The organism is Trichocoleus sp. AS-A1, assembly GCF_039962015.1.
Lineage (GTDB): Bacteria > Cyanobacteriota > Cyanobacteriia > Cyanobacteriales > FACHB-T130 > FACHB-T130.
The window spans coordinates 57,672-115,342 of record NZ_JAMPKG010000009.1 but is presented as its reverse complement, the minus strand read 5'-3'; the positions used below and the strand labels follow the sequence as shown (position 1 = coordinate 115,342).

Annotated in this window: 52 protein-coding genes and 1 tRNA gene (2 of these 53 cut by a window edge); 26 read left to right on the top strand and 27 right to left on the bottom strand. The window is 48.0% G+C overall.

Annotation, left to right across the window (positions count from 1 at the left end):
- From NC994_RS09350 to NC994_RS09340, 3 genes are all read left to right on the top strand, one after another.
- A protein-coding gene (locus NC994_RS09350; RefSeq protein WP_348225580.1) for a WD40 repeat domain-containing protein crosses the window boundary here: on the top strand, positions 1 to 40 show its final stretch. Its footprint begins 473 nt before the window's first position; only the last 40 of its 513 coding nucleotides appear in the window; the start codon falls outside the window, past its left edge; its stop codon occupies positions 38 to 40.
- A 281-nt stretch (positions 41 to 321) separates the two neighbouring features.
- Positions 322 to 981 carry a sigma-70 family RNA polymerase sigma factor gene (locus NC994_RS09345; protein ID WP_190432034.1) on the top strand — a complete coding sequence of 220 codons (660 nt, stop codon included), beginning with the start codon at positions 322 to 324 and terminating at the stop codon, positions 979 to 981.
- A 386-nt stretch (positions 982 to 1,367) separates the two neighbouring features.
- Positions 1,368 to 1,931: a Fis family transcriptional regulator gene (locus NC994_RS09340; RefSeq protein WP_242030352.1), complete on the top strand. Its 564-nt coding sequence runs from the start codon at positions 1,368 to 1,370 to the stop codon at positions 1,929 to 1,931.
- Positions 1,932 to 1,987: 56 nt separating this feature from the next.
- Here the strand turns inward: NC994_RS09340 and NC994_RS09335 are convergent, their stop codons facing one another.
- Entirely contained in the window at positions 1,988 to 2,401 is a 414-nt protein-coding gene (locus tag NC994_RS09335; protein ID WP_190432031.1) for a gamma-glutamylcyclotransferase, read from the bottom strand.
- Positions 2,402 to 2,829: 428 nt separating this feature from the next.
- Between NC994_RS09335 and leuS the strand changes: the two genes are divergently transcribed.
- Both leuS and NC994_RS09325 read left to right on the top strand, forming a co-directional pair.
- A complete protein-coding gene (gene leuS, locus NC994_RS09330; protein ID WP_190432027.1) occupies positions 2,830 to 5,400 on the top strand; it encodes a leucine--tRNA ligase in 2,571 nt (856 codons plus the stop codon).
- 362 nt (positions 5,401 to 5,762) lie between these two features.
- The gene (locus NC994_RS09325) at positions 5,763 to 6,344 is read left to right on the top strand and encodes a TIGR00730 family Rossman fold protein (RefSeq protein ID WP_190432025.1); all 582 of its coding nucleotides are present in this window, start codon (positions 5,763 to 5,765) and stop codon (positions 6,342 to 6,344) included.
- A gap of 231 nt (positions 6,345 to 6,575) precedes the next feature.
- Here NC994_RS09325 and NC994_RS09320 read toward each other — a convergent pair whose 3' ends face one another.
- The 5 genes from NC994_RS09320 to NC994_RS09300 all read right to left on the bottom strand — a co-directional run bounded on the left by NC994_RS09320 (position 6,576) and on the right by NC994_RS09300 (position 12,649).
- On the bottom strand, positions 6,576 to 7,154 hold the full coding sequence (locus NC994_RS09320) for a hypothetical protein (protein ID WP_190432014.1): 579 nt from the start codon (positions 7,152 to 7,154) through the stop codon (positions 6,576 to 6,578).
- 309 nt (positions 7,155 to 7,463) lie between these two features.
- Complete coding sequence (locus tag NC994_RS09315) at positions 7,464 to 7,685, bottom strand: patatin-like phospholipase family protein (RefSeq protein ID WP_190432011.1); 222 nt, start codon at positions 7,683 to 7,685, stop codon at positions 7,464 to 7,466.
- A 365-nt stretch (positions 7,686 to 8,050) separates the two neighbouring features.
- On the bottom strand, positions 8,051 to 8,209 hold the full coding sequence (locus NC994_RS09310; protein ID WP_190431998.1) for a hypothetical protein: 159 nt from the start codon (positions 8,207 to 8,209) through the stop codon (positions 8,051 to 8,053).
- Positions 8,154 to 8,996 carry an SDR family oxidoreductase gene (locus NC994_RS09305; RefSeq protein WP_190431996.1) on the bottom strand — a complete coding sequence of 281 codons (843 nt, stop codon included), beginning with the start codon at positions 8,994 to 8,996 and terminating at the stop codon, positions 8,154 to 8,156. Before NC994_RS09305 ends, NC994_RS09310 begins: the two co-directional genes overlap by 56 nt.
- Before the next feature lie 203 nt (positions 8,997 to 9,199).
- Positions 9,200 to 12,649 (bottom strand): lipoxygenase family protein, encoded by a 3,450-nt coding sequence (locus NC994_RS09300; protein WP_242030351.1) that lies wholly within the window; start codon positions 12,647 to 12,649, stop codon positions 9,200 to 9,202.
- A 793-nt stretch (positions 12,650 to 13,442) separates the two neighbouring features.
- Between NC994_RS09300 and NC994_RS09295 the strand changes: the two genes are divergently transcribed.
- Positions 13,443 to 14,858 (top strand): ATP-binding protein, encoded by a 1,416-nt coding sequence (locus NC994_RS09295; RefSeq protein WP_190431993.1) that lies wholly within the window; start codon positions 13,443 to 13,445, stop codon positions 14,856 to 14,858.
- A gap of 9 nt (positions 14,859 to 14,867) precedes the next feature.
- Here NC994_RS09295 and NC994_RS09290 read toward each other — a convergent pair whose 3' ends face one another.
- The gene (locus NC994_RS09290; RefSeq protein ID WP_190431990.1) at positions 14,868 to 16,400 is read right to left on the bottom strand and encodes a family 10 glycosylhydrolase; all 1,533 of its coding nucleotides are present in this window, start codon (positions 16,398 to 16,400) and stop codon (positions 14,868 to 14,870) included.
- Between the two features lie 36 nt (positions 16,401 to 16,436).
- Between NC994_RS09290 and NC994_RS09285 the strand changes: the two genes are divergently transcribed.
- Entirely contained in the window at positions 16,437 to 16,874 is a 438-nt protein-coding gene (locus NC994_RS09285; RefSeq protein ID WP_190431984.1) for a hypothetical protein, read from the top strand.
- Positions 16,875 to 16,926: 52 nt separating this feature from the next.
- Here NC994_RS09285 and psb27 read toward each other — a convergent pair whose 3' ends face one another.
- From psb27 to pstC, 4 genes are all read right to left on the bottom strand, one after another.
- Positions 16,927 to 17,328, bottom strand: a complete 402-nt coding sequence (gene psb27, locus NC994_RS09280) for a photosystem II protein Psb27 (RefSeq protein ID WP_190414987.1) — start codon at positions 17,326 to 17,328, stop codon at positions 16,927 to 16,929.
- A 384-nt stretch (positions 17,329 to 17,712) separates the two neighbouring features.
- On the bottom strand, positions 17,713 to 18,519 hold the full coding sequence (pstB, locus tag NC994_RS09275; protein WP_190414986.1) for a phosphate ABC transporter ATP-binding protein PstB: 807 nt from the start codon (positions 18,517 to 18,519) through the stop codon (positions 17,713 to 17,715).
- A 229-nt stretch (positions 18,520 to 18,748) separates the two neighbouring features.
- Positions 18,749 to 19,651 carry a phosphate ABC transporter permease PstA gene (gene pstA / locus NC994_RS09270; protein ID WP_190432156.1) on the bottom strand — a complete coding sequence of 301 codons (903 nt, stop codon included), beginning with the start codon at positions 19,649 to 19,651 and terminating at the stop codon, positions 18,749 to 18,751.
- Positions 19,652 to 19,779: 128 nt separating this feature from the next.
- Positions 19,780 to 20,697 carry a phosphate ABC transporter permease subunit PstC gene (gene pstC / locus NC994_RS09265; protein WP_190429946.1) on the bottom strand — a complete coding sequence of 306 codons (918 nt, stop codon included), beginning with the start codon at positions 20,695 to 20,697 and terminating at the stop codon, positions 19,780 to 19,782.
- Between the two features lie 299 nt (positions 20,698 to 20,996).
- Here pstC and bioB point away from each other — a divergent pair, with 299 nt between their 5' ends.
- The 4 genes from bioB to NC994_RS09245 all read left to right on the top strand — a co-directional run bounded on the left by bioB (position 20,997) and on the right by NC994_RS09245 (position 26,058).
- Positions 20,997 to 22,082 carry a biotin synthase BioB gene (bioB, locus tag NC994_RS09260; protein ID WP_190431981.1) on the top strand — a complete coding sequence of 362 codons (1,086 nt, stop codon included), beginning with the start codon at positions 20,997 to 20,999 and terminating at the stop codon, positions 22,080 to 22,082.
- 296 nt (positions 22,083 to 22,378) lie between these two features.
- Positions 22,379 to 22,963 carry a biotin transporter BioY gene (locus NC994_RS09255; RefSeq protein ID WP_190414984.1) on the top strand — a complete coding sequence of 195 codons (585 nt, stop codon included), beginning with the start codon at positions 22,379 to 22,381 and terminating at the stop codon, positions 22,961 to 22,963.
- 133 nt (positions 22,964 to 23,096) lie between these two features.
- Complete coding sequence (lspA, locus tag NC994_RS09250) at positions 23,097 to 23,600, top strand: signal peptidase II (RefSeq protein ID WP_190414983.1); 504 nt, start codon at positions 23,097 to 23,099, stop codon at positions 23,598 to 23,600.
- A 208-nt stretch (positions 23,601 to 23,808) separates the two neighbouring features.
- Complete coding sequence (locus tag NC994_RS09245) at positions 23,809 to 26,058, top strand: transglycosylase domain-containing protein (protein ID WP_190431977.1); 2,250 nt, start codon at positions 23,809 to 23,811, stop codon at positions 26,056 to 26,058.
- A gap of 84 nt (positions 26,059 to 26,142) precedes the next feature.
- On the opposite strand, the gene NC994_RS09240 is transcribed toward NC994_RS09245, so the two are convergent.
- The gene (locus NC994_RS09240) at positions 26,143 to 26,742 is read right to left on the bottom strand and encodes a Uma2 family endonuclease (RefSeq protein ID WP_190431973.1); all 600 of its coding nucleotides are present in this window, start codon (positions 26,740 to 26,742) and stop codon (positions 26,143 to 26,145) included.
- A gap of 517 nt (positions 26,743 to 27,259) precedes the next feature.
- On the opposite strand from NC994_RS09240, the gene NC994_RS09235 reads away from it, so the two are divergent.
- Entirely contained in the window at positions 27,260 to 27,733 is a 474-nt protein-coding gene (locus NC994_RS09235) for an ATP-binding protein (protein ID WP_190432154.1), read from the top strand.
- Between the two features lie 122 nt (positions 27,734 to 27,855).
- Here the strand turns inward: NC994_RS09235 and NC994_RS09230 are convergent, their stop codons facing one another.
- From NC994_RS09230 to dapF, 3 genes are all read right to left on the bottom strand, one after another.
- A complete protein-coding gene (locus NC994_RS09230; protein ID WP_190431971.1) occupies positions 27,856 to 28,974 on the bottom strand; it encodes a hypothetical protein in 1,119 nt (372 codons plus the stop codon).
- 194 nt (positions 28,975 to 29,168) lie between these two features.
- Complete coding sequence (locus NC994_RS09225; protein ID WP_190431969.1) at positions 29,169 to 29,939, bottom strand: glutathione S-transferase family protein; 771 nt, start codon at positions 29,937 to 29,939, stop codon at positions 29,169 to 29,171.
- Positions 29,940 to 30,083: 144 nt separating this feature from the next.
- The gene (gene dapF, locus NC994_RS09220) at positions 30,084 to 30,923 is read right to left on the bottom strand and encodes a diaminopimelate epimerase (RefSeq protein ID WP_190431966.1); all 840 of its coding nucleotides are present in this window, start codon (positions 30,921 to 30,923) and stop codon (positions 30,084 to 30,086) included.
- A 116-nt stretch (positions 30,924 to 31,039) separates the two neighbouring features.
- Here dapF and NC994_RS09215 point away from each other — a divergent pair, with 116 nt between their 5' ends.
- Positions 31,040 to 31,252 carry an RNA chaperone Hfq gene (locus NC994_RS09215; RefSeq protein ID WP_190414975.1) on the top strand — a complete coding sequence of 71 codons (213 nt, stop codon included), beginning with the start codon at positions 31,040 to 31,042 and terminating at the stop codon, positions 31,250 to 31,252.
- A 47-nt stretch (positions 31,253 to 31,299) separates the two neighbouring features.
- On the opposite strand, the gene NC994_RS09210 is transcribed toward NC994_RS09215, so the two are convergent.
- Positions 31,300 to 33,642, bottom strand: a complete 2,343-nt coding sequence (locus NC994_RS09210) for a cation:proton antiporter (RefSeq protein WP_190414974.1) — start codon at positions 33,640 to 33,642, stop codon at positions 31,300 to 31,302.
- Positions 33,643 to 33,869: 227 nt separating this feature from the next.
- On the opposite strand from NC994_RS09210, the gene NC994_RS09205 reads away from it, so the two are divergent.
- Together NC994_RS09205 and NC994_RS09200 are read left to right on the top strand one after the other, a co-directional pair.
- Positions 33,870 to 34,808 carry a M23 family metallopeptidase gene (locus NC994_RS09205; RefSeq protein WP_190431964.1) on the top strand — a complete coding sequence of 313 codons (939 nt, stop codon included), beginning with the start codon at positions 33,870 to 33,872 and terminating at the stop codon, positions 34,806 to 34,808.
- Between the two features lie 496 nt (positions 34,809 to 35,304).
- Complete coding sequence (locus NC994_RS09200) at positions 35,305 to 35,862, top strand: late competence development ComFB family protein (protein WP_190414972.1); 558 nt, start codon at positions 35,305 to 35,307, stop codon at positions 35,860 to 35,862.
- Between the two features lie 74 nt (positions 35,863 to 35,936).
- Here NC994_RS09200 and NC994_RS09195 read toward each other — a convergent pair whose 3' ends face one another.
- Entirely contained in the window at positions 35,937 to 36,590 is a 654-nt protein-coding gene (locus NC994_RS09195; protein ID WP_190414971.1) for a L,D-transpeptidase family protein, read from the bottom strand.
- Positions 36,591 to 36,710: 120 nt separating this feature from the next.
- Positions 36,711 to 38,696, bottom strand: a complete 1,986-nt coding sequence (locus tag NC994_RS09190; RefSeq protein ID WP_190431961.1) for a DUF1565 domain-containing protein — start codon at positions 38,694 to 38,696, stop codon at positions 36,711 to 36,713.
- Positions 38,697 to 39,261: 565 nt separating this feature from the next.
- Here NC994_RS09190 and NC994_RS09185 point away from each other — a divergent pair.
- The 3 genes from NC994_RS09185 to NC994_RS09175 all read left to right on the top strand — a co-directional run bounded on the left by NC994_RS09185 (position 39,262) and on the right by NC994_RS09175 (position 41,929).
- Positions 39,262 to 40,371 carry a thiamine phosphate synthase gene (locus NC994_RS09185; protein WP_190432152.1) on the top strand — a complete coding sequence of 370 codons (1,110 nt, stop codon included), beginning with the start codon at positions 39,262 to 39,264 and terminating at the stop codon, positions 40,369 to 40,371.
- A complete protein-coding gene (gene thiS / locus NC994_RS09180) occupies positions 40,364 to 40,585 on the top strand; it encodes a sulfur carrier protein ThiS (RefSeq protein ID WP_190414969.1) in 222 nt (73 codons plus the stop codon). Before NC994_RS09185 ends, thiS begins: the two co-directional genes overlap by 8 nt.
- A 339-nt stretch (positions 40,586 to 40,924) precedes the next feature.
- On the top strand, positions 40,925 to 41,929 hold the full coding sequence (locus tag NC994_RS09175; protein WP_190414968.1) for a DUF1517 domain-containing protein: 1,005 nt from the start codon (positions 40,925 to 40,927) through the stop codon (positions 41,927 to 41,929).
- A gap of 335 nt (positions 41,930 to 42,264) precedes the next feature.
- On the opposite strand, the gene NC994_RS09170 is transcribed toward NC994_RS09175, so the two are convergent.
- From NC994_RS09170 to NC994_RS09160, 3 genes are all read right to left on the bottom strand, one after another.
- Positions 42,265 to 43,116: an ABC transporter permease gene (locus NC994_RS09170; RefSeq protein WP_190431958.1), complete on the bottom strand. Its 852-nt coding sequence runs from the start codon at positions 43,114 to 43,116 to the stop codon at positions 42,265 to 42,267.
- Positions 43,117 to 43,567: 451 nt separating this feature from the next.
- Entirely contained in the window at positions 43,568 to 44,428 is an 861-nt protein-coding gene (locus NC994_RS09165; protein ID WP_190432150.1) for an ABC transporter permease, read from the bottom strand.
- A 189-nt stretch (positions 44,429 to 44,617) separates the two neighbouring features.
- Positions 44,618 to 45,655, bottom strand: a complete 1,038-nt coding sequence (locus tag NC994_RS09160; RefSeq protein ID WP_190415041.1) for a spermidine/putrescine ABC transporter substrate-binding protein — start codon at positions 45,653 to 45,655, stop codon at positions 44,618 to 44,620.
- Positions 45,656 to 45,990: 335 nt separating this feature from the next.
- Here NC994_RS09160 and NC994_RS09155 point away from each other — a divergent pair, with 335 nt between their 5' ends.
- Positions 45,991 to 46,191, top strand: coding sequence for a hypothetical protein (locus NC994_RS09155; protein ID WP_190431956.1), 201 nt, complete (start codon positions 45,991 to 45,993; stop codon positions 46,189 to 46,191).
- A gap of 92 nt (positions 46,192 to 46,283) precedes the next feature.
- On the opposite strand, the gene NC994_RS09150 is transcribed toward NC994_RS09155, so the two are convergent.
- Entirely contained in the window at positions 46,284 to 47,411 is a 1,128-nt protein-coding gene (locus NC994_RS09150; protein WP_190426068.1) for an ABC transporter ATP-binding protein, read from the bottom strand.
- 394 nt (positions 47,412 to 47,805) lie between these two features.
- Here NC994_RS09150 and mrdA point away from each other — a divergent pair, with 394 nt between their 5' ends.
- Positions 47,806 to 49,602, top strand: coding sequence for a penicillin-binding protein 2 (gene mrdA, locus NC994_RS09145; RefSeq protein ID WP_190414963.1), 1,797 nt, complete (start codon positions 47,806 to 47,808; stop codon positions 49,600 to 49,602).
- Between the two features lie 96 nt (positions 49,603 to 49,698).
- Here mrdA and NC994_RS09140 read toward each other — a convergent pair whose 3' ends face one another.
- Positions 49,699 to 51,096: a DUF4335 domain-containing protein gene (locus tag NC994_RS09140; protein ID WP_190431954.1), complete on the bottom strand. Its 1,398-nt coding sequence runs from the start codon at positions 51,094 to 51,096 to the stop codon at positions 49,699 to 49,701.
- Between the two features lie 204 nt (positions 51,097 to 51,300).
- Positions 51,301 to 51,927 (bottom strand): DUF3038 domain-containing protein, encoded by a 627-nt coding sequence (locus NC994_RS09135; protein ID WP_190414961.1) that lies wholly within the window; start codon positions 51,925 to 51,927, stop codon positions 51,301 to 51,303.
- A gap of 399 nt (positions 51,928 to 52,326) precedes the next feature.
- On the opposite strand from NC994_RS09135, the gene NC994_RS09130 reads away from it, so the two are divergent.
- The 4 genes from NC994_RS09130 to NC994_RS09115 all read left to right on the top strand — a co-directional run bounded on the left by NC994_RS09130 (position 52,327) and on the right by NC994_RS09115 (position 54,935).
- Positions 52,327 to 52,839, top strand: coding sequence for an adenine phosphoribosyltransferase (locus NC994_RS09130; RefSeq protein WP_190426067.1), 513 nt, complete (start codon positions 52,327 to 52,329; stop codon positions 52,837 to 52,839).
- 108 nt (positions 52,840 to 52,947) lie between these two features.
- On the top strand, positions 52,948 to 54,009 hold the full coding sequence (locus NC994_RS09125; RefSeq protein WP_190414959.1) for an ABC transporter permease: 1,062 nt from the start codon (positions 52,948 to 52,950) through the stop codon (positions 54,007 to 54,009).
- Between the two features lie 69 nt (positions 54,010 to 54,078).
- The gene (locus tag NC994_RS09120) at positions 54,079 to 54,372 is read left to right on the top strand and encodes a hypothetical protein (RefSeq protein WP_190431952.1); all 294 of its coding nucleotides are present in this window, start codon (positions 54,079 to 54,081) and stop codon (positions 54,370 to 54,372) included.
- A 179-nt stretch (positions 54,373 to 54,551) separates the two neighbouring features.
- Complete coding sequence (locus NC994_RS09115) at positions 54,552 to 54,935, top strand: low temperature-induced protein (RefSeq protein ID WP_190414957.1); 384 nt, start codon at positions 54,552 to 54,554, stop codon at positions 54,933 to 54,935.
- A gap of 189 nt (positions 54,936 to 55,124) precedes the next feature.
- Here the strand turns inward: NC994_RS09115 and NC994_RS09110 are convergent, their stop codons facing one another.
- Positions 55,125 to 55,472, bottom strand: a complete 348-nt coding sequence (locus NC994_RS09110; protein WP_347276928.1) for a hypothetical protein — start codon at positions 55,470 to 55,472, stop codon at positions 55,125 to 55,127.
- A 260-nt stretch (positions 55,473 to 55,732) separates the two neighbouring features.
- Here NC994_RS09110 and NC994_RS09105 point away from each other — a divergent pair, with 260 nt between their 5' ends.
- Entirely contained in the window at positions 55,733 to 56,293 is a 561-nt protein-coding gene (locus NC994_RS09105) for an alpha-ketoglutarate-dependent dioxygenase AlkB (RefSeq protein ID WP_242029133.1), read from the top strand.
- Between the two features lie 12 nt (positions 56,294 to 56,305).
- Positions 56,306 to 57,202, top strand: coding sequence for a hypothetical protein (locus NC994_RS09100; RefSeq protein ID WP_190430125.1), 897 nt, complete (start codon positions 56,306 to 56,308; stop codon positions 57,200 to 57,202).
- Between the two features lie 161 nt (positions 57,203 to 57,363).
- Here the strand turns inward: NC994_RS09100 and NC994_RS09095 are convergent, their stop codons facing one another.
- Together NC994_RS09095 and NC994_RS09090 are read right to left on the bottom strand one after the other, a co-directional pair.
- The gene (locus NC994_RS09095) at positions 57,364 to 57,492 is read right to left on the bottom strand and encodes a transposase (protein WP_190430126.1); all 129 of its coding nucleotides are present in this window, start codon (positions 57,490 to 57,492) and stop codon (positions 57,364 to 57,366) included.
- 123 nt (positions 57,493 to 57,615) lie between these two features.
- Positions 57,616 to 57,671 (bottom strand) — tRNA-Gly (locus NC994_RS09090) (it continues 15 nt past the right edge of the window).

The following is a 57,671-nucleotide window of genomic DNA, read 5'->3' as shown; positions in this document are numbered from 1 at the left end:
AGCGACCCTGAAAGCGCTGGGGGCAGTAGCGTTGGAATGATATTTTCCTCATCTTCTGCAATCCTGGGTGTAATTATATTCGCCTGTAACTCCGACTAGAAATGACTTTCTCCTAAATCGCCCTTGCCCCTCTGCCTGGAAAGCTCTGGTTTTCCGGATGGAGTGTCACAAGTTCGTATTTATATGAATAACTCCCGACGTTGATCCTTCGATTCGCTACATTGGTGTAGAACGCCATTGAGCATTCCGCCGCAAGCGGGAACCATTGTCAAAGTGGCAGCGTCTTGGAGGGTTAGGATGTTTTAACCCCTATATCCATCCATGACTCAATCGATTCCTGTATCCTGGTCAACAGCTGAAGCAACGGTTTCTCAAGCGCCGGTGCAACCTGAAAAACTGTCAAACTACGATCTAATTCTGCATTGTCAGGCGGGGCTGCGTCCTGACCGCGCTGCCTTTGCCGAACTTTTGCGCCGGTATCAGTCTCATGTCGATAAGATTTTGTACCATCTGGCTCCAGATTGGCAGGATCGGGCAGATTTAGCTCAAGAAGTCTGGATTCGGGTTTACCGCAATATTAAGCGGTTGCAGGAGCCAGTCAAGTTCCGGGGATGGTTGAGCCGGATTGCCACGAACCTGTTTTATGATGAGCTGCGTAAACGCAAACGGGTGTCTCATCCGCTGTCGTTAGATGCACCTCGCCTGATGGATGACGGCGAAATGGATTGGGAAATTGCATCTGACAATCCAAGTCCCGACGAAGACATGACGACGCGGGAATTTTATGAACAACTGCATGAAGCGATCGCCGATCTGCCAGAGGTGTTTCGCACTACCATCGTCCTGAGAGAAATCGAAGGCATGGCTTATGAAGAAATTGCCGAAATCACAGGTGTCTCCCTGGGAACGGTAAAATCTAGAATTGCTAGAGCGCGTCAGCGCCTGCAATCTCAGCTGCAAAACTACCTAGACGGAAATTAATCTAACTTAGGGATAGAATCTGGTTTCAGCTATTCGGTGGATTCGTACCTCCGGGGTTGCCGATTATCTTTAAAGCAGTAGGATAGCCTTCCTTGTTCGCTGAAGTGCTGCAAGGTGTGGCTTCCAAGAAACGATTTCAGATAGGTCGTGAAAAAAGGGTAGATTTTTACTGCGTGTGATCGCTTGCTAAAAACTAGACTAAGCGTAAATCGTTAAGTTCACCCTTGGTTGTCACGGATTAAGTCAGCTCCCCATTACTTGTGTTTTACTTCTTGGCAAAACAGTTAAGATTGTAATGAAATACAAGTTTCTACGTATATACTGAATGTGGCAAAGATTAGTGACTGCTCTGCTTTCCTATTGTGTGACTTGCTGGTGATGTGAAAATGACATCTGATTTGAACAATCGTAAGGATTCTGGACAGCGGTGCCCTGCAAACGCACAAGTCTCTAAGGAGATGGATATTTTGCAACGCGATCGCTTTGAATTGCTCAGTGCCTACTTAGATAGTGAAGTAACCGCTGACGAGCGCAAACAAGTTCAGGAATGGCTTAAAAGTGACCCCAAAATGCAGTGTTTGTATACCAGACTGGTGAAATTACGCCAGGGTTTACAAACAATTCCCGTTCCAGAGTCCGAGCAATCAGCAGAACAGGCTGTTAATCAAGTTTTCGGACGCATCAACCGCCGCCGCTCCCAACGGGTTGCTGCATGGGGCGGTGCTGCGATCGCAGCTTTGTTTGTCGGCGCTTTGTCAGGAATTCTTCCGGGTAATCACTCCCTGAGTCCCCAACTAGCAAAAGCTCCCATTTCAGAGACAGCAGCAGAGCCTTTGATGGTTGCCCTGAATCATCCCGCAGTGGAGATTCCCAAAGCAGCAGTCGCGGCTCCAGAAAAATTTGTGAAGCCATCAGTAGATGGATCTGACGCCAAGGGATATCAGAATTAATCCGCTTTGACTTAAAAAATATTGAGCAATGAGTGATGAGTTTTGGAATGAACTCATCACTCATTGTTTTTTAAGTGGCTCCACCATCCAGAGGTCAGCAGAATCCCTTTTTGGCGTCTAACCCGATCAACGCTCATCAAGTAAGCCCAAGCTATTGCTAGTGGCTGCCCAGATGCTTTATAGGTCTCAATTTGATACCGGTTATATTCATTTTGTGCCTCTGGACGGCTAGGATCATAGCCTTCCAGATTATCCAATTTCTGTAACACAGTTGAATCGGGAAAAGTGAGTACAAACCCGTGAATTTTTGCATTGCCAGGGATCATTGCGGGATACCCTGCTGGGAGGGAAAAAAGTTCGCCGAATGCGATCGCTCTTTTCTCTTCAATTACCTTTCCAGCACAGTATCGCTCGTAATTGCACTCTCCCGGTTTCAAAGTGCCGTAAACAAAAACTTGTAAATTATTCAAAATATACTTGCTATAGATATGTAAAAGATTGCTGCTAAAAAGATATTACTCTTACTTAACACCGGAATTTCAAATGATTTATTAACTCCTATTCTTACTCTTTCTCCACGTTCTATATCGCTAATACATATAGGCTATCGTCCTTGGAGCATGGCAACGCGATCGCTAGTGGGTTCTAAGGGCAAAGCGCAGGCTCCGCAAACACAGTTTTTTCAAAAAATATCCCCTCACTCAAATAGGATTGCAATAAACACTGATTATCCTTAGTGCAGTTCAGCTCCTATCTACGTAGGATGTGGATGTCTTCGGCGTCAGCAAAAAACAGAAAAATTTAAATCGATAGTGTAGCCTACCGTCCAGACTATGGTGAACAGTTGTGTCAGAATATTGAGGCAAACACGATTACTAATCCAGCAGGAGTTTTTTCCGTGGAGTCCCGTTACAACCCAGCAGCAATCGAGGAAAAGTGGCAACAGACTTGGGCAGAACAAAGCTTAGATCAAACCCCCACAGATAGCACTAAGCCCAAGTTCTATGCTCTGTCCATGTTCCCCTATCCATCGGGCAGCCTGCACATGGGACACGTCCGCAACTACACCATCACGGATGTGATTGCCCGACTCAAGCGGATGCAAGGGTATCGCGTACTCCATCCGATGGGTTGGGATGCCTTTGGTTTGCCAGCCGAAAATGCTGCTATTGACCGGGGCATTGCTCCCGGAAAATGGACTTATCAAAATATTGCTCAGATGCGGCGTCAATTGCAGCAGTTAGGGCTTTCAATTGACTGGAACCGCGAAGTTGCTACCTGTTCGCCGGATTATTACAAGTGGACGCAGTGGATCTTCTTGCAGTTTTTAAAAGCTGGACTGGCTTACCAGAAAGAAGCCGCCGTCAATTGGGACCCCATCGACCAGACGGTGCTGGCAAATGAACAAGTCGATAGCGAAGGCAAATCTTGGCGTTCCGGTGCCAAAGTCGAACGGAAAATGTTGCGGCAGTGGTTCCTGAAAATTACCGACTACGCCGAGCAATTGCTCAACGATTTGGACAAATTGAGCGGATGGCCCGATCGAGTCAAGTTGATGCAGGCGAACTGGATTGGTAAATCCACTGGCGCTTACTTAGAGTTTCCGATTGTCGGGTTGGATGAAAAAATTGGGGTTTTCACCACTCGTCCCGATACCGTCTATGGCGTGACTTACGTGGTGCTAGCGCCAGAACATCCTTTGACCGCCAAAGTAACGACTCCAGATCAAAAAGAGGCGGTAGAAGTATTTATCCAAGAAGTCGCCCAAGAAAGCGAATTGGAACGCACCGCAGAGGATAAGCCAAAACGCGGTATTCCCACTGGTGGGAAGGCGATGAATCCTTTTACGGGAGAAGAGATTCCCATCTGGATTGCCGATTACGTATTGTACGAGTACGGCACTGGCGCGGTGATGGGTGTTCCAGCCCACGACACGCGGGACTTCCGGTTTGCTAAGGAGCAGAATCTCCCCATTCAGGTTGTAATTGTGCCGCCAGGGGATGATGTAGAGACGGGAAATATCGCATCTCTAAAGGAAGCTTATACCGAACCAGGAATTGTGGTGAATTCAGACCAATTTAATGGGATGGATTCAATTAAAGCGAAGACAGGGATTGTTGAATACGCGGAAAAAGAGGGTTGGGGGAAAGCGCGGGTGCAGTATCGCCTGCGGGATTGGTTAATTTCGCGGCAACGTTATTGGGGGGCACCCATCCCGGCAATTCACTGTCCCAGCTGCGGTACGGTGCCGGTGCCGGATGAAGACTTGCCGGTTCGATTGCCGGAAGAGGTAGAATTCACGGGTCGCGGGGCGTCTCCGTTGGCTCAGATGGAAGCTTTTGTCAATGTTCCTTGTCCCGCTTGCGGCACCCCAGCTAAGCGGGAGACGGACACGATGGATACATTTATTGATTCGTCGTGGTATTTCTTGCGCTATCCCGATGCGAAGAACGAACAGCAAGTTTTCGACCCAGCAAAAACCAATGACTGGATGCCCGTAGACCAGTATGTGGGCGGGATTGAACACGCGATTTTGCACTTGTTGTACTCGCGGTTTTTTACCAAGGTTTTGAGAGACTGCGGTCTTTTAAACTTTGACGAACCCTTCCAACGCCTGCTAACTCAGGGCATGGTGCAGGGCACTACCTACAAAAATCCTGCCACTGACAAATACATTCCCGCAGCACAGGTAGATCCAGCCGATCCAAAAGACCCAGAAACGGGGGAACCGTTGCAAGTCTTCTATGAAAAGATGTCCAAGTCGAAGTACAACGGCATCGATCCAGAGGAAGTCCTCGCCAAGTACGGGGCAGATACAGCGCGGATGTTTATCTTGTTCAAGGCACCTCCAGAAAAAGATTTGGAATGGGATGATGCCGACGTTGAAGGACAATTTCGCTTCCTCAACCGCGTCTGGCGACTGGTGGCAGAATTTGTCGCTCATCCCTCTAGCCCCCCGGAGAAAGGTGGGGAGATGAATAAGGGCGAAAAAGACTTGCGACGGGCAATTCACGGGGCGATTCAAGCGGTTACGGAAGATTTAGAGGGCGAGTATCAATTCAATACAGCGATTTCCGAGTTAATGAAGTTGAGCAATGCTTTAGCTGATGCCAAATGCAAAGACTCGCCAGTGTATGCCGAAGGGATAGAAACTCTGATTCACCTGATGGCTCCTTTTGCTCCTCACCTTGCTGAAGAACTGTGGCACACAATCGGTCACAGCGATTCGGTACACACCCAAACTTGGCCTACCGTCGATCCGGCTGCCTTGGTGGTCGATGAAATCACGCTGGTGATTCAAGTCATGGGCAAAACCCGTGGGGCGATTCAAGTGCCCGCTGATGCGAATCGGGAAGCTTTAGAACAGTATGCCCGCGAGTCAGAAGTTGCTCAGCGGTTCATCGAAGGCAAGGAAATTAAAAAGGTGATTGTAGTGCCTGGAAAGTTGGTGAATTTCGTGGTGGGTTGAAAAGAGAGGCTACGCGATCGCCCTCTTGCCATCTCGGTTCAGAAAAAGAGTGCGATCGCAATTCCATCAAATTGCCAAAGCGTCACATCATTTTCAATAATCCTCGTGCTTGAACTTCTCAAAGTCTTTGGGCGAAACTTGTTCTTCAGCAGCTGCCTGACCAATCTTGCTCTGGACTAGATTGCTCTGGAATCAGAAGAAAGTTTTGATAACTGGTTGCAAGTCTAAAAATCACCCATTCAGGTGAGTCAGCTGGATGAAGTACTCAAGTGTCTGGGATAAGAGAATTTGGTGTTACGCAAGGCACGATGTCACATCAAATGTTTTGGTAAGGTTTATTAGGAGTTGGGGTAGCGATCGGGATGAAAAGCGTATGCATTTTTTGCGGTTCCAATAAAGGCTTACGACCCGCCTACGCGGAGGCAGCCCAGCAAATGGGTGAAGCGCTAGCACTCCGAGGAATTAGTCTAGTCTACGGTGGTGGAAATGTTGGATTAATGGGAATAGTTGCCGATGCGGCACTAGCAGCAGGAGGTGAGGTCATTGGTGTGATTCCTAAAGCCTTAGTGGACAAGGAAATTGCTCACAGGGGTCTAACCGATCTGCGAGTTGTTGGTTCAATGCACGAGCGCAAAGCCTTAATGGCAGAACTGTCGGATGCTTTTGTGGCACTACCAGGAGGCTATGGAACGTTTGAGGAATTTTGCGAGGTGCTGACTTGGGCACAACTAGGCATACACCAAAAGCCATGCGGTCTGCTGAATATCGAGGGTTATTATGACCACCTGATTGCGTTCTTCGATCGCGTGGTTGGCGAAGCGTTTTTGCGTCCTCAGCACCGTTCGCTTGTGCTGGAAGAGCAGGAACCGATGCTACTGCTTGATACGCTGGCTGGATATCAACCGCTCTTAATCGATAAGTGGATTGGTCTTAACGAGACTTGACCAAGAAGGCGCTAGTGCAGCGACAGCAAAGTAACTGACCACTTCCTGGAAACGAGGGGATGAGGGGGTGAGGGGGTGATATCAACTGATCGCTTACTTCTGCCGTGATGCACTAGGGAGTGGGGCTAGAGCGTTGGAAAGAGAAGAGGACTAGACCAAGGTGCTAGAAATAACCCAGAGGGTGAAATTCTCCTCCTCACCCTCTCACCCTCTCACCCCCTCACCCCCTCATCAGCGCTGGAACTGGGAAACTAAGGCTTCAACTTGATCTACGCAGTCGATAGATGTCACTGAGTTTGGGTCGATGTTTGGCGGTAGTTTCAGCTGCTTGAAGCGTTTCTTTGTAAATGAGGTTGTATAGCGGTGATAGGTGAGCAACTTGCGGTTGAAGTCCTCAACCGCCTGGGAGGGTGACGTTTCAGGACTTGAGCTACCTGTTTCTAACGGTTGCATTCCGTTAATGGAAGGTACGGAAACATCTGACAGCTCACGATTAATCTGCTCGGATCTAGGTGTATAGCTAATCAGCTTCATTAAAACGTTTTGCTGTACGTTTGTGTCTTCCATTAAGTCTCCGATTGCATAGCCCGCCCAGTTGAGCATCGTATATTTTTTTGCCTCACCTAACTTAATCGACTGGTTACTGAACCCTGTACCCATTGAAATCAGCAAGAGGTTATCGGTACCCGTTTCCCAACCAATTCCATATTCTTTTTGAGTTGCTTCCACAAACAACTGGAATGATGGGTTGTTAAACATACTCACAGCACCATCAACAAATTCATACTCTTGATTGCCGACAGCAAACATATGAGGCGGGAAAAAAGTTGGTGCAGCAGAACTTGCTCAAACGATATGCCAGAGTGGAATTTCGCTATTACTCTTGAAGAATTGGTTATTTGGATGGTTAACGAGGAACCAGGCTCCATCAGTTGTTACATTCTTGGAAACAATCATCAAGAGTGTTTTCAGTTGATCCGATCCAAGGGTGATGTCACCTAGAATAGACTTTATATTTTGCTCTAGCGACCCTGAATCGTACTTTGACCACAGTTGCCCGAGCAGCCAACGTTTACTAAACATTGTCTGAGCATCGTTATAAAAAATATCACGCAATGCTCACGCTGACATTCCTTTAGCGAGTCCTGCTGCTAAAATTGCACCTGCACTCGTGCCGCTAATGAAGTCGAAGTAATCAGCCAAACACTTCCAAGGCGAGTTAGGTTGGTTGCAGAGTATGTCTTCTAACTTAATTAGAATTTCAGCAACGATCAATCCGCGAATACCGCCACCATCCATTGACACTAAGCGCTTGGGTCGTTTTAAATTCAATTTGTTCAAGGTTATTGCTTATTCCTTATTTAAGGATTTTTTTTAAAAGTCAAGTGAAAAAAATAATATCCCACGGCTTTAGATTGCATATGTATTCGGTTATAATTGGTGTTTTTAGAGCCATTAAATTATCAATTTTCAACGTTTTAACTGAGGCCTAAAAAATATTTTAAATTAAGTTTATCTCGGCTTATACCTTGTCTCTTGTTGCTAAAAAGCATTTCCTCTTGAGCGGTAACTAAACATCACTTCTGGATGTTGGTAATCGAGAATAGGTAATGGGTCATTAAGGAAACCAATTACCTATTACTAGCCACTAAAAGAAGGATTGATTTTAACCACATTGCAGACCTGCTCTGGCTATGCCAGTCAGATTAAAGTTCGTTGAAGTTATCGTGTGACGGTGGCGCGATCGCAATTTCTACCAATAAAGGGACGAGGGGAGAATTGCGTCGCAGGTGGTGTTTGAAATCCTCGTCAAGGCAGGCGATCGCCTGAAAACTCGACCACCGAATCGCCCGTGGGATCGACATATTTGCTTGAGACAAGACCACGGATGAGGTCGGACGTCTGGTATCTGAAGTGTGGCACATCGGCGGTGGCAGCTTCGGCAATGACTTTTGCAATATCGTCACCTGTCTGCCCTATTGTGGAAAACACTTGCTCCGTTGCGGCGAGGTATGCATCGAGCATCTTACTATATGCTTCGGGAACGGGCCGCTGCAAATTTGCTCTAGTCTCTAGGACGGATGCGACGAACTCTGTGTTGATCGCGCCCGGTTCGATGAGGGACACAGAGATACCGAGGCGTTTAACAACGGGAGCAAGACTCTCCATAAAACCCTCGACCGCAAATTTAGCGGCGCAATACGCATCGTTGAATGGGTGCCCGATGAGACCGCCGACGCTGGTAACTGTAATGATTCGCCCCGAACCGGCAGAGCGCATCAGCGGTAGGACAGCTTGGGTGACACGCCAGACGCCGAAAAAATTGACATCCATTGTTTGATTTAGATCGTCAATCGATGTTTGCTCAAGGGTTCCTAGGTAGCCAGCGCCTGCGTTATTGACAAGCACATCGATCCGACCGTAATCGCGGACAACAGAGTTTACGCACTCGTCAATGGAGGCTGCGTCCTGAACATCTAGTCTACGCACTTCGAGCGTAACATTTTCCGTCTTTGCTCGCGTTTCAAGAGGATTACGCTTTTCTAGGTTACGCATGGTCGCAACGACGGTGAAGCCTGACTGCGCTAGTAACACCGCCGTACTCAATCCGACGCCCGATGATGTGCCTGTGACGAGTGCGATTCGATTCATTATTTTCCTCCGTAAATCCGTAAGACTGCTGCCCGTTTCGTTTGCCGCCTAACTATTTAATTAAACTGACTAAGTCAAAACTGACTAAGTCAGTCTAACTTCCCCAATGGGGTTCGCCGTAGCTTTATAGCAGAATTTAGTAGTAGGTACAGAAGTATCTACTACTAAGTTGTTGTGGCAGTGTTGTACCAGTTCCCTAAGTCCTAAATATCAGTGCTGTAGGCAATCTGCTTGGGTGACAGGTAGGGATAGGGAATTTTACCTTCCTGTTCCAGCTTTTTGTTCCGTTCCTCAATCTCCACTGCTATCAGATTTAGCTTCGCCATAAAAATAGCGTGGATTGAGGAGAACCGATCGTTTGCTAACGGTAATTGGAACAGTAGATGCAAAGACGGGGTGGTGAGCAGGTAGGAGAAAGAAACTTCAAAGTGAGAAATTGTAATGCTCTGCAAAGCTTCCATCATGTATTCCATTGTGATATCGCCTTCAGTTTCAGGTACTGGCTTATCCAGAACGTTGGGTCGGTTGGGGATATACGCTAGGTATTCCTTTTGGGGGAAGTTGACTGCGGAATGTTGGGCACTGGCTAGAAAAATAATGTTGGTTAGAGTTTTCACCAACAGCTCCCGCGTTTCAATAGCAGCCGGAAAACCAGAAACAGCTCCACGCTCCGGATCGGCAGTTTCCTGCGCCCAAGCTTGGATAACTTTATCTGCTGCCACTGCGGCATCATCCTTATACACAGCCGCTACAATATTGCCGACATAGTCAGTAATTGCATTCCAAATCTTGAACCCATCGTCGCGGAAGTAGTAGTCTTCAACGCCGTCCGAACCCTTCTCATCAAATCCGCGTGATAATAGCTCTTGCGGGAAGCTCATACCAGAAAAATCCCACTTCTTCAATGCCTTCAGCAATAGCTGCATCGCTCCCGCAGTGCCCGTGGCGAAGGTTTGATTAGTAAAGGGAGCAATGTAAGAAACCAAAGTCTGACGAGCAAAGTAGTTGATGCCGATGGTGTCTTCAAAGTGCGGCTTCAGCAGTTGACCAATTGGGTGATCTTTGGGAAAGGCGTTGTGATGGCTGATGGCAAAAGGTTCTATAACCAAGTGCGTGAAGCCCAAGTGGTAGATAAACTGGTGGTACTGGTTGTCAGCACAGACTGCATGAATCTTCGCCAGTAAATACTTGTTTGGATAGGGTGAGTTAGGAGTGTAAACCTCGTTTTTACGGTCTTTATGGCGCGTTAGTTGGATGCCGAGAATGTTAAGTTGGGACTTACCATCTTCCAATAGTTCCCGGTATACCAACACGAATGCGGGATAGAAAACTTTACCGCCAAGTTGAGGGATATCTTCTAGATATCCGTAATCCAGCAAGAACAAGCGTTTTTGGGCGATCAGCTCAGGGATAGTTTTCCCTTGCGCCGTCAGGTGTGCCATGTCTTTGGGGATAACACTTTCGTCTGTGCAGAGTGTAATGCACATCGGGTTAACCCCTTGGATTAGCTGGCGGCAGAATTCCACATCATCCTTCCAAATTTTCGGAAGGTTATATGGCTGGTCGATCCAGCCAGAGAAGAAGGCTGTCCACGGATCGCCGCCCTCCTTCTGGATCTTCTCTAGCCTTTGTAAAAATCCCACCTGTGAGTAGAGGTACTCAGAGGCACGCTGCGAAATTAATCCCAGTTTCTGTGGTGGTAGCACTTCTCCTGGCGGTAGACCTTTCACCATGCGTGGCAAGTCCTCCATTGCCACGTCAGGTGCATCTTTCCGACGAGGATACTTTTGATATTCATACTTTTGGTCTTCACCACCGGCATACTGCTGCACGATTTGCAAAACTTGCTGCTTAACCTCATCCAAAATCCCAGTCAGGAATGCGATCGCGTGTTGCTGCTGCATCTGTTTGGTGTTGGGCAGTTTTTCCCCTGAATCCAGCAACAGCCGCAAGGAAACGACAATCTCTCCACGCTCGGTACGCTTTAGCGGTAGCGTTTTACGTGTTACTTGACCAGATTTCAACTCGTGCAAATCAACTTCGGCAGTACCCATAAACTCATCTTTGCCGAGGTTGGCGTCCCAAACGCTGAAACGCAGCTTGCCCTCAATGCTCACCAACTCAAAGGTGAACTTTTCATTCCACAAGGGGTTGCAAGTTTGCAAACAAGCCTTCGATTCTTGTGGCTTCGCCTCGTCAAGATCGATTACGACAAAAGGATCGGAATTAAACAAGCCAGTTTTGAGCAAATCTTTGCCACTAATCACTTCAATTTCCAGCTTGCCAATACTGGGATTAAAGTGCTTATCCAGAGATTTGATCGCTTCAGTGTAAGTTTTTTCCTGACCGCTAGTAATTTGTCCGGCAAATACGGGGCTGACTTCAGTTTTAGAAAACCAATGAATCACCGTTTCCGTCGGACTCTTGGCTGACATCTCGACAGTTGTGATAGCACTCGTGATGGGAAGACTAGGTTTGACTTCGACAAAGGAATATTTCAAGGTGTGCTTCTGGTCGTCGCGCATCTCCAGACGCTCTTTATATTCGCGCCCTGAGAGAGTCTTGAAGGAGCGTATCGCCCCAACTTCGTCTTTGCCTGGGGCATCCAATTTAACCCACTCATAAATAGGCCACCATTTCATAATCTCCTGACCAAAGGGTCTGAAGACCGCCCACACTTTGTCAATGGGGGCGCGAACGATACCTGTGACTTTTGCGCGGCTAGTTTTTTGCTGGGTGTCTTTGCGAGTGTCAAATTGCGATTTGACCCACTCAAATCGCTGGTTGAACATCTTTTCAATGCTGGCTTTGAGTTGCTGGGCATCTTGCCCCTCTTCAGGGATGAAGATGTTCTCATAGTTCACTTTGGTGACTTCGGCATTCACCTCAGAAAGCGTGACTGTAGCCCTGTAGAGATTGATCGGCATCGAAGCACTTTTGGTCATTTCATAGGCTAAGGTTCGCTCTTCGTTCGAGCAAGACACGAGGCTCTCCTCGACAACTCCACCGTTCGGGAAGAGGATCTGCCGCTTATTGTCAGGCTCTATTTTCACCCCAGTGGCGTATTGCACCCACGAGACATCCTGCCAGTTGCCAACGACAGCCCACAACTTATCTACGGGACAGTGGACATCAAACTCGAACGAACACTTGATTCCGTCTCTTCGGAGGATGAAATTAGTGACTTCAGGGATGCGCGTTGGCAGGAAGTTTTCCATAATCTTGAGTGCTTTTGCCCGATCTTCTCGGTTCTCGCTCCGCATCACGACTTCCATCGTCAGCGACACTTCTGGACCAGTCTCCGTGTCGTATACCCGCGCGGTAGCTTCGTAGAACGTGAACAGCACATTCGGCTCTGGTATGTCGATCTTCCAGACGTGGGTTTGATCGTCCTTGACGACCAGCCGTTCGCGAGTGATCCCACCCCCGAACTCGAATCGGATGATGGCTCCCACGCCATTTTCCGGTTTTCCATCCCCAGTTTCCAGTTCAGTATTTTCGTGTGCGCCGAGAACTTTCTGCAACGAGAGATAGTCATCGAACCCAGACCAAAACTGGTTTACCGAAATGGGTATCTTTTGGACGTTCGTTCGCGAGACGTGTTTGCCAAACTCCAGATCGTCTGTCGAATTTAAAGTACTTAGTGAGGTCATTGCGAATGTCTCCATAAATGAACGCGATGGACTGTTGATGAAAATAGAATTGCTAAATTAAGCTTTGTTGAGGTAGGTACACGACTTTTACTTAGCTGTGATTTGGTAAATTTTGCAAGTCTTACATACTGATTCCAGCGCTCCTCCCAGGGAGATTTAAGTATTTTTTACGGCTGATTTTATTGTGGGGTTTAAAAGAGTAGATTTATCCGGTTCTTTTCTAACTCATGATTCTGGCGATCTGCCTAATGTCAACATAATCGTTTGCGAAAAAAGTATCCTACCCATGATTCGTCGCGGATACTGGTACGCAAAAGAACTTGAGAGCTTGCCTCGGAAGAAAACCACAATCCCCAGCCAATCAATTCCTGAATATCTTATCCAACAAAGTGTTCCTGCCTGAACGAGCAAAATTCATTGATGTTTTCATAAGTCAAGTTTGCCGCGTCCATCAAATATCAGCCACCGAAGTTTAGGATCTAAACAAAGAACTTAAATATTTCTGCCGATCAAGTTTTTGAAGCCAGACATCGTAAGCTTTTCATCCGGGAAAAAATTAAGAGGCTAACTTTGCGAAGTTACTTAAAATCGGAAAATTTATTAATCTTCGGATCGAACAGCCTATAGCTTTGCCATAATCGGGGTGATTAAATTCCCTGAGGTTCAGGAAATCTATATCCGAAGTTTGTAGCAGTCTATTTAGTGGGGTGGAACCTATTACCCACAGACCATATACACCGGGTTTTGCCTGCCCCACAGGTTACTGTGTTTGTTAAACTCAGATATTTCTCTGATGAATTTACAACAACAAAAACGTAGGCGTGGTGTGATTCTCACGCCCCAAGGATTAAAGAAACTCCAGGCGGCAAAATCTGAAGCGGAAAGTTGCGAAAAATCTAACAATCGGTACACTCTGGAAGCGTTAAGCGATCGCACTGGCTTAGATCCAGATACCCTGATGAAGGTATTTGCTTGTGAAGCTGGGGTTGATAAGCGCACCCTAAGTCGCTGCTTCAGAGCTTTTAACCTCTTGTTGGAACAAAGTGATTACGATTTACCCGCTTCTAAGATTGAGACGGTTGCCGAGAGAGGAAGTGCAACGACGAAAGAAGGACGACAAGATTGGGGGGAGGCACCTGAGTATGGTGTTTTCTCCGGGCGCACAGAAGAACTGGCAACATTAACGCACTGGATTTTATCGGAACGCTGCCGATTGGTGACGCTGTTAGGAATCGGCGGAATCGGAAAAACCTGTTTGTCGGTGAAGCTAGCGCTGCAAATTCAAGATCGATTCGAGTTTGTCATCTGGCGAAGTCTACGCAATGCTCCGCCTCTCAACGAGAGGCTAGCAGAACTAATCCGATTTCTGTCAAACGAGCGGGAAACTTATTTACCCGCAACGGTAGACGGGAGAATTTCGCTATTGATTTGTTATTTAAAGCTTTCTCGCTGTCTGTTGGTATTCGATAATGCGGAGGCGATTCTGCACGGGGGCGATTTGTCCAAGCCTTCCTTGCACTTTAGCACTGGACACTATCGCCAAGGCTATGAGGATTATGGTGAACTTTTGGAAAGGATAGGAGAAACACCCCATCAAAGTTGCATGGTGCTAACAAGCCGGGAGAAGCCAAAAGGAATTGGATTACTGGAAGGAGAAACTTTACCCGTTCGAGTCCTGAAACTAAAAGGTTTGCAGGTAGCGCCAGTACAGGAAATATTGAGGGCTAAAAGTTCTTTATGGGGTTCGCCGAGCGATTGGAGCCAGCTAATTGAATATTATGCAGGAAATCCATTCGCATTAAAAATCGTCTCGACGACGATTCAAAAGTTATTCCACGGGAATATTTCTGATTTTTTAAGCCAAAAAATTACAGTGTTTGGTGAAATTCGCAATCTTTTAGATCAACAATTTAAGCGGTTGTCCGAGACGGAAAAGATAATTATTAACTGCCTCGCCCTGAGTAACCAAATCCTTTCATTTTCACAATTGCGGGAGAAGATACCGCCCTCGCTCTCACCGCAAAAACTGCTAGAAGCCTTGGAATCATTGGAAGAGCGATCGCTAATCGAAAAAAAGGCTGCATTTTTCTTTTTGCAGCCGGTGGTTATGGAATTTGTCAGCGACCAATTAATCGAAGAAAAAATTACCCAAGTGCCGCTGCGAATCGTGTCTAGCGACGAGTATCCCAGATTTGCGGCTAGGAGCTAAAAGCGATCGCTAGTCGGCACCACAGAACTTGCGATCGCGGTCTACTTCCGGTTCTTGCCAGGAAAAGGCAAAATGGCTGATTGAATTGACTTGCGGTGCCCCAGCGCGGATCGCTTGCATCTGCTGTTCTAAGGACGGACGAGAATTGAACGATTTGCCCCAAGCCCCTGCTAGTACGGGTGAAACCTGAGTGCCGGGTGGCGCAAGACTCAAAACTCGCTCAACTTGCGGGACAATGCAGCTGGTGTTGCCGCAGGTTGCATAGGACATTGGATGCCACTCCATATAACTGGGAAACCGATCCCACGGTTGCACTCTCGAATCATACCCCCCTTGACCGACGGTTTGATTCCCCTCCGGGAAAAACACTGCCCCCGTGCGGATTCTTTGTCGCTGGGCGGGCAGGCTGGCTAACGCCACAAAGTCCACAACGCCTTGAGCCGCATGGGCAACACTCAGTTGCCACAACTCCCATTGCAGTCGGGCTTGACGCTGTGAGGCGGTTGCTTTCATTTCGTCGGCCGCGGGGTTGCGTCCCTGCCAGAGGGGCGATCCCTCATCTGGGTAAAGTTTATCCACCCCTGCAACATCGCCAGCGCTAATGAATCCCTTGGTAATATATCGCTCGATCAGTTCTCGTCCCTTATTGTTGAGGGCGCGGTTATACAAAGCCTGCCGAGAACCATCTCCGTAAATCCATAAGTCTTGGACTTTCGTGACCACGGAAGCGCTTCCTGACTGGCGGGGATACCGAATGTAGTCAAACAGCACTCCATCGGGGCGGCGGCGAACCACCTCTTGAACCAGCTGGTAATAGTCTCGTTTTGCTTGGGCATTGTAAGGATCGATGAAGGCTTGAGAACCGTCCTCCGTGACCGACAAACTGGTTTTTCCCATACCATCGCGGGCTAGCGCTTGCTGTCGATCGGGTCGCTGGGAGTAGGAGTAGCCAAAGTTCATGGCGAACATCCACGCATAGACTTGCATCCCCCGTTCGCGCCCTTTGTTAATCGCTTGTGCGAGCAAGTCTACTTTCTCAGCGCCTGGAGTTCTGATGACAGAAGGCCAGGGTGTGGAGTTTTCTGCCTTAGGCAGTAGCACCTGACCGTCAGAAAAAACTTCGACATAGACCTGGTTGTAGCCCCGGTTAACCAAGCGATCCATTAATTCATCTAGTGCCCCAGGACGGATGTCACAGGGATACAGGCGCAGCCAGATTGCCTGTACGCGGGGCCAAGTTTGCTGACGACACTGCTGCAAACTCTCTGCGTGTTTTTTCAAGAGCGTTCTGTAGCGACCTTGGGAATCCGAGTTTCCCTTTACGGCTGAAACACGCAAACTTTCTTTTTGGGCGATCGCATCTGCTGAAAGTTGGCAATATGCCCTTGTTTGAGCTAGAGCAGATTGCGAACCCAAGTAAGGGTTGATAAGACTACTACTGGTCAGAACTGCTGCAACTAAACCGCGATAGACACGCTGCCAAGTTTGCGGCAATCTTAACGATGCCTGACCCACGAACTTCCTCCTAAACACCAATCTCATAGAACTGTTAGATATGTCTACCCATCAGACGAAAGGATGGAACATAAGGTGTCATCCGAACCGATTTCGCTGGTTGAGCATCATATCAGCACTTGTCTGAGTACTTGTCAATTGACTCTATACACAGATTTACCCGCGTTTCCGGCAAATCTCTGCTTTTTAGTAGAAATAGGCACCCATAAGATCAACGCTACCAACTGCCACGTCTGTTGCCATTTGGGCTTTTCAAACCAAAGCCCAAACAGGATTTCAAGATTTTATCTTCTGAAATTAAAACAAAATGGCGTAATCTGTCATTGCTTTGTCTGCGGCGCTTGGTCTGTAGCGCTTTGTCTGCGGCGATCGCATCCGCCGTCTGTGCTGCGTGTTGCAGCGGATGCGATCGCTCCACTGGTTACAGTAAATTCACTCCATCTGCCATCATCCCCAACCGGGTCTCAGAGCAGTGGACGCGATCTCCATAAAAGCGATTAGCGATTAGCCAGTGAATGAACAGCTAACAGCTAACAACTCGCCAGCTAGTTCTTCAAGCTTCTCGTCTCAAAGCTGCTTCCACCTGCTGGAACTCTTGCTCTAAGCGAGTCTTCAGTTTTTCCGGCAGCGGACGATTCGGATAAGAGCTGTAATGCCCTGCTATTGAATTCAATGCAGTTCGCATCGTCGTGTAAGAACTCAGCTTAGCGACAGAGCTATCCCGCCGATAGCGAGAGGCAAAATCGTTAATAATCTGACGCGCTTGTGACTGAGCTGCTGCCTTGTCTGCCGAACCCTCTGGCAATTCAATTGCTGTTCTCAAACCTTGCAACAAAGCCAAGGTATCTTGGCGGTAATCTCCACTCAGTCCTAGCGAGCTGCTGGAGGAACAGCCCATCAATCCCATCGTAACTACCAAAACCAGGGCTAGGAGACGTGACCAATAACGCTTCATAAGTATTTTTTTTACCAAACGAGATGGAAATGCAAAATCAGAGTTTATCCTATCTCGAATTGGAACCCTTAGAATTTTAGATTTTAAATTTTAGAGATAAGACGTTTGGTGTAAATAAACGTAGACTCTCGATGGTTCATAGTTTAGGAATTATGGTTTGTAGGAACAATCCATAAACTTTTACCCCCCGTTACATTTATTTGTGCCCCTATATTCAACTATTTTCATCCTTTTAACAGATGCGGAAAAAAATGGAAGTTCCTATTTTTTTAGCTTTGCTAAATCAAATAATCTGATAGGAATACTTCTGACAGGTCTCCCACAACGAGTAAGGGCAGAAGCCCTGCCCCTACCTTCTTTTAATCAATCGTTTTTCTGGACAAATTAACCGAAGCGACCGCTTACATATTCCTGTGTTGCTTGCTGCTGAGGGCTTTGGAAGATAACCTCGGTGCGGTCGTACTCGACTAAATAACCAATACGACCTCCTTTTTCGGTTGGTTCGACATTGAAAAAGGCTGTCATATCAGATACTCGCGATGCCTGCTGCATATTGTGCGTCACGATCACGATGGTGTATTGCTCTTTGAGTTGGTGGAGCAAATCTTCAACTCGCAGCGTTGAAATGGGGTCGAGAGCGGAGCAGGGTTCATCCATCAGGATCACGTCTGGCTGAACAGCGATCGCTCTGGCAATACACAACCGCTGCTGCTGTCCCCCAGACAAAGATAAACCACTCGCTCGAAGTTTATCTTTCACTTCATCCCACAGAGCCGCTTGCCGCAAACTCCGCTCTACCAATTCATCCAAATCGCCCCGATATCCATTAATCCGGGCACCAAAGGTGATGTTGTCATAAATCGATTTAGGAAATGGGTTTGGTCTTTGGAACACCATCCCAATCCGTCGCCGCACCTCTACGGGATCGATTTCTGGAGCGTAAAGATCTTGACCGTGGTAAGTGACTTTGCCTTCTGCCCGAAAACTTTTAATTAAATCATTGAGGCGGTTATAGCAGCGCAACAAGGTACTTTTTCCACAACCCGAAGGTCCAATAAAAGCCGTAACCCGGTTTTTGGGAATATCTATCGAAATGTCTCGAAGTGCTAAAAAATTTCCGTAGTATACCTTTAGATTTTCTGTCTGTAAAACAGTCTCAGTTTGATTCTTGGTTTGAGAATTCGACAACATAAATAGTCAGATCGGTTTTTGGGTTTAACAGGCTAACAAAAACCCTGTAGGTTTTTGGGCAGATGATTGGGCGAAGGATTGTGTTGCTTGGGAAGTCAAGGAGATTACGGCTTCGTCCTTAAGGTTAAAACAGCGCCTAGCATACTATTAAACCTCGGTATGTATTCATTGTTGCATTACTTTGTTTAAGTTTCCGTATCATAGCAACACATATTTGAACAATTGTTCATCAATAAACTCGACGAGCCGTTGCTAAACGAGAAATCATGCTGGTTATCAGAACCAGTAAAACTAGGATGAAAGAAGCCGCCCAAGCGAATTCTTGCTGATTTTTAAATGGAGACGTAGCGAAGTTGTAAACTAAAACCGCTAGGGAAGCCGTTGGTTCTTTTAATTGATTGTTCCAATTAGGCCAATATTGGGTGAAAAGGGAAGTAAATAATAGGGGTGCTGTTTCACCAGCAGCACGAGCAACTGCCAGCGTCGTTCCCGTCACAATTGCTGGGAGTGCTGCTGGCAAAATCACGCGAGACACCGTTTGAAAGTTAGTTGCTCCCAGTCCGACCGATGCTTGTCGGATTTCTTGCGGAACCAATCTTAGAGCTTCTTCGGTTGCCCGAATTACAATTGGCAACATCAAGATTGATAAAGCAAATCCTCCCGCCCATGCGGAATAAGTTCCCATTGTGAGAACGACGGCGGCATAAGCGAAGACGCCCACAATGATAGAGGGAACTCCACTCAGGACGTTGGTGGCAAAGCGAATCCAGTAAGAAAACTTACCCGTATTACTAAACTCAGACAAATAAATGGCTGCCATGATGCCAAAGGGAATGCTAATCAGGGCAGCAATTCCAACCATGATGAGGGTTCCCAGAATGGCGTTGCCAAACCCGCCTCCGGGTACTAAGGGAGGGGGCGGCAGTTCCGTGAACGCACTCGCGTTCAGCTGGCTTATACCCTGGATAATTACGTAGGAAAGCACCGCCACCAAAGGCAGGATAGCCAGGACAGCACAAAGAAACGTTAGCGCCGTCATCACGATCCCAAACAGCGTCCGGGGGGAAGTAGGCGATCGCTTCAAACTACGACTGGGAAATCCGGAAACTGGTTGAGCCTGGGGTTTAGACATCATATTTGTGGTCGGTGGTCAGTGGTCGATTATGGAGGGGCGGCTTTCACCAGATATCTGCCAGTAGCTTTCCTATACTGATAAACCCGCCTGTGCAAGTCTGCTGTCATCTCAGAACAAGGAACGGATTAAATTCGCTGGACGCGCTCAATGAGTATCTGAGCCAAGATATTCACTAACAGCGTGAGGACAAATAGAATTAACGCAGCATACATTAGGGCTGCCACTTGCAGACCGCTTGCTTCTGCAAATTGGTTGGCGAGTAGGGAAGCAATCGTGTTGGACGGAGCCAAGATAGAAGGACTGATGTTGTTAGAATTCCCAATCAACATCGTTACAGCCATTGTTTCTCCCAAAGCTCGACCCAGTGCCAGCATCACTGCGCCCACAATTCCAGAGAAAGCGGACGGGAGTAGCACTTTGAGAATGGTCTCCCAACGAGTCGCTCCCAGCCCAACTGACGCCTGCCGCAAGTCTGGAGGTAACGAGATGAGGGCGTCACGAGAAAGGGCTGCGATAGTCGGCAATACCATAATGGCGAGGACGAGCGCTGCCGGGAGCAAGCCTGGGCCACGCAGCGGCGTGCTAAAAATGGGCAGCCAACCCAAAGATGCGTTAAGCCAGTTACCTACGACCTTCAAAAGGGGAATCAGAACAAAAATTCCCCACAAACCATAGACCACACTGGGAATCGCTGCTAGCAGTTCTACGAGGAAAACAATTACCACCTGAATTCGTGGCGGCAAATAATCTTCACTCAGAAAAAGAGCTACGCCAATCCCGACTGGCACGGCAATCAACAGGGCGATCGCTGAGCTAGCGATCGTGCCGTATAGTTGAGGCAGCGCTCCGTACTGATTGCGAACTGGGTCCCAATTGGTGGAGGTAATAAAGCCAAACCCAAATTCTGTAATCGCAGGCCAAGCTTTAATTGCAACTTGTACCGTTATCCAAATCAAGGTTGCAGCAACTGCAAACGCAAAAATTCGAGTTAGCCAAATAAAGCCCCGATCCATCGTCCGATCCCAATCGGAGCGGGGTTTCATAATTTTCTGCGAACCGGAGGTCACGGAACTCACGGGATTATTTTCCTCAGACACTGGTTAGTAAAAGCAATAAACGCTTGTATTCGTTGATGCAAGCTAGACCCGTACCATTTTTTTTAATCAGAATGCAATTTTTTCAATTGCCAGACATTCCAGCTTAGCAGGGGCAGTTTTGCTATTAGCCTACCGTCTAATCGTAAAGGATAGAGTAAAGGTCAGGTTAAGGTATGGCTTTAGTTGTCTGCAAACCAAGTGATAAAATGCCATCGTTTCAATAAATACGATCAAAAGGGCCGAACGTGGTTCAAGCATCGGTGTCAAACGTGGATGTTAACAGCAAGTCTCAGGAGTCACTGCGGCAATGGCTGCAAAACCTGACCTCTCGGATTATTGCTGGCGAGCGGATTGGGAGAGCTGAAGCGATCGCTCTATCCCAAATTGAAGGTGAAGAAAATATTTTGCTGCTATGCGAAGCAGCCGACAAAGTCCGTCAAGCTTGTTGCGGAAACGTAGTCGATTTATGCAGCATTGTCAATGTGAAATCTGGCAATTGCTCGGAAAATTGCGGCTTCTGTTCCCAGTCTGCTCACCACCCCGGTCAAGACTCGCCAATCTATGGCTTGAAATCCACCGAGGAGATTCTTGCCCAAGCCAAAGCAGCTGAAGCAGCCGGGGCAAAGCGGTTTTGTTTAGTTTCTCAAGGACGCGGCATTAAGTACAACAGCCCCAAATCGACGGAATTTGAACAAATTCTGGAAACGGTGAGCCGAATTATTGCCGAAACCCAGATTAAACCTTGCTGTGCGTTGGGAGAAGTGACGCCAGAACAAGCTCAGGCGCTAGCTGAGGCGGGGGTAACGCGGTACAACCATAATTTAGAGGCATCGGAGAACTTCTTTGAGCAAATCGTGACAACTCATACTTGGCGCGATCGCGTCCAAACCATCCAAAATCTCAAAGCTGCGGGAATTCAAGCCTGCACGGGTGGAATCATGGGATTGGGCGAAAGCTGGGAAGACCGAGTGGATCTGGCGTTAGCGCTGCGGGAATTGGAAGTCGAATCCGTACCGCTGAATTTATTAAATCCCAGAGAAGGGACACCCCTAAGCGATCGCCCGAAAATCGATCCTTATGAAGCCCTCAAAGCGATCGCCATTTTCCGCCTCATCCTGCCCGAACAAATTCTGCGCTACGCTGGCGGACGGGAAGCCGTGATGGGAGAACTCCAAGCAATGGGCTTTCAAGCGGGAATGAATGCCATGCTGATTGGACACTACCTCACCACCATCGGGCAACCGCCAGAGCAAGACCATGCTATGCTCGAATCCCTAGGGCTGACGGGCGGCGAAGCACCCATTCCCGGCGAATACACTGCTAAGGTATGAGTGCTATAGGGGCGGGACTCCCTGCTCCTGGTGAGGGCTGAGGACTAAGGACTGAGGACTAAGGACTGAGGACTGAGGACTGAGGACTGAGGACTGAGGACTGAGGACTGAGGACTGAGGACTGAGGACTGAGGACTGAGGACTGAGGACTGAGGACTGAGGACTGAGGACTGAGGACTGAGGACTGAGGACTGAGGACTGAGGACTATTTCTCCCTTGCTCTTTGACGCCCCTACTCTTTGACGCTTCTGCTTCTTTACTCCCCTGCTCTTTTACTCCCCTGCTCCTTTACCCTTGTGTTTGCTCCCACTGAACTACTGTGGGCCTTGATTGGCTTACTCCTAACGATTGGTGGTACGTTTCTGGAAGCGTATGTCCCCAGCCTTCCTTGGAATTGGTCTCAGCAAGGGATTCAAACTCACTCGCTGGGCGTGACCTATCAAATCGGTGCCGTGCTGCTAGTTGGCTGTATGGGCGGTAAAAATGCCGGGGCACTCTCTCAAATTGCTTACCTGGCGTTGGGTCTCACTCCCTGGTTTCCAGTCTTTTCTCAAGGCGGAGGTCTCGACTATCTCACAGAACCCAGCTTTGGCTACTTACTAGGCTTTATTCCGGGTGCGTGGATATGTGGCTTAGTGGCTTTTAAGGCACCGCAGCGATTGGAGTCTTTGTCCTTCAGCTGTATTTGTGGGTTGCTGGTCATCCATATCACTGGTTTGACTTATCTAATCGTGACCCATTTGTTAACCTTGGGAGCGGTATTACTGCCGTTATGGGAAGCAGTTTTGAAATACTCCGTCTATCCTTTACCAGCCCAAATGGCAATTGTTTGTGCAGTGACAGTCTTGGCTTATTTCTTACGCCAGCTAATGCTTTATTAAGTCGTTGGTTCGGTCATTAGTCAAGCGCTCGTTGGTCATGGGGTAGTGGGTTGATAGTCTACCGATACTGATTACTAAAGAACGATTGACTAATCACTCATCACGAATAACTAATGACTAATGAATAATTACAATGAATTTTAAAAATCACTATTTTTGGCTCGCCGCTTTCGTTAGTTTGATTCTGGATCGGGTAACTAAATATTGGGTGGTGCAGAATTTTGTCTATAAAGAAACGTGGGCGCTGTGGCCTAATGTATTTCACTTTACCTATGAATTGAACCCTGGGGCAGCTTTTAGCTGGTTTCAAGGCGAAGTTTGGTTGCCCTGGCTTTCTTTGGGGGTAAGTCTCTTCTTGATCGGATTCGCTTTAGTAAACCCCCATTTGGATCGTTGGGAACAATTAGGCTGTGGCTTTATCTTAGGTGGAGCGGTGGGCAATGGAATTGACCGATTTTTCAACAGTTGCGTTATCAATGACAAATTTTTCAATGGTTGCGTCGTTGATTTCTTGGATTTTCGGCTGATTCACTTTGCAGTATTTAATCTGGCAGATATGTTTATTAATGTAGGCATGGTGTGTTTATTGATTGCCTGGTTTTGGAATCAACCTTCCTCATCTGGCAGACCACGCTGAAGAGATGAGGGCAGAGGAAGCGGAGGGAAGTGGGAGAAAGCTGATTTTTACGTTGATAATTAATTCCCTTCTTTAGTTTTTTAAAAGACGATTTGTTAAAACCTATCTTTGTAAGCTCTTTCTCTTTTTCACAACGCCTCCCTAGGCAAGAGATTAGAATATTTAGTACAAACCTCTTGCTTGTCGCATTGAGCCTTTTGCCTCTGACATGACCTCACCCCAACAACCGCCTAAAACCATCCTGGGTCAACTAACTCAGGCAGTACAGACCATTCAAGCTAAGGTAAATTTTAATGCGCTGGCGCTGAAGCCCAATGCCAGAGTGCCGGAACTATGGGTGCAGGATGCCGGTGCTGCTAAGGCAGAGGTTTATCCACTATTGGGCGATCGCTATTTACTGGGACGCAGTTCTAAATCTTGCGATATCGTGGTGCGGAACCCAGTTATCAGTCAGATTCATCTTTCATTAAACCGAGAAGGACGGCGCGGGCAGTCCTTTGTCATCAAGGATGAAAACTCTACCAATGGCATCTACCGAGGGAGACGGCGGCTCAATAGCCTCATACTACGCCACGGCGATATCCTCACCCTAGGACCACCGGAATTGGCGGATGCGGTTCGGCTTCAGTACCACAATCCGCCCCCCTGGTACGTGCTGGCGACTCGTTACGCCCTCTATGGGGTGGGTGGACTGACCAGTTTATTGGCATTGTGGATTCTTTTTGAGTGGCGCAATATTCCGATTCGACCTTTGCCGGCTGGCGTACAAGGACCAGTAGTAATTAATTCTGATGACGGAACGCCGTTACAGCGTCCCCGAACGATAGCGCACCGGGAATTGGGGCGATTATCAGATTTTTCCAAGTATCTGCCTCAAGCGGTGATTGCATCGGAAGACAGCCGCTATTACTGGCACTTCGGGGTCGATCCTGTTGGCACGCTGCGGGCGGTGGTGACGAATGTCAAGGGAGGCGGAATTCGTCAAGGCGGTAGCACGATTACGCAACAGTTGGCGCGGAGTTTGTTTCGGGAGTATGTGGGGACAGAAGATAGCGCGGGGCGAAAAATCAAGGAAGCGATCGTCGCTCTGAAGCTGGAGACGTTCTACAGTAAGAACGAGATCATGCGGAATTATCTGAACCGCATCTACTTGGGAGTTGGCGCGAACGGGTTTGAGGACGCGGCTCAGTTTTATTTCGACAAATCTGCCAGAGACTTAAATATTTCTGAAGCGGCGACGCTGGTGGCGATTTTGCCAGCACCGAATAGTTTTAATCCGATTCGGGATTATAAAACAGCGATTGGACTGCGCGATCGCATTATTAACCGCATGGCAAATCTAGGGTTTATCAGTGCGGAAGAAGCTCAACGAGCAAGGCGATCGCGTATTGACGTTAGCCCCAAAGCCAGAGAAGCTTTAGCTAGCATCAAGGCACCCTATTTTTACAGCTACGTTTTCACCGAACTCCAATTCTTGTTGGGAGATCAACTGGCAAAAGAAGGCAATTTTTTTGTCGAAACCAATCTGGATCTAGAGACTCAACAAAAGGCGGAAACTGCCCTCCGCAACGGAGTTAATACCATTGGGGGAAGTTACAGGTTCTCCGAGGGAGCAATTGTCACCCTCGACTCCAGCAACGGGTCAATTCGCGCCTTGGTCGGTGGCACAGATTATCAAAAAAGTCAATTTAATCGCGCGACTCAAGCCAAGCGACAACCGGGTTCCACCTTCAAAATTTTTGCCTACGCCTCGGCACTTGAACAAGGTAACTCGCCGGGAAAGTTTTATTCTTGCGCCCCTTTAGTGTGGCAGAGTCAACGCTTTCGGGGGTGCGAAAGAGTAGGGGGTAGCGGGACGGATATGTACACCGGGCTTGCCCAGTCTGAGAATGCGATCGCGCTGCGGGTGGCGCAGGATGTTGGTTTAGATCGGGTGGTGGAGATGGCTCGACGACTGGGCATCACAACGCCGCTTAATCCGGTTCCCGGTTTGGTGTTGGGGCAAAGCGAAACCACTGTCTTGGAGATGACGGGGGCTTTCGGTGCCTTGGAAAATGGCGGCGTCTGGAATCGCGCCCATGCTATTCAGCGGATTCGGGACAGCAGCGATTGCAAAGATTTCAACAATCCGCAAACCTGCCGGGTGATTTACTCCTTCGAGGAGGAAGCAGGGGCAACGAAGCGGGTGCTGTCACAGGGAATCGCAGATACCATGACGAATATGCTTCGGGGCGCAGTGCGAGGGGGTACGGCACGGGCGGCGTCGATTGGATTCGGAGAGGTGGGGAAGACGGGCACCACGAATAGCGGCGTTGACTTGTGGTTTATTGGCTACGTTCCCAGTCAGGATCTCGTCACCGGCATTTGGCTGGGAAATGACGACAACACTCCAACGCGAGGAAGTAGCGGACAAGCTGCCCAAGTTTGGGCAAACTATATGCGGCAAGTGGTGCGTTAAGCTATGTTGCTAGATATTTTCACGGGTGCGATCGCTCTTTGAGATTGAGGAGAATGCGATCGCACTGCTACTGTAAAATATCTTTCAACCGATTTGTCTCATCCCATTAATAAACTCAGTTCTCGCTGCCAAAATATCAGACATTTGCACGCAGCGCACTAGCAAAGCAATATCTAAATCAGGCAAAAATTCACTTTTGGAAATTTGCGCATAATTATGTTCGCGCAGTCGATAAAGCACAAGCTGATTATTTTCCCAAAACCAGACTTCAGCAATTTTCAACCGCTTGTACTTTTCTAGTTTATCTATGCCACCGCTGGTAATAGTGACTTCAATTGCCAAATCCGGATGATCTTTCTTCTCCCCTAAATAGTAAGATTCATCCGGCTCAAATGAAACATCTTTGCTCTTGTCCCTGCGAGTTGCACTCCCTACAGGAATAAATTTAATTCCTTTTTCAAACAAGTAAAGTGCTATAAATATACCTAAAACACTCTTTATCTGTTCGTGGTCTTCGCCTAGTGTCATAAACTCCACACAGCCATCTAAATAAGTGATTCGCAAACCAGGCGCATCTGCGATTAATGATTCTATCGCCTCAAATTGCTCCCAAGTATAATAACCTGGTAAGGTGAATTGCTGTTCTTTAACAGTTGTTGTGGATTCTGAAACTTGTAATATCATGGGGGGATGCTCCACTAAAAATGAGTAGATATTCTCTATTCTAAAGATAGACAGAAGCTACCGAGCGAAGTTAATTTGAAGATTCAGTATTCGTGGGATGATTATTGGCGATCGCATACTGCTTGAGTATAGGTGACAGAGCGTAATTTTTTTTGTTGCACTATTAAGCAGCGCCAAGATAAAGATTGCAGCGAGTTTAGTATTTTTCTAGTCACAATATTATCCATTTTCACCATTTCAATGCGATGATTGTACGGATACCCATCGTCCCTCAAAATAAAGAGCGATCGCACTTAGGAGCAAATACCAAGCAGTGGGATGCTTGTAGGAGTATAGCTCGCCTTCTCCATTCAAATAAGAGGTGATGGTATTCGCTAGCTTTTCTATTTGTAAAAAAATCTCCTTTTTCAGGAGAAAGTTACCAAGTTTTAATTGCAAATTGCAATTACCATTACTTTAAAATTACCTTTGTTTTAAACCTTATGCTTAAATAATGACTATTGATAGGCTATTGTCTATGCAGTTAGTCATCTTTATCGGCTTGCAGGCTTCTGGGAAAAGTACCTTCTATCACACTCATTTTGCTGAAACGCATAAGCTGGTTAGCAAAGATTTGTTGCGGAACAACAAGAACCGCTCTAGAAGACAAACACAACTTATTAAAGAAGCACTTGAAACGGGGCAATCGGTTGTTGTGGATAATACTAACCCAACCGTCGAAGAACGTGCGTCCCTCATTCAATTGGGCTGTATGTATGGAGCCGAAATTATCGGTTATTACTTTAAATCGTCGGTGAGTCAATGCCGGGAACGTAACCAGCAGCGCTTAGGTAAAAAACGGGTGCCAGATGTAGCAATTTACGCGACAATCAAAAAGCTACAACGCCCCTCTTATAATGAAGGCTTTCACCAACTGTTCTACGTGCGGATAGCTGGTGACTTCGCTTTTGAGGTTTGTGGGTGGACTGAAGATGAGGTTGCTGATGGATAGTGATACGTTTGAGAAACAAATGCGATCGCTGGCGATATCAATAGGCTGATCTAGCAGATGATGACTACCAGCAATCGTTTAAAAGTTACCAACTTATATTACGTGACAGCCTGTATTCGTAATTATGATACTTTAATTTCCCGAATCGCCCAGTCAATCACTTCTAGAAATTGCTTCGCTATCAACTCATCTTTCAGTTCAGACAACTGAATATACCATTGATAGGTATTAACAGAAATCGACTGACCTACGACTAATTTTAAGCGGTTGAGAAGTTCAGCCTTTTTGTCTTCCAAGTTAAATGGAGGCTCGTAGGCATAAATCTCAAGAGTGCCATCAGTCCATATTGTGAAAAACTTTCTGGTTTCTCCTTTGTAACTGATTATTCTGGGGATCAGAGACCCTTCAATTTTCCCTTTCCCCCAACTAACGTGCATTTTTTCACAATTGATCCAGTTGAAAACGTTTCTAGCAGCTTGAGCTACATCACTCCCTTTTTTTGCCTCTAATTCTTGAAAGAACAAAGACTCATTCCATTGCTTAGTCTCATAATTCAGTAGAGATTGCGTTGATTTCCCTGCTACTGTTTGACCAATAATTCTAGGAACAAGAGTTTTTAAACCTTGACCAACGTATTGGTTAATTTCAATTGCCAATACCTCCGCTGGATTCATTTGTTTATTAAGAAACTCCACAATACGTTGAAGTTCAGGAGGAATCTTGTCAGCAACAAAGACTAGACGGATTTTGCCAGCTTGCAGATTTGTCTTGACCTTTTCCCAAAACTCAGATGGCTTAGCATCAGCGCCTAGAAAATTGCTGAGTATCTGTTCAGAATCTTGACTTTTTATCTGACAATTAGCGTTAAATTGGGCAATGATTTTCTCAACAGGCCAATAAACCACTGCATTAGCAGCATAGTCGAGCATCTGTCCAGCTACTTCTCGCCGGATGCGGGTGTCAGTGCTACGCTTAACTTCCACTAAGGTGGGAATTCCATCTTGGTCGAGAAATAAATGGTCGAGTGCCCATCGGTCGAAACCATTTTCTTCAGATGGCACGGGCATCTCTTCTGAAACTAACAACCAACGTCTCGGTGCCGCACTGTTGATCTGGTCGCCAGCCAACAAACTGGGATAGTCGGCTAGCAGTTTTTGCAGCAAAGCTTCCGAGTCATAGGGCTGTTCGATCATTTCAACCAGCTGACCCTTGTCTTGAATTAGGTAAATAGCGCCTGTCATCACAATTCCTTTGGGTTGACCTAATTTAAGGTTCCCGTTTTCAAGGTTCGATGTTACATAGCGATTAGATTTTGCCTGCGAACAGGCTAGTCTGTTTATGAGCAAACGATTTCCAAACATCTGCCAGGTCGTTCAACCGTGAGGATGCGATCGCTTCCCACTTTCACTTTGCCACGCTCAGGTGCAACGAACCCTTACCCCTGGCGTTCCTCACGGAACAGGCGCAAGATATAAGCTCCCGCCAGGGTTTCTCGTAACTCTTTAATTGCCACTGCAATCTCATCGGGCAACTCATCTAAGTGAGGCAGACTCGCCCCATACTCGGCAGGCAGTACAGCCGGAGCCGCGAGACAGGCAAATGTGAGGTCTGCTGCCGAAAAGCGATCGCCAACTAAGTAGGAACGTCCATCTGCCAACCGCGCGTTGACGTTCTCGAAGATGCGCTTAATCTTGTCGTGGGCACTGGCTGACGATTCTGCCGTGATATTGTAGCCTCGCCGTGCCGCCTCGCGAATCAACGGAAAAACGATTGGAAATGACGCCCGCTCAACAGAGGGTACGCCATCGCACCACAGTCGCCGCATCAACTGGCGATTATCTAGCAAATAAAAGTACGCCCAAAGACGGATGCTGGGGCCGAGCTGCTTGTTAAACAAATCTTCGAGTTTTTCAACCTCGCGGCGCAGCTTGGGATCGGCTGGGTAAAGTTTTGCACTTTCAGCCGTCATGCTATCTAGATACTGCAAGATATCAGAGGAATCGCTCAAAGTACCCGTTTCCGTCACCAGAACCGGAGTCGTTTGTCCGCCGCCATTTTTGCGGGTGGCTAGCCGATGAAAAAGCGGCATATGGCGTTCTTCAATGTAGGGAACTTCAAGCCGTTCTAATGCCCATCGTGCTTTTTCGCAGTAATGGCTGACGGAGATGGTAATGAGTCGGGGAGCCTTTTCTGGCGGCTTTTGCATTTTTGCTAGATCGCGCGATGTGCAACTTTACAGTTTAATTCCCGGCAATTGAGCGAGGGACTAGGGGAATCGAACCAACAGAACTGTTCGGGTTTTGGTCCCCCAATCCCCATTTATCGGAAGGCTAAGAAAAAGCACATCGGATTATATCTGACCTGCGAATACACGCTCCGCTGGTCCTGTCATGTAAACTCGCTGGTCGATTTCCGACCATTCGATTTCCAAACAGCCGCCGGGTAATTCAACGGTGGCGATGCGATCGCTCTTTCCAGTCAACACTCCAGCGACCACAGTCGCACAAGCACCCGTGCCGCACGCTAAAGTTATTCCTGCACCGCGTTCCCAGACCCGCATTTTCAGGTAATCCGGACGCACCACTTGAATAAACTCGGTGTTCGTCCGCTTGGGAAAAACGGGATGATGCTCGAACTGGGGGCCAATATTTTCTAAAGGAATCGCGGCAACATCCTCCACAAACGTGATGCAGTGAGGATTCCCCATGCTGACACAAGTTACCAACCAAGTAGCATCAGCGACTTCTAAAGGTTGAGCGATTACTTTCTCGTTAGGGGCACCCAGCGTCGTGGGAATTTCTGCCGCCAGTAGTCCTGGCATTCCCATATCGACGGTGACTTTCCCATCCGGCTTGATGTGCGGTGTCATGACACCTGCCAGGGTATGAATCCGATATTGAGTTTCTTGAGTAGATTTTCCTTCTAAATCAGCGAGAAATTTGCCTAAACAGCGAATGCCATTGCCGCACATTTCCGGTTCGGAACCATCGGAGTTGAAAATCCGCATGGTGTAGTCGGTGCCGTCTTGTCCCGGCAGGGCAAAAATCACGCCGTCGGCACCAATGCCGAAGTGGCGATCGCAAAACTTGACCGCTTGTTCTGGCGTTACCTTGGGTTCTGATGAGGAACGATTGTCAATCAGAATGAAATCGTTTCCCAGTCCGTGATACTTAGTAAACTCGATTCCCATTTAGCAATCCTTCGATTCGCAATTTTCGATTAGCATAAACTATGGAATGGGTAATGGTTAATGGCAGTCCTTCAATCCTGAAATCTGGCAATTCGCATTAGGAAAAATCTTGCATTATGACAACTGAACTGGAAACAGGCTTACCAAGCACTCGCCTCGTCCAAACATTTGTGAAAGAGGGACAAAGGGTTGAACTGAAACTCCTCACGAACGATGTACTCGTTGGTAAACTGCGTTGGCAAGATCAGAACTGTATTTGTCTACAAGATGAATCGAATCAGCAAACGCTGGTTTGGCGACACGCGATCGCTTATGTGCAGCCAAAGTAATTAGGAATCGGGAATCGGGAATCGGGAATCTCTTCCCCAATGACCGATTACCTTGATTCGCCTGTTCGCTGATTATCAGAGGGAAGATGCTCTTGTATCGCTTCGCTTACTGGCAAGTTGAGCGTAGGGACTGGGAAAACCGAAGGCTCAGATTCGGGTGCCAACAACTGTTGCACCTGATTGAGGGGAAAACTGCCGCCGCATAAGAGCAGCTGATCGCCCGCTTGCAGCTCGGTATCGCCCCCCGGAAAGCGGATGAACTTGCCATCTCGCCGAATTGCTTGCACTTGCACCCCGTACTGGCGGCGAATATGCAGCTCAGAGAGAGGCTTACCGGCAACAGGGCTGGACTCTGGAACCTGCAACCACTGACAGGGAGCGGTTTGGCTTGGGATTGCCACTTCACCGTTTGCCAGTTGATTAAAAGCAGCTTGTTCGTTGGATTCTCCCACCACCAAGAGGCGATCGCCCACTTCCAGAGAAGTTTGCTTGTCTGGATAGTCCACTTCTTCCCCACCAGTTCGCCGAATTGCCATCAAAGTGACACCCGTCAATCGGCGCATATCCGTCTCCTGTAGCGTCATCCCAATCAGAGGAGAGTTGGGAGGGAGGGAATACCACTTGCTATTCATTTCGGCAGTGGCAATTTGTAAGTCATGAGCAATCTCCGAAGGCGATCGCTCTGGACGCAACGCGAGGTAGTGGCTATTGCGAATTTGCTGCATTTCCTTCTGAATCTGCCATGTTGGCAATCCACTACCGGCTAATAGATGCGCCGCCAGTTCCAAACTGGCTTCAAACTCCGGTTGCACCACCTCCCGCGCCCCCAGCTGATAAAGCAGTTCGATATCGTTGTTGTGGTTAGCGCGAACGACAATATCGAGATCCGGAGCCAATTCTAAAGCGCGTTTGAGGCAAAGGCGGGTACTCATCGGATCGGGAAGCGCGATCGCCATCCCCTTTGCTTTATCTACCCCCGCAGCTTCCAGAACGTGCAAACTCACCGCATTGCCATAAACATAAGAAACTTCTGCTTCTCTTAACTGCTGAATCCGGCTTTCCGACTGGTCAATCACTACCACTGGATAGTTATGCTCCTGCACCAGTTTGATCAGATTCCGTCCCACCCGTCCATAACCGCAGACCACCACATGATTTTGCAAAGGCGCATCTACCGCCACTTCCATCGGGTCATCCACCGGATCTAGATATGGCTTCAGCCAAGGCAACTCCAACAATTTTGGCACCAGCCGCATCACAAAAGGCGTCAGTACCAGCGTCACCGCAGTCGTGCCCAAAATCAGCAAGTAAACCCGCCGAGAAACCAGCCCCAAAGCTTGTCCTTCACTGGCTAGAACAAACGAAAATTCTCCAATTTGAGCTAACCCCAAACCAGCAATTACCGCAGTTTTCAGCGGATAGCCAAACGCTCTAACAATCGGCGTCACAATCAAAAACTTGCCGACAAAAACCAGTAAAACCAGCCCCAGAATTAACTCTAGGTTGTTCCACAGGAAAATCGGGTCGATGAGCATCCCAATCGCCGCAAAAAACAGTGCCGCAAACACATCCCGCAACGGCTCCACATAAGTCAGGGTTTGGTCGGCGTATTCCACCTCCGAAATCATTAACCCGGCGACAAATGCCCCCATTTCAATCGAAAGACCCAAAGCCTCCGTGAGCAACGCAATCCCCAAACACAGCGCCACCACGCCCAACAGAAACAACTCCCGGCTTTCCGTTCGAGCCAAGAGGCGCAGCAAGGGAGGAATCAGCCAGATGCCTGCTGCCACAGCCACAGCCGCAAATAACCCAATCTGTAACAGCGCTAAAGCCACAGCCTTGCCAATCGCTTCTGGCGGTTGATCCAGCGCTGGCAAGACAGCCAGCATCAACCCCAATGCCAAATCCTGTACCACCAAAATCCCCAGCATCACCTGAGCGTGAGGCGTCCCCGTCTCATTTCGCTCCATCAGACACTTAAAGACAATTGCGGTTGAAGACAAAGACAGAATTGCCCCCAGGAAGACACCCTTCGCTGGTAAGGTACCCCACGCTCCAGTGAGTCCACAGACTGCAACCGTGACTGCAATTGTCAGGGCAATCTGTAGTCCGCCTCCACCCAAGGCGATGCCTTTAACTTTTTTTAATTCCGCAAACGAAAACTCAACGCCCAAGGCGAACAACAAAAAGGCGACACCAAATTGAGCCAGGGTTTCTATCTGAACCAATTCTTTAATCAGTCCCAACCCCGCAGGCCCAACGACGATTCCGCCGACGATATAACCCAGTAAGGCAGGTTGCCGCAGCAGCGCTGATACCACTCCACCAACGGCTGCTGCTGCCAAAACAGATACTAAGTCAACAATCAGTCTAAAGTCTTCTTGCACAAGTTTGTTTTATGAGAACAAGTATAAAGGTATATAAACTTAGAATACAGAGTTTTATGGACTGTGCTAACGCCATTGCCTCAGGTTTCTATTGGGCAACTGGGATCAATTGAGGGAAGGCGGTGGAAACAGTCCAGGCAAGGTGATAGTCTATCCGCTAGTAATCAAGGTCATAGACAAGGTCATAGACGCTTTGTCAATTACTGGCTCGGAGAAAATTGCCTGTGATGTCGCTTAAGACTCTGCTTCAATCTCGCCATGACCGACGGCTGGTTTCTACACTCTTGTCCAGTCAAAAGTCCAAAGCGAACCGTAAAAACAAAGAATTCTTTCTGTTGCCTTTTGCTTTTTTAGTTTCTACTGCTTTGCCTGTCAAAGCTTTGCAGGTACAGGTGGCACCCAACAATCCCCAGCTTGGGGATACGCTCTCGGTCGTGATTCAGACGGATTCCTCTGGTTCGCAGAGTCCCACGGTTTCTTTCAAACAGAAGACTTACCGGGCGTTTTCCCTCGGTCAAAATCGCTTTCGAGTCTTGCTACCGACAACGCCTTTAGACAAGCCGGGAACGCTACAAATTCGGGTTGCTGGTGATGGGGAAGTCAAAAACCTGTCGTTGCCATTGCGATCGCGCAATTTCCCGGTGCAACGGATTACCCTACCCCCCGGAAAAGCCGGACAATCAGCAACCCAACTTGAACTCAACCGCGTGGCAGCTTTTAAAAATTTGGTGACGCCGCAAAAGTTCTGGAATGGTCCTTTTCTCAAGCCGAACCGAGGTAGCATCACCAGTATTTACGGGGTTCGCCGTTACTACAATGGCAAGTTTGCCAATGACTACTACCATCGCGGGGTTGACTACGCGGGTGGGTATGGTTCGCCGGTAACAGCACCAGCATCGGGAAGAGTGGCGCTGGTGGGACGGGTTGCTCAGGGTTTCCGAGTTCACGGAAATGTAATTGGGGTAGATCACGGTCAAGGCGTCACCAGTATTTTTATGCACTTGAGCCGGATTGATGTCAAGGAAGGGGATTTTGTAAAAGCGGGACAGGTGATTGGGGCAATTGGTTCAACAGGAGCTTCAACGGGTCCTCACTTACATTGGGGATTGTATGTCAATAGTCTTGCCGTTGACCCAGTACCTTGGAGAACTCAAGGAGTTGAATGAGGTTTTTTGAAGTTTTGATGAATTTTTTTAGGTTTTAATGTATTTGGTGTTGTATTGAGGAAAGATTGTGGCAGGGTTGCCTCTCCGAAACGAGATTGCGAAGCATTTTTCAATGTCTTCGACTATCCCACCGGGAGCTAGTGTAGGCTTTTCCGAAGCGAAAGCTTTGCGGACGGGGATTGTAGAGAGTCATCTGAGAAGCGTAAATGTTGAATAGCCTTTGGGAAAAATCCCGAAAATTCCCACTGTCAAAGCAATATTGTTAGTTCGCTAACCGACTGATGTTAAGCCTGCGTAGTTTTGCGTATTTGAGGCGCTGGTTATGCCAGGATAGATGAGTGGGCATGGGCGAAAAGACATCAACGCAGGTTTCGGCTTCGTTGAGGGCGTATCAACACTCGAAAACGGGCACGCACTTTTAGGGAAGCGGTAATCCCTGCCTCGCTTTCCTAGCCAACCAAAACAGTTTGGATGGGGTATCCAGCAGGATTTTTAGATGAGTATTGAAAAAATTGTTGAACAAGCCCTGCAGGATGGTTATCTGACGCCAGCGATGGAAGCAGAGGTAGGGCGCATCTGTGACACGGCTTCTGAGCTTTCGATTGAAGAATACATGGCTCTAGACCGTCTGATGGGCGCACTGTTAACTGGGGAAGTGGTTGCAGTTCCTCGAAAACAGTTCATCAATGTCATGGAAGAGTTGGTGCTGACGGAAGCGATCGCTAGAGTCGCAGAAATTGAGGCAACCAGCGATCGCGTTCTAGATGTCGGCGATATTGCCGCCTACGCGCTCAATCGCTTGCCTCCGCTGTATGCCACGACGGAGGAAGGTGCTAGCTATCAGCGAATGCGGGCAAAGGATGAACTTCAAGAGCTGATTACCCAGCAAGTGAGCGAAGCGATCGCCCGGAATCTGGATCGTCCCGAATTTTTCCCAGAACGGCAAGCGCTCAGCAAAGCGAACGACAGTGACGTGTTCAAGCAGGTGAGTTCCTTACTCCAAACCTACGCACCTAGCTTTGAACCTCAATCCAGTAACCATAGCAACGAATAATGGAAGAGTTATAAATGATGAATTTTGAGTTTTGAGTGATTAATTCAGAACTCAAAACTCAAAACTTTTCCCTCCTACCTGCGAACCAGTACGAGTGTCCCTTTCGCGACCTGCTGATAAAGCATCCGAATATCTTGATTTCGCATTCGCAAGCAGCCGTGGGAGACTGCTTGCCCGATCAGGTGTTCTTCGTTGGTGCCGTGAAACCCAATTTGATGACGCCCATCCGACCAAAAACCAATCCAGCGATCGCCTAAGGGATTATCATTCGCCCCAGATGGGATAACTTCACCCGTAATCGGTTGACGCCACGCCGGATTTTGGTTCATTTGCAAAACTTGGAACGAACCCGTGGGCGTTTCCCAACCTAACTGCCCCACCGCTACGGGGTAACTGGCTTGCAGCCGATCGTCACGGTAGACATAAACTAAGCGATCGCTCAAATCGACAACGAGATGCGATTGCCAAGCGGATGCCGCCTGAGCGGTTTCTAGCACTGAATATTCCCGATCGGTTGAGCGGCTATTTGAAGAGCGATTTTTACTCCACAAGTCTCCAAGCTGCCAACTTGCCAACTTGCCGACTTGGCGCTGACTCCGAATCGGGGAATCCAAGCTGACGGTCGTCACCCTTGAAAAACTTGTCCGCCTAGAAACTGAGAACAACACCACCGCTGTTCCAAAACAAATTAGCATCAAGCTTCGAGAGAGCGACTCATCTCTTGGCATAGCGGTATGAGCTAAGAATGATTACGGGTCAAAATAACCAACTCTAGAACATTGGGTCGTGGGTAATCATCCGGGGTCAATGACAACGGACAATTAACCATCAACCCCTGACAAACAATATTAATTCCTTGACTCAATCGTGGCTGCTAAACCTTTCGTGTTGAGCATTTGCTGCATTTCCAAAGCGCGATCGCGGGTGCTAAAAGCTCCCGCCTGCATCACCGTCCGACCGTTGGAGCGCGTGCGGAAGGCATCGGGTGCAAGCGATCGCACTAAAGCCTCTTGACGCGAATTTTGAGCCTCCACCACAACCCGATAACGCAAACCTAGAGCCTGTTGACTACCGCCCGCTCGGCGGGGCACTCTCCCGCTAGCAGCCCGACTGTTGCCGATATTCCCCAAAGGAACATCAGGACTCGGCACTGGCAGCAAATCGGAGGAAGCCGAAGCTTGGAGAGGCTCCTGTGGTGCTACCCCGAAGTCCAGAGTCTGGGGGGCAGGCGACGGTTGAGACGGGGCGGATGACGGTAGCGCCGGTAATGTAGAAGCTGACGACGGTAGCGCTGGTAATGTCGTCGCTCTGGGCGACCGGGAAGTCGGCAACGGCGACCGAGCAACCGGAGGCGGCGCGGGAATTTCTAGGGGTGCAGTCTGGGGCACAGGCGATATCGGCAAGGGAGACGCTGTCGCTCTGGGCTGCTGGGGCGGCACCACTGGCGGCATCACCGGCGCTACCACTGGTGGCAGCACTGGTGGCGACAAGGTCGGTAATCCATAAGCTGACGTTCTTGCTGCCTGGGAGGTTGGGGCAGGCGGCTGAACGGAAATTTTAATCCCAGTGCTGTCGGTGGGTGCCGATTGTACTGGAGTTAAAATCTCTGAGTTCGGGCGGTTGGAGAGGCGTGGCAAAGATTGAGAACTTCCACCATTCCTCGCTAGTGGCTGAATCGGTGCCAGGGCTTCCTGTGGCGGCAGAGAAGGGGAGGGAAGCGGTTTCAGAAGACCGCTGGCAATGGGAGCCTCTACAAGCGGGGTGGGCGGGATTGCCATGCCCGTTAGGTCAATGCGTCCTGCCGTTTTGGCAGTGATCTCATTCCCATAGGCAGGAATCTCCTGGCTTGAAGCCTTGGTGTTAATGTCCAATAGACCATTAGCACGAAAAATATTGCCTCCCGGTTCGCCAGCCGTTCCTAAATCAGGACGAGCTTGAGAAACTGCCACTAACCCATAGCGAGTGTTGTTTTCAATAATATTATTCCGGAGAACGGGTGTTGCCTTGGTTTCGACGACGACCCCATCTTTGTTGCCACTGATGCGATTGGCAATTAGCTGCGGGGCAGCATTATGACCGATACTAATGCCAAATCCCGTATTTTCAAAGACATTTTCCCGCACTTCCGGTCGGGAAGTCCCGTAAATCGTAATCCCATTGCCCCCGTTTTCATAGAAGTAGTTGTTGCGAATGCTGGGGGCACTGTTGCCAGTGACGGCAACTCCATCATGCTTACTTCCCGTAAAGGTGTTATCCGCCACCATCAGACTGGTGGATTCAATCCAAAGACCGTAACCTCGTGGATTCGGATTCGTCACCGTGACGCCCATCAACCCCGCCTGATTTGCCCCAGCGATCGCTATATTTTGACCGCCAAAGAAACGACTGAGGAACTGACCGCCGCCAAGGATGACAATATTCTCCCCTTTGGTGCCGCGATCGCCCTGAATCGTTACACCGGCTTTGAGTCTTAAAGGAAAGGTTTCACCCGTTTCAGTGCTGTAGGTGCCGGGTACCAGTACGATGGCGGTGTTCGGCTGAGCGACCTGCAAGGCATGAGTAATCGTTTGGAACGGTTCCTGCTCGCCTCCAGTGCCATTACTGTCATTTCCCGCAGCGGGGTTGACATACAACCGATTCATTTGTGACATCTGCGTCTGCCCATCCGGGGGAACCTGAGCCACTGTCGGCTGTGCCTGGATTGCGGTAACGTCCAGCCAGGGGATTGCGATCGCAGTCACTAATCCTAGGAAAATGCTACTGGTACGAATAGACGGGCGGCATTTTCTGACTAGGGCATTCAATTGACGATTGTGGGGGCATTTCAAACTCACGGCTCTACTCCTCTCAAGTTGGCACTGCAATATCGGTAAAGGCTGATGGAAGAAAGCACCTAGTTTTAGTCTATGCACCCCTATTTTGGGATAGAGGCTACCCGTTTGTTTACATTTCTTACATTTCTAAAAAGACCCCAACCGCTAACAGCTCATCAACCTGAGCATCCTCTTCAAAGCGAGGAATTCGATGGGCATTCCAAAAGAAAATTCTGTGGGGGCATTCTTTGAATGATAATACTGCTGTTAAACGTTCTTAAATAGGTAGGTACAAAAAATTAGAAACCCGTAGGCTAAAGAATTGGGATAAGGACGCTACTTGCTCCTAACCCATAGACGAAATGTTACTGACTTAGTTCACATGACTTAGTTCACAATCCGCACGATATCAGCATTGTTCATTTTGCTCAACCTTGTTAATCCCCGCATACTATTTTTTATTCAGTTGGATAAAATATATGGGGCAATTGAGAAAATTTGGTTGGTACGTGCTACCCTGTCACTTCACAGATTTCAGAAATTAGGAAACTAGACTGCTACGATGAAAAATAATGGAGTGGTTGCGATGGGCGAGAAACACAGCGTTCGAGAGCCAGTTGGGGACTTGCTCATACAAGCACAGCCAGCGGTTTGCCGCATTCTAGACGCCAATTTAGACCGAGCCAGAGAGGGCTTGCGGATTATCGAAGAATGGTGTCGCTTTGGCGTGAATAGCTCCCAATTAGTCAATGAATGCAAGCAAATGCGACAGGAGCTAGCCAAATGGCATGGCATGGAGCTTCGGGCTGCACGGGATACCCCAGGGGATGCGGGCACGGAGTTGACCCATCCTCAAGAACAACAGCGCTCTAGTATTCAGCAGCTGTTGCAAGTCAATTTTGCTCGTGTGGAAGAAGCCCTGCGGGTGCTGGAAGAATATAGCAAGCTTTATGACCCCGACCTCGGCTCGGCGGCAAAGCAATTACGCTATCGGGTGTATACGCTGGAGAGCAATTTGCTGGCTTACCGACGACATCAGGTGCTGTTGCGATCGCATCTATACCTCGTTACTTCTGCCTCAGAACAGCTATTTTCCATCGTTGAAGCCGCCCTGCAAGGGGGACTGACTCTGGTACAGTATCGCGAAAAAATTGCCGACGATTCTGTGCGAGTCGCCCACGCTTCCAAACTCCGCCAGCTATGCCATCAATACGGTGCCCTGTTTATCATGAACGACCGGGTGGATCTGGCTTTGGCAGTGAATGCCGATGGCGTGCATCTGGGACAACAAGATATCTCCATCGCCCTCGCCCGACAGTTGCTAGGGCCACAACGCCTGGTTGGTCGCTCCACCACGAACCCGGAAGAAATGCAGCGAGCTATCCAGGAGGGTGCTGACTATATCGGAGTTGGCCCCGTTTATGAAACTCCAACCAAAGTAGATAAAGCTGCTGCTGGGCTAGACTATGTCCGCTATGCGGCCGAAAATGCCTCGATTCCCTGGTTTGCCATTGGGGGCATTGATGCGAATAACTTAAATGATGTGCTGGAGGCGGGAGCCGAACGAGTGGCAGCGGTTCGCGCCATCATGCAGGCAGATCAGCCGATGTTAATGACTCAGTATTTCCTCTCCCAGCTGAGTCGTCTGCAAACTCTCCGCTCTGTTGATGTTCGCGTTCCCCAATCTTATGTTTAGTCCGTCTGGTCAAATCACGCTGCAAGTGAATGGGGAACCCCGCACCTGCCCGCCCGACACTAAATTGCCCCAGTTGTTAGAGCATCTGGGGTTAAATCCTCGCCTAGTGGCGGTTGAGTACAACGGTGAGATTCTCCATCGACAGTTTTGGTCGCAAACGGAGATCAAAGAGGGGGACGCGATTGAAATCGTCACCATCGTCGGCGGCGGCTAATTGGAACCTCAGAGATGAAGATTGAACAAGGAATGGCTGAAGATAAATTCCCGGTTGTTTCTCGGAAAACAGCCACAAGATTTACTCCCCATACTGTACTTTTCATCTGTGGTTTCTAGTCCAGTTCCTGGGTAACGCACAGCGATTCGCGTTATCCCTCATCCGTCATCCTTTCGAGTACGGATTCCCCGTGAGGAAATCCGCCCCGCATTGATCCCGCGCCAGTCGGGTGGAGGCGATACATTAAAGATGTAGCTCGGATCGCTCGATAGTTAGGAAGATGCTAGGAGTTGCTGCCAGCCGCTACAGTTTTAATCAGATTGAATAGGCACAGTATGTATGCGTAATAAACTGCTTTCAGCAATTAAACCCCTTTTGAAATCTTTGTTCGTCTTTGGTCTGATCCTTACCCTGACGCTAGGTCATGCTGACGGAGCTTTAGCAGCTCGCTCAGGCGGTCGGATTGGAGGGGGTTCCTTTAGAGCGCCCAGCCGCAGCTATTCGCCTCCTAGCCGCACCTACGCGCCACCATCCGGCGGATATTATCCGGCTCCTTATCCTGGGGGTGGATTTGGGGGTGGATTTGGGTTCCCGTTGCTATTTCCCTTCTTTGGCATCGGGGGCGGATTTGGCGGTCTGTTTACAATTTTGATTTTCCTGGGAATCGCTAACTTCTTGGTTTCCAGCTTCCGCCGCGTTGGTGTTGGCGACGCAGGTGAAGCCGATTCGCTGGGCTACGGCAATCCCAAAGTTTCTGTGGCAGAGGTGCAAGTGGGTCTTTTGGCAGAAGCTCGCAGCTTGCAAGGAGAATTAGACGAGTTGGCGCGTACATCTGATATGAGTTCCGCCATCGGTCGTGCCCAAGTGCTTCAAGAAAGTACCCTAGCTTTGCTACGTCACCCGGAATACTGGGTGTATGGGGCAGCAGAATCTCAGCAAACAGCGTTACAAGCCGCAGAAGCCAAGTTTAATCAGCTAGCTCTGGGTGAACGCAGCAAAGTCACCGAAGAGACTCTCTCGAACGTCAATAATCAGCTCAAGGCAGCAACGCCCAAAGCATCTTTACCGGCGGGATCTGAGGAAGCTGGCAAGCTGGCAAATCAGATGATGGCAGAAGGCCCTAGTGAATACATTATTGTGACGATTTTGGTGGGTGCCGAAGGCAATCTGCAACTGCCGAAAATCAACAGCACTGACGATTTGCGTCAAGCCTTGCGTCAGATTGGTGGCATCGGGAGCGATCGCCTACTTGCAGTAGAAATTCTCTGGGCACCTCAGGCAGAAGGCGACACGCTTACCTCTGATGATTTGCTGGCTGAGTATCCCAATCTCAAACTTGTTTAACCCTCAACGGATACGGGCACTCTTGCTATGCGCCCCTATCTATTTCTCCTGAAAAGGAGGCTGGTAATCAGCCTCCTTTTTCAATTTTGACAGCGGCTCAATAGGAGCCATTTATAATTTACTGTTTTCCCTTGAGCTGGTATTATTAGTATTAATTAAATAATGAAAATCTGTGCATTTTTTTAAAGCAAATTAACTTCCCATATAGGAAGAATTAAATTTAAGTTCATTGAATAATTTTACCAACAAATAGCTTAACTTATGACAATTTTTTGTTCATTGTTAAATTTTAAAATCCCGAAATAAGATGCAGTGACATCTCTACAAATTCAAAGCTATTTAAAGCGTTTTTGTTCGCTGCGGTAGCGGAGCAATTCAGCAACAAAAGCGACAAAACCTGACACAATCATCAGCATCACGCTGAGAGCGTTGATATCTGGTTTGACGCCAGTGCGGATGCGGCTAAAGATTTCTAGGGGTAATGTTGTGGCACCCGTACCGGCAGTGAAGCTAGCAATGAGAAAGTCGTCCATGCTGAGGACAAAAGCTAACAGGCAACCGGAAATAATTGCTGGCATTAATTCTGGAAGCAACACCTGGATAAAAGCTTGTACTGGCGTCGCTCCTAAATCGAGGGCAGCTTCTTCTAAATGGGGGTTTAAACCGCTAATTCGAGAAGAAACCACCAAGGCGACGTAGGCAAGACAAAAGACGACATGAGCTGCCACAATTGTCCACAAGCTCAACGGCATACCAATAACGGCTAAAAATACCAGAGTGGCAACAGCGATCGCAATATCGGGAATAATCAGCGGCAGGTAAGAAACGCCGCGATACAAGGTTTTCCCCGGAAAGGTATAACGGGCTAAACCAACTGCCATTATGGTGCCTAAGACGGCAGCGATCGCTACCGCACACAACGCCACGGTTAAGCTATTTTGCAGCGCCGTCAGGATACGGGTATCCTGAAACAGCCTCAGATACCATTTGAGGGTGAATCCTTCCCAGCCAGCGCTATAGGTAGACTCGTTAAAACTATAAAACGTCAGTACCAGAATGGGCAGGTACATATAAAAGAACATCAGCAGTGTGAAAATAACCTGCCAAGAAATACGAGGTTTATCCTGGGACTTCAACATAATCTCTAAAGGGATTTCCTCCTGCTGATGGCTGACGGTGCCTGTCATTCAATTTCACCATTTGTCGGATTTGCGATGCTGAACAGAGCAGCCACTTCGCTACACGCTCTATGCCAACTTTCTTCACTTTACTGGATGCGATTGAATCTTTGGAAGAGTGCGATCGCATCCAGTAAAGTGTATCGTCTCCGTAAATTTTGAATTTTTGTAGTATTTTATACTGCAATTTCGTGGATTAGGGTTATGCTTATAGAATGGGAATCCGTGCGTTCAGGTAAATCGATTTCTACGAACCGCGAAGACGCACTAGCGAAGCCATGCGCGTTAGCGCTATAGAGCGCCAAGGAAGAGGGGAAGAGAGTGAAAGGCTAGGAAAGAGTCCACGCCGAGGCAGTGACTACAACTCGAAAACTGTGATCGCTGCACCTAACAAACACTTAGAAATTCTCTGAAAATAATGGTGCGTTACGCTATTGCCAACGCACTTTCTACACAGGTCTTATTTTTGCGGTGTGCTATCGCCGTATTTAATTAAAAGCGCGATCGCTATACTGACGGCAAAAATTAATACCATACTCAAAGACGAGCCAAATCCCCAATTCTGAGTTGCGCCTAAAAACTGGTTATAAATCAAGCGAGATATCGTCATACTGGAGGCACCGCCCAGCAATTCCGGATCGACAAAATCCCCTAATGTGCTAATAAATACGAGCAAAGAACCCGCAGCAATTCCTGGTAGCGTTTGCGGGACAGTCACTTTCCAAAAAGTGTCAATCGGATTTGCCCCCAAATCCGCAGATGCCTCTAGCAACCGCCGATCCAGTTTTTCTACAGAAGCGTAAAGAATTAACACCATGTAAGGCAAATAGCTGTACCCCATCCCAATAAATACGGCTGAACTCTGGTTCAGCAACTCCAAAGCCGGAAGTCCTAAAGTCGTTAACATCGTGTTCAGGACACCCGTAGGACGCAAGATTGTAATCCAGGCGTAAGAACGCAGCAGCGATGATGTCCATAAAGGCAAGACAAAGCCTAGTAGCAGCAGATTTCGCCACTGTTTTGGTGCCATTTGACCAATCCAGTAAGCAACTGGGAATCCTAGTAAAAGGCAAACGATTGTAGTGCCAATTGCAAAAAATAGCGATCGCCCGATTACCTGCAAGTAAACTGGTTGAAACACCAGCGTATAATTATCCAAACCGCTGGGATTCACCACATCCCCAGGTCGGATTCCTGGTACTAGACTCAGCTGAAAAATCACCAGCGTTGGCAGCACTAGCAACAAACCCAACCAGATACCAGCCGGACCCAGCAGCGCCATTGGTTCCAACCACTTCAAGCCGGGGCGTCTGCTGCCCATTAGCACTGGCGATTCGATTCCATCAGAGGGAGTGGGATTGGGGATAGAGGGAGGAGACGTTGGGGTAGACACGACAGAAAAAAGTTTTGAGTTTTGAGTTTTGAGTTTTGAGTTATTAATGAAAGATGATTGATATGAAGTATCAATTGTTGCTTCGATTCATCATTCAAAACTCAAGATTATTTAATGTTAGCTGCTCGTCAATCGAGTCCAATAAGATTCATAAACTTCGGCAACTTTTCCAAGCGGCGCAACGCCTTCGCATTGGGCAAGTACCGCCTCTGCGGGAAATAAAATTTGATTGTTACGGATTTCATCAGGTAGCTGATTGTAGCCAGCTTGATTGGGTGTCGCGAAACTTAAACGTTCGCAAATCTGAGCGGCGACATCAGGTTGAAGCATAAAGTTGATCCAGGCATAAGCTCCTTCTGGATTGGGAGCTGTTATCGGAACAACCAGTGTGTCAGTCCACACCGAAGAACCACTCCGAGGAATTAGATATTGTAAGTTTTTGTTTTCTGGAATAATTTCATTGGCATCGGATGAAAATCCCATTGCCAGCAGCAAATCCCCTGTTAAAATTTGAGTTCTCCAGGCATCAGAGGTGAAAGAAGCAAGGGCCGGTTTGAGCGCCATTAACTTTTCATACGCCTGTTTAATCTGCTGCGGGTCTTTTGAGTTGTAAGAGTACCCCAGCATTTTCAACACCGCACCCATTACTTCCCGAACATCATTCAGCAAGGTCATCCTTCGAGAAAGTGCCTGCTGATTGTCCCAGAGATAATTCCAATCTGCTGGTGGTTGCTTCAGCTTCTGGGTGTTGTAAATGAGACCCGTTGTTCCCCAGCTCAGGGGTATGCTGTAGCGGTTTTCTGGGTCATAGACGGGATTCTGGAAGCGGGGAAACAACCGATCCAAACCTACGACGCGGGAGCGATCGATTTCACTGAGCAAGCCCAGTTCCACCATCTTCCTCACCGTATAGTCAGATGGGTAAATAATGCTGTAGTCCCCGCCTCCCAACGCTTGAATCCTGGCTAGCATCGCTTCGTTGGAATCATAGACATCAGCAATGACCTTGATTCCAGTCTCTTTGGTAAAGCGTTTTAACAAATCCTCATCGGTATAGCCAGCCCAAGTGTAGAGATACAATAACTTGTTGTTGGATGCATCAGAGTTGGCGGGTGCCGAGCGCACTTGGGCAAGCGTCCAGCCGCAACCAGACATTGCCAGTCCGAGGGTAGCAGCAGCTGACGTTTGTAAAAACCTACGTCGTGTTGAGTGTTGTGGGTTCGTCCGTTGAGCAGTTGGAGGCACGGGATTCAGCAAAGTTGCACGTCAATCGTCAAAATTTAGAAGAGGAAATTAAAAACTATCAAGGTGATTTTTTAGTTTTAATTTTTAATTTTTAATTTCTCTTTAACAGTATCTTACAGATTGCTCTATAGGGAGCGGTTCACCTAGTTCGGGCGTCAGTATTTTGATAGGCAAACATTAGATTTGTAGGGGTTTCTCAAATTTCCAGTCGTCATCCTGACTTTGAGGAGATAGCCCCGGAGTGATTGAATCGGTCGCTGAGTCAATTTGTCAAGTTCTGGGGGAAAGGAGCGCAAAATCAGTGCAGCAAAGGGCTGGCAGTCATCGATGGGAATGAATACTTTTTAATGTTTGGTGGTAGCCGGAAGCGATCGCTTCCGGCGTCTCTAGCCAACGACCAATGGGTTGACCGGGTTCCCCGAAAGCAAGCGCTCGCACTGGTCTGACCATGAGATTCTAACGCTTGTAGAAACTGCATTCAGCCCGGTCGCTGCTGGGAATGTCGGGAGACGTACGGGTAGCGATCGCTGCATTGGCTCTAAGTATTCATTGCCAGACAATCGGTAGCTGCCCAGTGAGCATAGATAGGGGTATGCAAGGCAGGCTCAATTCCCACAGTATTCATCTGCCGAACCGTTAAGCGATCGCCTGAAAGTAACTCCACCACATAATGAACATGAGTTCCCATGTACATCACGTGCTTCAGACGACCTTCAAAGCAGTTGATTGGCATCGCTGGCGGATAGAGACTCAGTTGAATCTTCTCTGGACGCACGCATACCACAACCTCCTGGACACCAATCTCATCCCAAGGCTCCAACGGCTGCACCACAACTGGCAAACCGCTTTTGGTGACAACTTTGAGCGTTGAGTAGTCAGAAGCTTCAATCCGCCCCTCAAACAGATTGGTATCCCCAATGAAATCCGCCACAAATGGCGTTTTGGGATGCTCGTAGATTTCAGTAGGCGAACCAATTTGCTCAATCTTGCCCCCGCGCATGACTGCAATCCGGTCGGAGAGACTTAGCGCTTCCTCCTGGTCGTGCGTCACCATCACAAACGTCAAACCGAGGTCTTGATGTAAATTGGATAATTCCACCTGCATTTGTTTACGCAGCTTCAAATCCAATGCCCCCAAAGGTTCATCCAGCAAAACCACCGCTGGACGATTCACTAGCGCCCGTGCTAAAGCCACTCGTTGCTGTTGTCCCCCAGAAAGCTGGGAAGGAAAGCGGTTAGCATAGGTTTCCATTTTGACCAGCTTCAGCGCTTCTTGCACTCGTTCGGCAATTTCGGTCCTGGGTCGCTTTTTAATCCGCAATCCGAAAGCAATATTTTCCCAAACGCTCAAATGGCTAAACAAAGCATAGCTCTGAAAGACGGTGTTCACCGGACGCCGGTGGGGCGGCACATGGTTCATCGTCTGCCCCTGAATCAGCACCTCTCCTGCCGAGGGAGTTTCAAACCCAGCCATTAAGCGCAAAGTTGTGGTCTTGCCACAGCCAGAGGGGCCTAAAATACTGAAAAATTCTCCTCGGTGGATCTCCAGATCAACCCCCCGGACTGCTGTTTCTCCATTGAATACCTTAAAAACCTTGCGGAGTTCCACATCCAGTTCATTTGTAGTCTCCGGAGAGCGTTGTTCTGCTAAAGAAGTTTGAGACATAGTTGATGATTCCCAGTGGCGATGCCCCACAGAGGTTTGAATTGCTCAACACACGCCGTCGCGTCTGTTTTGTGAAGGCTGAGCCGGTGATGCTTGGTTGAGCGTTGATTGCTAACTTTGGTTTATTTTAGCTGTCGGACTCAGTCCGATTGCGATTCGCTTAAAAATTTGCCATTCTTTGATTCGTTGAACCTGAAAAAGTACATAACAAAGTACAAGTGATTCCCGCTCTGTGCTGGATGCTATTTCCACGGCACCCATTTTCAGGACACCTCCAGTTCATCTTATTGAAGTGTGACGGTACACTATGTAGGAGCAATCCCTCTGTGAATTGCCGCCCACTCAAAATACCTTTTGTTTCCCTGTTTAGAGCCAATTTATTCAGCCTCCTGCTATGACCTTAATCGCTCGGTCTTCCTCAATTGGGCGTCAATCCACCCCCCGAACTGTGGGCCGACGTCTCCAATCTGTAATTATCATGTTGCTCGTTACCTTACTCTTGGCGGGTGGGATTGGCGCTCGTTTAGTTTTTTTACAAGTGGTTCAGGGGGAACGTAACCGACAGCTGGCAGAAAACAATCGGATTCGTTTGATTCCCAAACAGCCAGCCCGAGGCACCATTTTCGACCGCAAGGGAAGAGTTTTGGCGAGCAGTCGGCTGTCTCACTCGGTTTTTTTGTGGCCCATCGCCCGCAAGCAGAAGGATTGGCCTGCTACCCTCAGCCGCCTTTCGGAACTGTTAAATGTTCCTGAGAAAGAAATTCAAAAGCAACTAGAAAAAGCCGGTTATACCTCGACCTCGCTGTTACGAATTGCTCGTGACATCAATCCTGCCCAAATTACGGCACTTGAAGAGTACAGGAGCCAACTAGAGGGCGTAGAGGTGGATATTGAAGGGGTACGAAACTACCCCAACGCTGAGGTGGGCGCTCACGTCTTAGGGTATACGGGGGAAATGAACGATGAAGAGCTAGCCAAGATGAAAGATCAAGGCTACCGCTTGGGTGATGTGATTGGTCAGATGGGTGTGGAGGCAGCTTTTGAAAAACCGCTACGGGGAGAATGGGGCGGTCAACAAGTTGAGGTAGATGGTGCGGGTCAAGTGCTGCGGATTCTTGGTCAGAAAAAGGCGAAGGCTGGGAAGGATGTGCAGTTAACGCTGGATCTGGATTTGCAGAAGGCTGCGGAGCGGGCATTGGGCGATCGCAAGGGCGCAATCGTGGCAATGGACCCCAACAATGGGGCAATTTTGGCAATGGTCAGCCGCCCAGGCTTCGATCCCAACGTTTTCTCTAAGCGGATCACCCCAGAAACTTGGAAGAAAGTACAAAGTAAGGGCAACCCCTTCGTCAACCGCGCTTTAAGAGTCTTTCCACCAGCGAGTACCTTCAAGATTGTTACCGCGAGCGCTGCGATTGAATCGGGTAAATATTCTCCGAATACGGTATTAGCAACCTATCCTTACTTAACCGTCGGTGGGATTCGGTTTGGGGAATGGAACCATGCTGGATTTGGCCCCTTGGGATTTGTTGGGGCGCTAGCGATGAGTAGCGATACTTTCTTTTATCAGATTGGTAAAGGAATAGGTGGTCCCACCTTGATTGACTGGACTCGGAAGTATGGCTTTGGTCAAAAAACGGGGATTGAGTTAGCTTCAGAAGAATTGCCGGGGTTGGTTGCGGATGCAGCCTGGAAGGAGAAGCGATTGAAGCAGGAATGGACTATCGGAGACACGGTGAATATGTCCATTGGTCAGGGTTTCTTGCAAACGACGCCGCTACAAGTTGCCGTGATGTTTGCGGTTCCGGCAAATGGTGGCTATCGAGTTAAACCCCACCTGCTCAAAGATAATGAGGCGTCCAAAAACTGGCGAGAGTCCTTGAATATGAAACCAGAAACGCTAAGGGTGGTGCGCCAAGGACTCCGGAGCGTTGTGACTAGCGGCACTGGAAAAGCGGTGAATGCGCCAACGCTACCCCCGGTTGCCGGGAAGAGTGGTACGGCAGAGGCTCCACCAGGACTGTCTCACGCCTGGTTTGGTGCCTATGCGCCTGCGGACAAGCCAAAGATTGTAGTTGTGGCGTTTGCGGAACATTCTGGAGGCGGCGGCGGTAAGGTAGCAGCCCCAATGGTGTTAAAAGTTTTGGAGGCTTATTTTCAGGTCAAGAAACCTGTTAAACCCGTTAAGTAAATTGTGAGGGGTTAGTTGTTAGTGTTTAGAGGAAAGGCTAACAACTGACTCCTCACAACTGACTCCTCACAACTGGCTCCTGACTATTGACTGCTCTCAATTTCTCTGCAACGACCTAACTTCGATGGTGCCGTTGGGTGCGAACACCACTCTGAATTGGGCGAGGGGTTCCTGTGGGACAGCGTCTGGCGAGTTGCTCGGCTGGAAGAGTTTAGGCAGGGGAGTTTCATCCTCGTAATCAAAAGCTGGTTGATTCTGTGGCTCGTAATCGGCGACGACACCGTCTTTGTTTACGGCGACACGGTATTGTAAGCTCCGTGGAAAACTGGGAGTGGCTTGCCAATTTTGCTTGAGTTGTTCGGAAAGCCGAGCTTCTAAACTCTCTATCTGAGCTGAGTCGGTAATTTCTGGACCGAGGCTGGGCTTTTCTTTATACCCATACCAGGGGCTAACTTGCGGGACGCCTCGTCTAGTAAATACCACCCGGAACTGAGCCAGGGGTTCTTTGCTGATGTCGCTACCAGTGGCAGGGATATAGAGCAATTCTGGGAGCGGAGTTTCTTCTAAGCGATCGCGTGCGGCTGAGTTAACTGGCTTGTAACCCACCACAGCTCCGTCTTTCCCTACGCCCACCCGATAAACTAAGTCTTGCCGAAACTGGCGGCGGGTCGTCCACTTCTGATAAATGTTGTTTTGCAGTTTCCGTTGTAAGAAGTACAACTGGGTGGGATCGGTCAGCTCTGGTGCTGCTGTCACCAGGGTTTCCAAGTCGGTAGCTTCAGCGCTAGATGACGTGGGGCTTGCTGTCGGCTGCTCGGACGAGACAGGGCTAGCAGGGGTCGTTAAGCTGTTGGGCTGGGGCAAGGGATCTTTGAGGTTCTTGACTTCGGGAGGGGGAACCCTAGAAAACGCGATCGCTGCCAACGCCAAACTCGTGACCCCAACTGCTGCTGGTGCGGCGCGTTGTGCCACCGGCACTTCAGCCTTCGCATAGCGTTTCGGAACCGGCGCGATTGACAGCATGATGTCTGGCAGGGTGCGACCATCAGCCAGGAACTGATCCACCGCCTCCACCAAATCAAACAGCTGTACCGTCGTGATATCAACTTGCCTCGCTTGGACGGTTGTGGCTGTCCCACTGGATGCCCCACTATGAGTCGAGTCGCTACTATTTCCTGGCGACTGAACAATTAACCGATGCAGATGGGCATCTATTTTCTGAAACTGCACTAAGCTTGGCTTGTCTTTCAGACTATGGGAGTGAGGCACCCCACTCAAGAATTCTTGAGCATAGTTGCTGGCTGCTGTCACCAGGCTTTCAAAAAAGTCACGTCCTCCCGTTAATGGCTTCTCCTTACCCGCAAAATGGCACTCAGCATTAACCAGGATAGACATTAAGGGTCGGGTGTCCACCTGACCAGCAGCTGTAGCATCGCTTAACCCTTCTAGGATCAGCGTGCAGTTAGGCAGACTGTACGGACGGCGAATAGTCATTTTCAGTTGGTGATTGGTAATTGGTAACTGGTAATTCGGGAAAAAACTAATAGGTAATTGGGAATTGGTAACTGGTAATTTGGGGAAAGTTTTAAGTTTTGAGGATTGAGTTTTTAAGTTAAGAACTTTCTTCTCGTCTCAAAACGCAACATCAATGCTCATCACTCTTATTCTTGATTACCGATTACTCCTTTTCTATGAAAGTTACACTTCTCCATCAAAAAGGCTGCTCCAAAATCTTTGCATTCCAGACGTTCCCGTACAAAATAGCAGCTCGCTTAACAGCTCAATAGCCAGATTGTTTAACTTCTCATCAGAGTTATAGGCGGCGACACCAGCGCGTCGTGGATTCATTCGGCTCCGGAAGTGAGCGCGGAACCTTTCTAAATACTCAGACAAGCGAAAATGATGTTCTAATGGCACCTGCTTGTCACGCAGTTGTTGATAAGCCAGTAGCAGCTGCCGGATCAACACGGTTAACCGCCGTGCTAGATGGCAGACTAGGATCACCATCGCTTTGGCTTCATCCAGGGTTAGCAAACGGCGTGTATAAGATCGTCGTAGCGGGTTGCTGCTTCGGATTCGCCAAAGGTGTACCCGATTTTTGATAATTCCCTGGAGTTCCAAATCCTTCGCCACTGTCAGCATTGCTTCAGACCCTCCCAATTCCAGGGCTTCTATTGCTAGTAGCATCAGGTCAATTTGTAGCCGAGTTCGACGCGGACACCCACTTGACGACGAAATCGGTGGGTCAGGGAGATTGTCTAAAATCAGCGGCATTGACTCTCGTGGAGGACTGTTTAATGGCATTACGCTCACAGAAAGATTCATTCCAAATAGCAGGACAGTTGAACTGGTTGATGGCTCGCACGGGCTACAACGAATTGCATATGGAAATCAATGACTTTTGACGGTTACATTTGTGTCCATCTGCTATCCGATTATTTATATGCCCAGCTGGATTTTACTAAAATCAGGGTGTCGCGATCGGGATTGAAGCTTCGGGCAAGTGGATGATTTTGGAGGTGGTTGTACTTGAATCATATAGATACGACTACTCACACGCCTCAATAGCTGCCCGCTGGCTCTTGAGTGTTAGGAATGCTCCAAAACCGTGCAGCCTTCTAGTGTACGATTTTCCAGGTATATCCTTGCACATCCGGGGGAGATCCTGCCTCTGTGATGCAACGGATACCGAGTTTACCTACAACCCTCTTTTTACGAGCTGCTATGGATCTCAAGTCTCTGATACGCGACATTGCAGACTTTCCTAAACCAGGAATTCTGTTTCGGGATATAACGACGCTACTGCGAGATCCGGAAGGACTGCGCTACACCATTGAAACCTTAACCGAAAAGTGCGCCCAGTTGTCTCCAGAGTACGTCGTTGGGATGGAGTCGCGGGGTTTTATTATTGGGGCACCTCTGGCATACAAACTGGGAGTTGGGTTTATCCCCGTCCGGAAGCCTGGAAAGTTACCAGGTGCTGTTCACACGGTTGAGTATGAATTAGAGTACGGGATGGATCGCCTAGAGATGCATCAAGATGCTCTACATCCCGGAAGCCGTGTTTTGATTGTGGACGATCTGATCGCGACGGGTGGAACGGCAACGGCAACGGCTGAGCTGGTACAGAAAATTGGCTGCACCTTAGTAGGATTTGGATTTATCATCGAGCTAAGAGATTTAGGTGGGCGTCAACGACTTCCTGATGTGCCAATTGTGACGCTGGTTGAGTATTAGGGAGCAACTGCTCATGGCTAATTGCTAATTGCTAATGGAAAACAAGCTATTAAACAATTAGCGATTAGCAAGTTACAAAAATTTTGGCGATATGGGATTCTATATTTCATGACTTCTACTAGAAATTCTTCAGGTCAGAATGGGTTAACAGCTAGTTTAAATTGGCTCAAAAGGCTGGTTACAAGTGAAACTTTCCTCTACGTGGCAAAACGGCTATTACAGGCAATTTTGACTTTGTTTCTAGCCTCGACGCTGAGTTTTGCAATTAGTCAGATGGCTCCGGGAGATTATTTAGATACTTTGAGGCAGAATCCCAAAATTTCCCCGGAACGAATTGAGGAACTCAGGCAACAGTTTGGTTTGGATAAACCAGCGATTGAACAGTACCGACGGTGGCTGTGGCAGATTTTGCGCTATGGCAATTTTGGTACGAGTTTTGTCTATCAGCGTTCGGTGTCATCGCTGTTGTGGGAGCGTATCCAAGCGACATTGGAACTCGCGATCGCATCGGTGATTCTGACGTGGGCGATCGCGATTCCACTGGGGATCGTCGGTGCGGTTAACCAAAATCGCGCTAGCGATCGCCTCCTGCAAGTGCTGAGCTACGCCGGACAAGGGTTTCCCAGCTTCATCACGGCGCTAGTGTTGCTAATTTTCGCCCAGTACACTTCACCCCTATTTCCAGTTGGTGGCAGAACCAGCATCAATCACGCTGATTTATCCTGGTTCGGCAAAATTTTGGATATCGGTTGGCACATGATTTTACCCACCCTAGCGCTGAGTGTCACCAGTTTTGCAGGTTTGCAGCGAATTACCCGGGGAGAATTACTCGATGTTCTCCGCCAAGACTATATCCAGACAGCTCGTGCCAAGGGACTCCCCGAAGACCGGGTGATTTATGTTCATGCCCTCCGCAATGCGATTAATCCCCTAATAACGCTCTTAGGATTTGAGTTTGCCAGTTTGTTAAGTGGGGCATTTATTGCCGAATTTTTCTTCAATTGGCCGGGATTAGGACGGTTGATTTTACAGGCAGTTACTATCCAAGACATTTACTTAGTCATGGCAAGTTTAATTATGGGAGCGGTGATGCTGATTGTCGGCAATCTTATCGCTGATTTGTTGCTAAAAGTAGCCGATCCGAGAATTAAGTTGGAAAATCTTAAATGAGGAAATGGCTAATGGTTTCTTCCCGTCCAATTCTCAATTACGGATTAGCCTATTATCTTTGCATTTTCTATGTTTTCCCAAGTCTATTACCTAATTCGTTCGAGAGCTGATGGTCAATATCTTTTAGCTCAACCCGATACAAGTTCTTCAACCAGTAGCTCTGGCTATTTGTTGATGTTTGGCGAACATTTTGATGCGCTAAGCTATCTCAACGCCCATGCTCCAGATGTTAGCGATCGCTTTGCTGTCGAGTCTATCTCTGGAAACCAAGTAAAAGGGTTGCTGCAACGCTGGGGGTTTAAGGGAATTGGGATGGTTGAAGACCCACTATTACCCAAAATTCAGTTTTTATCGCCGAGTTAAGCCAAATTATTGACTTCTATTGCCTTTTCTAAAGATTTATTGCAAGTATACCTAGGTACAGATGTCAGAAGCTCCAAAATTTGAGCAAATAAGAGAGGTCGTTCAGGCAGTTGTTTCGTCTGATCCGATCAACAAATCTTAATAGTGCTAATTTCGACAAATTAGGAGAGAGGGACTCTATGAAATCGATCCGTTTCAACCTGTCTGCTTGGGTACGTCCAGTGCGTATGGCGATCGCTGCTTGTTTTTGCGCTTTACTATTGTTCAGCTATGCAACTCCAGCCTACAGCAGCACAAAAACCCCCGCAGGATATAGCGGCACCAACAGTCGCCCCGGAGACGGAGAAGCCAATCTGACGAAGATTGAAGAGAAATCACAAAAGGCGGTTCTGAAAGACCCCTATTCGCTTAAAGAGACTCAGAAGGAAGCCAGCCAGGGTCTGAATGAAATTCAAGGAGCCGCTGATGCTGACAAGATGAGTACCAACGAAAACTCGCAAGGCGTCCAATCAGTTGAACAAAAAGTTCAGAAGGCGCTGGAAGGCATTACAGGCAAAGACTAAGGAGCCAGTATTTGCTCAAGAGTGAGCGCCCTAGTATCTGCTGAGTGCGGATGCAGGGTCTCATCATCAGGGCAACTCCGCAGGGGTTGTTCTTGATTTTATGTAGGGCAGGCAGGAGTCTGCCTTGTTTTTTTAGGCTGGCGATGCTGAAACGCTGGCTCGTTGGAGCGTGTAACGGCAATAAATGCCCTAGAACTGGAGTTCTCCTGTGGTTTGCGGTCTACGTTCAGTCTTCAAGGCGTGGATATGGGTAAATTTCCATGCATCCTGAACGCTGACAACAATGAATCCTAAAGCCTCTAGGTCAGTTTGGAATTGAGGGCGATCGCTAAATCTTGAAGTTGCTTCGATAATATGAAGCTGACCATCCAGTTTCAGAGTGCGGTTCGCCTCCCGCAGGTAATCGGTGAAGTTCGCTCCCATCAGTGACAGGCAGAAAATCGCTACATCAAGCCTTTGATCGTCAAGGGGAACATGAGCCATGTCGCATGTAAACTGTATGGCGATCTGAAACCGCCTCAGCCAGCTTTGCCTCACCACAACCGAAGTCGCTGATAGTGTAGCCGCTACGTTGTTGGCACCGAAGCGTAGGCTGTGCGGCTTTTCCCTAGTGGAGCCTATTCAACGATAAAGAAGGGTGAAAACAAAATACTGTTACTGTTATGATGGCAAGATAAATAGCAAAGTATAAAATATTTTTTGCAGGTTAAGGAAGTATGAGGATTTCTAATTACAACCAGCTCAGTTTGTGGGATGAGCCTAAAACCGACAGGATAACATCCCCTGAGTTATTGTGTATGCCTGATGCAGAAGTAACTTTATATTGCAATTTTTTTGATAAAAATGAAAGCGATAAACTTTACTCGCAATTATACAAAGAAATTCATTGGAGGCAAGAAAAAATAAAATTGTATGGCAAAGAGTTGAATATACCAAGGCTCACAGCTTGGCATGGAGATAGTGGCAAGTCATACACTTACTCGAAGATACCAATGTCTCCTGAACCGTGGACACCCACCTTGTTTTTAATAAAGTCACGGATAGAAAGCTTAGCAGGCATAAGTTTCAACAGCGTTCTCCTCAACTTATACCGCAACGGGAATGATAGTGTAGCTTGGCATAGTGATGATGAACCTGAACTTGGCGAAGAACCTGTAATTGGGTCTGTTAGCTTTGGAGGTACTAGGCGTTTTATGTTCAGGCATAAAGTCGCAAAGGAGCAAGTTGAAGTAGAACTGACACATGGCAGCCTTCTTGTTATGCAGGGAACAACACAACAATTTTGGCAACATCAAATACCTAAAACATCGAAGCGGGTCGAGCCTAGAATAAATCTTACTTTCAGAGTAATCCACTAGCTCGCCAACAATATGTACGATTTAATTCTAGAGGAACTCTATCGCTCAAAGGGCATTACTGATGAAAATGAAAAATTGAATTATCTGAGGCAATTGCAACCATATGTTAGAAATCTGCGGTCTAGCTACACCACCGCTGGACAGCAAGTAACAGCGAGTTATCTAGACCACAACCCCCAAGCAGCTTATCTCATAGCATATTATCCTCACTACTACCAAATTGTTTATAGTCTGCTTAAAGATTTGGCTGCCAGAAAGGTTGTACTACCTTTTAACTCAACAGAAGTGCAAGCTTGCTTTTTTGGAGCAGGACCAGCACCAGAAATTTTAGGCTGGTTAGCTTACATGAGGGACAAATTTTCAGGTGTTCAAAATGCGATAGCCAATACTTTTGATATTGCTGCTAATGATTGGGAATTTAGCCGCAATATTACTAAAAATATAGTTCCTAAAGGTTGGAAACCTCCTCGCAAATTTCAACTAAATAGTGAAAATAAAAACCTTGATCTTATTGATTCCAATTGCATGGAGCCAATAACTGATGTAATTAACAAGACGCATTTATTTGTAATGCAAAACTGCATGAATGAGTTTACAACAAACAAAACTGAGATAATCAATAATATTATTTACCTTATTGAGGAAATGCCTTCTGGCAGCATATTAGCAATAGCAGACTTGATAAACTATCCTCAAGTTAATATATTAATGGATTCAATAGAGAATCGTATTACATGCCAAGGTTTAGCGACGCTGGTGCGAAGAAGGCAAGAAGGCGTTATTGAGTTTCGTTCTAAGCAAGCTGATAACTTGCCGGAAATGATTAGAAATAACCTTCTTACAGGTGAGGATGGGCTAAAGCCAAAAGAAAAAGTAAGATTTCAGTATTTAGCTGTTCAAAAAAAATAAATTTCATTTCTAGTTAGAATAGGCGATCTCCTTATTGCCTTTAGCAGTAAATTTAGGCAATACCAAATCTGGTACGAGCCTTGAGTTCTGGGTGAAGCAAGCCAACACACCAAAAGCACCACGTATAATCCAACTTCAAAAATGGTGTGTGTGAAGTGAAGCTATCGCGTAATGGCATCAGCTTTGCCGATAATATAACTGTAAAGTTCAGACTCTCTTTCTTGGCTAATTAGAGGTTGACGAGATTCCGGTACCCAGATGAGATGGTAGTAGGTGCGCCAAAATGCCATTAATTTAAAAATTTGGATTGGAAGTGGCGATCGGGCAGATTAGTGCCTGAAAATAAATTTCCGGCTCAAAGCGACATTAATTTGACAACGACGACAAATAATGTGGCAATCGACAACTGGAAAAGCGGGTGGCGAGAATCGAACTCGCATCATCAGCTTGGAAGGCTGAGGTTTTACCA

Coding starts and splice junctions, on each gene's coding strand:
- psb27 (WP_190414987.1), bottom strand. CDS start 17,328: ATGAAGCGTTATTGGTCACGTCTCCTAGCCCTGGTTTTGGTAGTTACG.
- pstC (WP_190429946.1), bottom strand. CDS start 20,697: ATGAAACCCCGCTCCGATTGGGATCGGACGATGGATCGGGGCTTTATT.
- NC994_RS09170 (WP_190431958.1), bottom strand. CDS start 43,116: ATGACAGGCACCGTCAGCCATCAGCAGGAGGAAATCCCTTTAGAGATT.
- NC994_RS09205 (WP_190431964.1), top strand. CDS start 33,870: ATGTCGCTTAAGACTCTGCTTCAATCTCGCCATGACCGACGGCTGGTT.
- NC994_RS09235 (WP_190432154.1), top strand. CDS start 27,260: ATGCAGTTAGTCATCTTTATCGGCTTGCAGGCTTCTGGGAAAAGTACC.
- NC994_RS09150 (WP_190426068.1), bottom strand. CDS start 47,411: ATGTCTCAAACTTCTTTAGCAGAACAACGCTCTCCGGAGACTACAAAT.
- NC994_RS09340 (WP_242030352.1), top strand. CDS start 1,368: ATGACATCTGATTTGAACAATCGTAAGGATTCTGGACAGCGGTGCCCT.
- NC994_RS09295 (WP_190431993.1), top strand. CDS start 13,443: ATGAATTTACAACAACAAAAACGTAGGCGTGGTGTGATTCTCACGCCC.
- NC994_RS09290 (WP_190431990.1), bottom strand. CDS start 16,400: ATGAGATTGGTGTTTAGGAGGAAGTTCGTGGGTCAGGCATCGTTAAGA.
- NC994_RS09125 (WP_190414959.1), top strand. CDS start 52,948: ATGACTTCTACTAGAAATTCTTCAGGTCAGAATGGGTTAACAGCTAGT.
- NC994_RS09200 (WP_190414972.1), top strand. CDS start 35,305: ATGAGTATTGAAAAAATTGTTGAACAAGCCCTGCAGGATGGTTATCTG.
- NC994_RS09140 (WP_190431954.1), bottom strand. CDS start 51,096: ATGACTATTCGCCGTCCGTACAGTCTGCCTAACTGCACGCTGATCCTA.
- NC994_RS09320 (WP_190432014.1), bottom strand. CDS start 7,154: ATGTTTGCTGTCGGCAATCAAGAGTATGAATTTGTTGATGGTGCTGTG.
- NC994_RS09130 (WP_190426067.1), top strand. CDS start 52,327: ATGGATCTCAAGTCTCTGATACGCGACATTGCAGACTTTCCTAAACCA.
- NC994_RS09160 (WP_190415041.1), bottom strand. CDS start 45,655: ATGTCTGGTTGCGGCTGGACGCTTGCCCAAGTGCGCTCGGCACCCGCC.
- NC994_RS09215 (WP_190414975.1), top strand. CDS start 31,040: ATGACAACTGAACTGGAAACAGGCTTACCAAGCACTCGCCTCGTCCAA.
- NC994_RS09135 (WP_190414961.1), bottom strand. CDS start 51,927: ATGAATCTTTCTGTGAGCGTAATGCCATTAAACAGTCCTCCACGAGAG.
- NC994_RS09100 (WP_190430125.1), top strand. CDS start 56,306: ATGTACGATTTAATTCTAGAGGAACTCTATCGCTCAAAGGGCATTACT.
- NC994_RS09300 (WP_242030351.1), bottom strand. CDS start 12,649: ATGACCTCACTAAGTACTTTAAATTCGACAGACGATCTGGAGTTTGGC.
- NC994_RS09185 (WP_190432152.1), top strand. CDS start 39,262: ATGGGCGAGAAACACAGCGTTCGAGAGCCAGTTGGGGACTTGCTCATA.
- NC994_RS09345 (WP_190432034.1), top strand. CDS start 322: ATGACTCAATCGATTCCTGTATCCTGGTCAACAGCTGAAGCAACGGTT.
- lspA (WP_190414983.1), top strand. CDS start 23,097: ATGAATTTTAAAAATCACTATTTTTGGCTCGCCGCTTTCGTTAGTTTG.
- pstB (WP_190414986.1), bottom strand. CDS start 18,519: ATGTTGTCGAATTCTCAAACCAAGAATCAAACTGAGACTGTTTTACAG.
- NC994_RS09325 (WP_190432025.1), top strand. CDS start 5,763: ATGAAAAGCGTATGCATTTTTTGCGGTTCCAATAAAGGCTTACGACCC.
- NC994_RS09165 (WP_190432150.1), bottom strand. CDS start 44,428: ATGGGCAGCAGACGCCCCGGCTTGAAGTGGTTGGAACCAATGGCGCTG.
- pstA (WP_190432156.1), bottom strand. CDS start 19,651: ATGTCTAAACCCCAGGCTCAACCAGTTTCCGGATTTCCCAGTCGTAGT.
- NC994_RS09225 (WP_190431969.1), bottom strand. CDS start 29,939: ATGCAAAAGCCGCCAGAAAAGGCTCCCCGACTCATTACCATCTCCGTC.
- NC994_RS09105 (WP_242029133.1), top strand. CDS start 55,733: ATGCCTGATGCAGAAGTAACTTTATATTGCAATTTTTTTGATAAAAAT.
- mrdA (WP_190414963.1), top strand. CDS start 47,806: ATGACCTTAATCGCTCGGTCTTCCTCAATTGGGCGTCAATCCACCCCC.
- NC994_RS09310 (WP_190431998.1), bottom strand. CDS start 8,209: ATGTCGATCCCACGGGCGATTCGGTGGTCGAGTTTTCAGGCGATCGCC.
- thiS (WP_190414969.1), top strand. CDS start 40,364: ATGTTTAGTCCGTCTGGTCAAATCACGCTGCAAGTGAATGGGGAACCC.
- NC994_RS09245 (WP_190431977.1), top strand. CDS start 23,809: ATGACCTCACCCCAACAACCGCCTAAAACCATCCTGGGTCAACTAACT.
- dapF (WP_190431966.1), bottom strand. CDS start 30,923: ATGGGAATCGAGTTTACTAAGTATCACGGACTGGGAAACGATTTCATT.
- NC994_RS09195 (WP_190414971.1), bottom strand. CDS start 36,590: ATGCCAAGAGATGAGTCGCTCTCTCGAAGCTTGATGCTAATTTGTTTT.
- NC994_RS09095 (WP_190430126.1), bottom strand. CDS start 57,492: ATGGCATTTTGGCGCACCTACTACCATCTCATCTGGGTACCGGAATCT.
- NC994_RS09240 (WP_190431973.1), bottom strand. CDS start 26,742: ATGATATTACAAGTTTCAGAATCCACAACAACTGTTAAAGAACAGCAA.
- NC994_RS09285 (WP_190431984.1), top strand. CDS start 16,437: ATGGAACATAAGGTGTCATCCGAACCGATTTCGCTGGTTGAGCATCAT.
- NC994_RS09175 (WP_190414968.1), top strand. CDS start 40,925: ATGCGTAATAAACTGCTTTCAGCAATTAAACCCCTTTTGAAATCTTTG.
- NC994_RS09120 (WP_190431952.1), top strand. CDS start 54,079: ATGTTTTCCCAAGTCTATTACCTAATTCGTTCGAGAGCTGATGGTCAA.
- NC994_RS09305 (WP_190431996.1), bottom strand. CDS start 8,996: ATGAATCGAATCGCACTCGTCACAGGCACATCATCGGGCGTCGGATTG.
- NC994_RS09115 (WP_190414957.1), top strand. CDS start 54,552: ATGAAATCGATCCGTTTCAACCTGTCTGCTTGGGTACGTCCAGTGCGT.
- NC994_RS09230 (WP_190431971.1), bottom strand. CDS start 28,974: ATGACAGGCGCTATTTACCTAATTCAAGACAAGGGTCAGCTGGTTGAA.